This window comes from Aquiflexum sp. TKW24L (genome assembly GCF_023502205.1).
Taxonomy (GTDB): Bacteria; Bacteroidota; Bacteroidia; order Cytophagales; family Cyclobacteriaceae; genus Cognataquiflexum.
The window spans coordinates 115,343-173,013 of sequence record NZ_JAMFLG010000001.1; the positions used below are offsets into that span (position 1 = coordinate 115,343).

Here is a 57,671-nt window from a genome sequence, read left to right on the forward strand (position 1 = left end):
TTTTACCGGAATTTAATGAGGGGGCTTTGACTTTGGCAGTTGTCTCATTACCCGGTCTTTCATTGGAAGAAAGCAATAAAATCGGAAAAAGGGTGGAGGATGTCCTACTGACTATTCCCGAAATAATATCCACTACTAGAAGAACAGGCAGGGCGGAATTGGATGAACATGCCCAAGGTGTCAATTCTTCTGAAATTGAGGTTCCTTTTGAACTTGGGGAAAGAACAAGGGCAGAATTTTTGGCAGACTTGAGGGATAAACTTTCTGTTGTTAAGGAAGCTAACATTTCAATAGGTCAACCGATTTCACACAGAATCGACCATATGCTTTCGGGTACGCGGGCAAACATTGCCATCAAAATATTTGGCTCCGACCTCAACAGGATGAATGCGCTTGGCAATCAGATCAAAAATGAAATTCAGAATATCGAAGGATTGGTAGACCTGAGTGTAGAACCACAGATCGAAATCCCTCAAATCCAGATCAAGGCCAAAAGAGAAATGTTGAGCCATTATGGGATTACCATTGGGCAGTTCAATGAATTTGTGGATGTGGGATTATCGGGTGAAAAAGTTTCTGATATCTATGAGGAAAACCGCTCCTTTGACCTTATTGTCAGGTTTGATCCGCAAAGCAGAGGGGAAATGGAAGATATCCTCAACACCCAGATTGATACCCATACCGGTGAAAAAATTCCGCTTCACTACGTGGCTGACATTGTATCAGCCAGTGGACCCAATACGATCAACAGGGAAAATGTCCAGAGGAAAACAGTCGTATCTGCAAATGTGGCAGGACGTGACCAAAAATCCGTTGTGGATGAAGTACGTCAAAGAATCAATGACAACATTAAATTGCCGGAAGGATACCATGTCGAGCTCGGTGGTCAATTTGAAGCCGAAGAAGAAGCCTCCTCTACCCTCTTGATAGCTTCGATGTTTTCTTTATTAGTGATTTTTCTGATTCTTTTTCAGGAATTCAAAAATGCAAAAACGGCTTCAATCATTCTAATCAATTTGCCTCTTGCCTTGATAGGAGGGATTTTGAGTATCTATTTTACCAATGGAATTCTGAGCATTCCTGCCATCATCGGGTTCATCACTTTATTTGGCATTGCTACCCGAAACGGCATTCTATTGGTCTCCCACTATGAAACTTTGAGAGAAGAAGGCTTGGATCTTTACCAAACGGTTATTCAAGGCTCCAAAGACAGGTTGAGTCCTATTTTGATGACCGCCATCACTGCGGGGCTTGCCTTGATTCCATTGGCTTTGGCGAGTGACCTTCCAGGGAATGAAATCCAAAGCCCGATGGCAAAAGTCATTTTGGGGGGATTGACTACTTCTACTCTTTTAAATCTCATCATCGTGCCGATGGTGTATTATCTATCCAAAACAAAATCTGAGATAAAATGAAAAAAATAATCTATTCATTACTGCTGACTTCATTCGTTGCCTTTCCTGTTTTGGCACAAGTCAGTATAGAAGATATCTTGGCGGAAATTGAGAAAAATAACAAAACCCTGCAGGCCAATGCCCAAAATACAGAGGCCCAAAAACTGGGTTTCAAATCAAACAATCCTCTCTACAATCCCAATGTGGAATACGATTTCATGTATGGCTTTCCCCAGAATGCCGGCAATCAAACAGACTTTCTGCTCAATCAAGCTTTTGACTTTCCGACTTCATACGGTATAAGAAAACAGCTTTCAGAGGGAAGGATTTCACAAACTGATTTTCAATTCAATGCAGGTAGACAAGAAGTATTATTTGAGGCGCAAACTACCTGTTTGGAATTGATCTATCGGAACAAACTCCAGCTTCAGTTCCAAGAAAGAAAGGCCTATACCGAAGGCTTATTAGCTAGTTTTGAAAAAAGACTGACCACAGGTGAGGGCAATATCCTCGATGTCAATAAGGCTAGGCTTCAATTGATTGAAATCAATAAAGACTTCCAGCTTAATCAGTCACAGATCAACCAACTGACACAAAAACTGACTGGGCTAAATGGTGGGGAGGAATTAACTTTCCGATCCACTGACTACCCGGTGATGGATTCCATTGAGGATTTCGAAGAATTGTTTGGCGAAATTCAAGCCAAAGACCCGACAATGAGATTTATCGAAATGGAAATTGTTTCAGCTCAAAAACAGGTTGAATTATCCAAAGCGATGGCTTTACCCAAATTGGAAGCAGGCTATCGTCATCAGGCTATCCTGGGTCAAAACTTCAATGGATTTCACCTTGGAACAACCATTCCTCTTTGGGAAAACAAATACAAAGTCAGACAAAGTGAAGCTGAACTGTCTTCATCCGGTCTCAAAGTGCTCCAATACCAAAATGATAAATACTCTTCATCAAGACAGCTATTCGAAAAGTACCAGAAACTTGCGGTTACGTTGAATGAATACCAGACTGTACTTTCTACAATCAACAGCAAAGAATACTTGGATAAAGCATTGGCTGTTGGTCATATTTCAACAATTGAATATTTCTTGGAGAGCAATTACTACTATATGGCTTACAATAATTACCTGCAGACAGAATTTGAATACCACGCCACTGTCGCTGAAATCCTAAAATTCAGGTTATAAACAAATTGGATTCAGTTGAGGCTTTTTATCGTCCTTTGGGTGCAGATTTATTCTTAAATTTCCGATTATTCAAAATCTTTATTTATCTCCTTTAAGCTTTCTCAATTGTTCAATATCCTCAAGGTCTTTCTTCCTAGCCGAAGTCTCTTTATCAAAAATAAGGTCTGAATAGTGAATTAAATCTATAGGAATTTCTTCAAATAAAATCCTTTCTTTTCTTTGGTGGGCATCCGAAAATTTGATTTTTGATTTTATTTCAGGTAAAAAATCAAGGTAAAAACTTTCAAACTCTATTTTAAAAAAGGATTCTCTTGGATGTGGCGTCTTTTCTTTTTCAATCTCAGTTATATCCTGACCCAACTCCTTCATTACTTTTAATACATTGAAATAATTAGAATAGGTAGGATCAAACCAAATATCAATATCTGGTTTATCCATAATCTGTCCTGATTGGTTTCTTGATATTCTAAAAAATCCATGAAGTGCAACAGCTATTCCGCCTACAATTAAATAATCAACTTTGTGTTTTGAAAGCGAGGAGCAAATAGCCAATAAACTTTCCTTTAGGTTCTCCTCCATTTAAAATGAATAGCTTTATTGTTTCTTAACCTTTCTTATTTCTGCTATTAACTTTTCAAAATCATTATGGTGCTTAATTGAAGATGGTTCAGCAATTTTCTTGTCTTCACTCGATTTTAGTTCTTTAAATGATTTGAATTTTTTTACTGTCTTCATTTTTCCCAATAATTAACTCGATTTAATGAAATAGTGCCATTTTTCAAAAAAATTAAAACAAAAGGTTATTAACAGATATTTGAACACCATTCCACAACTGCATAAATCCTTAAATTTAGGTTATAATCAATAGTCCAAAATTTAATAAGTCATGCATAAATTCCTCACTCCCAAATTCGCAGCAAATGGAATCCTGCTGATAACCTCAGTTACCTTGGTATTCCATTTTTTAATTCTTTCAGGAATTATCCCTTTTGAAAATACTTGGGGAGGAAGGTTGGAAACCAGAGAACAAATGTTTGTATTTGAGTCAATCTCTATTCTGATTACAGTTTTGGTAATGATTGCTGTCGCAATAAGAGCCGGTTATCTACTTTGGAAAGTCAAACCTATTTTCCTTAAGGTTTTCTTCTACATCCTGATGGTTGTTTTTGCGCTCAATACCATTGGAAACCTTTTTGCAAACAATGACTTCGAAAAATTCTTTGCCTCCCCTTTGACTTTAATATTGGCCATTTTCTGCTGGAGATTGGCTATTTCAAATTCTTATCCTTCGCCAAGCTGACTTTGTAGTCATCAGGGGTTCCTTTCATATTGACATTAACGAATCGCACCCTCCTATTTCCATCCCGGTAAACAATGGAATCTTCCTGATCAGGATCAATTTCATCTTTGTTTTTGCCTGCAAAAAGTGACTTGAATCCAACCGAGGTGACCAAGCCCAAAGGAATTCGGATAAAATAATCCATGTTCATATCGAGACTTTGCTTTCCTGACAATTCGATAAAACCAAGACTGGAATTGATGTTCATGCGTGGAATAGAGAGTATTCCTTCCTTCAATTCAAAAGTATTTTTCAAGGTGTCAAATCTGACATTGTTGAGGTTTTTGTCAGAAAAATAGGAAGACATGGCACTGAGAGGTGCGAAATTTACTAGGCTACCCTGATAGACAGTCAGGTCCATATCAGCTTCTGACTTGTCAATGATGGGCGTCAGGTCAGGATAGACCAAAAATTTACTCGTGATTGTACCGCTGACTTTGCCATGCAGGTTTTCATTGATCAAATAATCCTGGCCGAAATTTTCAAATTTGAATAGCAGCTTATCCAAATCCAGTTTATCAGCTTTCATGGTGCTGTGGAAATAGATGTGGCTTGGATCACTTCCATTGAAATACCCTTTGACCGCCAATGTACCCTCAGCAGCACGAAGGCCAAGTGTATCCAAATGGATATAATGGTTTTTTGTTGTTCTCGCTTTTGCTTGCACATCTTCCAACCAAAAATTGTGGTAATTCATTTTCCCGATTTTTGCCTCAAATGCCATATTGGTAAATGGCAGCTCAAACACATTGAAAGCTTCCTGATGGTTGGTATCGACTTCAATACCTTCAAATGCCATCAATTTATCAAGGTCAAGGGCTTTGGATTTGATGAAAAAATAATTGGCTTTAGAGTTAAGAGAATCGGACTCCCCCAAAAAATACCCCATTTTCAGACTGAAATCAGACTCACCCATATTTCCTCCAAAATCTTCTAAAGTCAGGTAATCATTTTCGTAGTGAACCCTTCCTCTGAAATCATGGAGGCGTAATGGATGGACCTTGAACTTTCCATCAAGATCTTTGAGATAAAAATCTGCTGATTGGAATTGGCCATCATAATGTAAGTCAAGGCTTCCTTTCAAGCTCAATTTGTCAATTTCTTCGTTTTGATAATCTTTGGGAAGATAGTTTACCCCATTATAACTCAGAAGGTCGCTGATGTTGAGGTGATTAGACACAAGATCAAACTCAAACCTGCTATCACCTTGCGTGACTTCCTGAAACCATTTTGGGTAATTCATGACTTTCCCTGAAAAATGAAAATCGCTTTTGTCAATTTCTCCAGAGAAATCCATGACCTCCATCATCTTTTCATCTATAATGATGTCAGCATGAAAATCATGAAAAGCATGGGGGTAATTTTTGAGTTTGGCATGAAAATCCTCAATAAAAAACTCACCTTTTGGTAAGTGCTCAAAATTCAGTAGATCAAATCCTTTTGATTCGAATGCAAGAAAAATGCTAAAATCAGAGATGACTTCTTTGAAACTTGTGTCCGATGGAATCAATTGATTCAGGTCAATGGTATTTGAAAAAGCCTTTAGTTCAGCGCGGACTGGCTTATTTTGTCCATGGATCAAAGCAGGAAAATCATCGAGAGATCCCGATATTTTGAAATCCGAGTCTCCTATGCGAAATGCAAGGTTTTCAAGTTTGAGGTTTCCATTTTTCATAAATGCATAGACATTTGCATTTTTGACCGGAAGGGGGTATTCCTGCAATTTGAAATTTAAATTTTTGACAATTAACTCACTTTCAAGGCTGTTTTTGATCCCTGTAAGACCGGTAGTGCTGCTGTCTAATGCAATAAGCTCGTCAAAATCCATATTGACTATCACCTGACCGCTAAAACCTTCCAATCCTTCCACCTCAAAAAACTGACCCAAAAACTCCAAATCCAAGTCGGCATTGAGATTGACTTTCACATAAGGATCCTCAAAATCACGGATCACCAACTTGCCCTGAAACTTGCCCTGTTCAGGCTTGGCATAAAAATTCAATAATTGAAACTCGGAAGTTTTTAGACTTCTGTCTTTGCCATTGGTAAAAAATCCGGAAAAACGTAATTCGTCCACTTTACGTGATTTATCGGGATTTAAGAAATATGCGTTGTCACAACCAAACTCAAATGCAATCTCAGGCACAATACCATCACCCACGATTCCCTTGACGCTGCCTTGAAAATAAACATCCCCTTCATTTTTGTATTTTTTCAATGCTGCTCCGGTTTCATTGGGTAAAAATGCTGCCAACAATGAAAAATCAGGTTTTTCACCACCAATTTCCAAATCCAAATACGTTTCTTCCCCCAAAATGGCTTTACCTGAAAGTGTCAAATAAGCATCCTCCAATACCAATCTGGACCGGGGGATAGATACTTCACTTTTAAATTCGTCATAATCAAGTTGAATTTCAACGCCCAAGTGCTTGTTGAAAAAAAACGATGGCTTCCCTCCGATTAGATAATCAAAAACCATATCAGAATCAAGATCAACAATAATGTGGTCATTTATAAAATTTATGGAAGCAAGACCCTTGGAAAGATCAATTTGTAAAGCACTTAGATCGGAAAGATCATTGTAAGTTATCTTAATCGATTGCAATTGGATTTGGGAAAGGTTGAATTCCAATTCATTTTCCACATTTTCTGAATTCACGGAATTACTACCAATGGCCTGAATGAGATTAAAGTTGCCTTTCAGGTCTTTTGTCAGATCTACAAGCCCATCCTCGATCTTAAGAGATTTGATATTGTATTTTCCTTTTAAGATGTCCCAAATACTAAACCCGATATACAAGTCCTTGATGTTCAAAATCACATCCGCATCAGGATTTTTCTCTCCATAAAAAACTACCTGTAGCAGGTCGATCGATACATATGGAAAATTAGAAAAAGGAGAGATCCGGGAATCGCCAACCTTCAATTCACCGACAAATCCTTGATTAAGTGTATCAAGCGCATGCTGTGTCAGTTGTTTTTGGTTTTTATAAAGCAAAAAAATTGATACACTAGGTATGACTACAATAGCCAAAAAAACTATAATAATTGTACTTGTGATAATCCGTCTACTCATTTTCTATTTTTAAATCCAACAATAAAAATAACGTCAAAAATGTACTTTTTTATTTTTCTCCCAAAATTAAATTTTATTATTTAACCAAAGATTGCTTTTTCGGGTGAATAAGCTGAAAACATTTGGCTTTAAAGAAACCAAAAATATAAAAATTTTTTAATTGCAAAGCATCAATTGACTTTTCCGGGTACTCTATTGTTTTGTCCCTCCCGATTTTGAAGCGCATCACCCATGTCTTGCCGCGCTTTTTCTGCCAATTCTTTCATTTTTATTACAATTTCAGGATTTTTGGAAAGCACATTTTTGGTTTCTGATGGATCGGTCGGAATATGATAAAGCTCCATTTCTTTCAATTGAATCATGTGGTAATCAATTGGGTTTCCATCATTTCGAAAATCTTGATCTGGAGCGATACTTCTGTATTGATGTGGAAAATAAAGTTTCCAATCTCCCATGACCACAGCCTGAAGTTCATTCCTGTTGTAATAAATAAAGTAAGCATCTTTCTCTGATGAGGCGTTTGCATCCCTCATCATTGAAAGAATACTTTTCCCATCAATCGGCAGTTTAGGTAAATCAGCTCCGGTGATCTGCGCAATTGTTGGCAATATGTCAATACTCATAGCGGGATTTTCCTGAATCAAAGGTGCAAAAATCCGCCCTTTCCACTTCATGATCGCCGGAACTTTGACACCGCCGTCCCAAGAAGTTCCTTTTCCTTCTTTGAGAGCACCGGCCGAACCCGAATGCCCAGAATAGGAAAGCCAAGGACCATTGTCTGATAGAAAGATAACAAGTGTATTTTCCTCCAAACCATTTTCTTTCAAAGCTTTCATGACTTCCCCTACTGACCAATCAATTTCCATAATGACATCACCATAAAGTCCTTTTGGGGATTTCCCTTTAAACTTATCAGAAACAAAAAGCGGCACATGGGGCATTGGGTGCGCCAGGTAAAGGAAAAATGGATGCTCTTTGTTTCGCTGAATAAAGTCTACAGCCTTTTCGGTAAACATGGTGGTCAGCAAACTCTGATCTGAAAAAATGGTGTCGACCACTTTGTCATTTTGATACAATGGAAGCGGCGGATAGTAATTTTTTGACTGTGGATGATTGGGCCACATGTCATTGGAATAGGGAATGCCGTAATATTCATCAAAGCCCTGATTTGTCGGCAAAAACTCAGGATGATGACCCAAATGCCATTTGCCATACATACCTGTCTGATATCCCAATGGCTTCAACATCTCTGCAATGGTTGTCTCCTCAGGATTCAATCCATGCTTTGCAGTATGGTCAAGTGCACCGTGGATACCAAGTCTGTTCGAATATGTCCCTGTCAACAACGCCGCTCTCGAAGCAGAGCAAACAGCCTGTGCCACATAGAAATTGGTGAATTTGACCCCTTCCTTTGCCATTTGGTCAAGATTAGGAGTAGGAATATCTGAACCATAAGTTCCCAAATCCCCATAGCCCATGTCATCCACAAAAATCAAAACAACATTGGGTTTTTTCTCATCGGTTTTTTTAACCAAATCAGCACCCGATAATATGGTCGGAAAACCAATTTTGAGGATAAAAACTATGGTTAAAATCAGCCTTTGAATTGAAATGAGGTTATTCATAAATTTTCCCAAGACTGTCAACTATTTATCCAATCTTTCCACCAACCAAAGATAATCTTCCAAAAATCTCTCGATCGGTTTTTCAAACGTCCCATCCAATAACTCCCCGTTTTCTTCAAATTTTTTATCCATCTGAGGAGTTACCAATAGAGTCGGTGAAACAATCCCGAAAAGTGCGACTGACAATTGAACAAGTTGCTGCGCAGCCCGCATTCCTCCCATCATTCCTGTAGATCCAGTTACAATTCCAAATGCCTTTTGCTTGTAAATCGGTTTCGCAAAATGGTCAAGAAGGTTTTTCATAGTAGCGGAATAGGCACCATTATATTCCGGAGATACAATAATAAAACCATGTGCATGATCCATGGTTTTGTATAGGTCATGATAACCAGCAGGAACATCCTCCAAATTCATCCAAACCTTTTGGACAGGTGGTAGAGAAAATTCCTTCATATCTAAAAACTCAATTTTCAGGTCTTCATTTTTCTCCAATCTTTTCAGAAGATGTGTTGCAATCCTAAAGGAAACCGAATTCTTCCGAGGACTTCCTGAAATCAATACTATATTTTTCATCTACTTATTTTTAAACTCTTGCTGTTATCCTTTTTAAAGATTTGATTATTCAATATATCCGGGGATTGAGAACAAAATGTCCCGGACTTCCGGCTTCCGTCCTTCCCGACTTCAAACATCCAATAGCCTTCTATGGTAATTGACCTGTCCCAAATGATAATTCAAGTGGCTCACCAAATGAAACATGAAGTATTCATAGGTCATCGGTTCATTGAAAACAAGGTGTGGATAGGTATTGGAAAACCTATCTTCGGGAAACTCCAAAATAGCTTTCATCACCACCTCAATGGTACTGTCAATTTGATCCAACATCTCTTGCCTCGGTACATTTCTCCGTTCAAATTCAGCTTCCCGATCTCTCACATAACCCGAGTTACCCATCACTGTCCCGATAAAATGATTGAGATTTCCCACCAAATGAAGTACTAAAGTACCTGTTGAATTACTGATATTCCCTGAAACTTTCCAGATATTCTCCTCAATGGAGTAGGTGTTCAGCTCTTTTTTCAAATTCCTCAAATCACGGTCAAATAGATGGATAAGTACAGCTTTCATGTTTGAATATGTTTAGTCTCCAAATGTAATTCCAAGTCCTTTTGCTCCTTTGACAATAAAACTGTCCTTCCTTACAAAATTATATTCCTTAGTTGCATCCTCTAATGGAACAGCCACGAAATCATTGTTTTTGAAAGAAACCATTTTGCCAAAATCACCATTGGCTACCATTTCAAAAGCTTTTACACCAAACAAAGAGGCCAAAATCCGGTCAAAGGCAGAAGGTGTTCCTCCCCTTTGGACGTGTCCCAAAACCGTCTCTCTGATTTCGGCAGTCACACCAGCATCTTTAAGTTGTTGTGACAATTGGTAGGCTACGCCTCCTAACCTCACATGCCTTGAACCTTTATCACCATCTTGGGAGACAATAGTTCCTTCTTTTGCTTTTGCCCCTTCTGCAATGACGATGATTACGAAACCCCTTCCATTATCATACCTAGACTCTATCTTTTCGACTAGTTTTTGTATGTCGTAAGGTATTTCCGGGATCAGACATATTTCCGCTCCACCCGATATCGCAGTATGCAACGCAATCCATCCTGCATCCCTACCCATCACTTCCATAATCATGACACGGTGATGCGATTCGGCAGTGGTCACCAACTTATCCAAACTATCTGAAGCAATCTGCACTGCTGTCTGAAAACCAAAAGTCATGTCAGTCGCTGACAAATCATTATCAATTGTCTTTGGTACTCCCACGATGTCCACTCCGTGATTGAAAAGCGCTTGGGAGATTTTCTGAGACCCATCTCCTCCTATATTGATCACTGCATCAAAACCAAGCTCCTTGATGCGGTCAGCCAAGACATTGGTCTTGTCAATAAATGTAACATTGCCATTTTCATCTTTGACAGGAAAATGCAAAGGATCTGCCTTATTGGTCGTTTTGAGGATTGTACCGCCTTTGACGTGAATTCCTGCAACAATTTTTTTATTCAATTTGATAATCTGTGGAGGGTCAGTGTAAACGCCATTAAATGCTTCCTTACAACCATACACTTCCCATTCTTTATTTTTCTTTGCTGCTTTGAAGACGCCTCTGATGACGGCATTCAGTCCGGGGCAATCTCCGCCTCCCGTTGCTATTAAAAGTTTTTTCATGATTAGATAAAATGCTTAATTAGAAAGATGCAACTTACGAAATTACACGCTCAAACATGGATATAAGCAGCAGGTAAATATTACAAAATGTCATTCAATCAATTTACCCAAAGGTTTTTCCTACCTTTATCATAAGGATTATTGATTTTTAAATTACATCTTTTCACATGCAAACTGATATCAAAATAGCCGTTCTCATTGATGCAGACAACGTTCCTGCGGGACAGGTCAAGGAAATGATGGAAGAAATAGCCAAATATGGAAATCCCACCATCAAAAGGATCTATGGGGACTGGACCAAACCTCAATTGGTAAAATGGAAAAACGTGCTGCTCGAAAATGCCATCAATCCGATGCAGCAGTATGGCTATACCTCAGGAAAAAACGCCACCGATTCGGCCATGATCATCGATGCGATGGATATCCTGTATTCCGAAAAGGTCAATGGCTTCTGTATAGTATCAAGTGACAGTGATTTTACCAAACTGGCGACAAGATTAAGAGAAGCAGGAATGGTAGTCATCGGGATGGGGGAAAAGAAAACCCCAGAACCGTTCATTGTTGCATGTGACAAATTTATCTACCTGGAAATTCTTCAAAAGCAAGTTGAGGAAACTGTTGGGCTTAAAGATAAAGCCATCCCAGCACCGCAGGTGGATAAGATCAATCCCAAATTAATCAGGCTGATTGCTGCCACCATTTCAGATCTTGCTGATGATGAAGGTTGGGCTTTTTTAGGAGATGTTGGAAATTTGCTTCAGAAAAAACAACCTAACTTTGATGCTCGGAATTACGGTTTCCAAAAACTCACCCCTTTGGTCAAATCCATTCCTGCATTTGAAATCGATCACCGGGAAAACATCAAAGGGAAGACGAAACTGATTTATATAAGAAATAAATCCTGACCTGATAAATTCGCGAACCAAAATCCAACCTTTATGTGTTGGTCAATCAATGTGAAACCTCATGGACCTTGACCCCATGAATAATTTCAAAACAATGGAAAACAAAAAAAGGGTAGTCGTCGGCCTATCGGGCGGCGTAGACTCCTCCGTCGCAGCATACCTCCTCAAAGAACAAGGTTACGAAGTCATCGGCATGTTTATGAAAAACTGGCACGATGAATCTGTCACCATATCCAACGAATGCCCATGGATGGAAGACAGTACAGATGCCATGCTTGTAGCCGAAAAGCTCGGCATTCCTTTTCAAGCTATCGACCTCAGCGAAGAATACAAAGACCGTATCGTGGATTACATGTTTGCCGAATACAAAGCAGGCCGAACTCCCAATCCTGACATTCTTTGCAACAGAGAAATCAAATTCGATATTTTTCTAAAAGCTGCCCAAAAACTCAAAGCAGATTTTGTGGCAACCGGGCATTATTGCCAAAAAGATGAAATTTTAGTAGATGGAAAACCGGTTTATAGATTGCTAGCCGGTGCTGACAATGGCAAAGACCAAAGTTACTTCCTCTGCCAACTCAATCAGGAACAGCTTTCAAAAGCATTATTTCCAATCGGTCATCTCCAAAAATCTGAAGTCCGAAAAATCGCCAAAGAACAAAACCTGATCACTGCTGACAAAAAAGACAGCCAAGGACTTTGCTTTATTGGAAAAGTACGACTTCCAGATTTTCTTCAACAGCAATTGCAACCTAAAAAGGGAGCCATTGTAGTCATTCCGGAGGACTTGCCAATCTACAATGAAAGAAAAATTCCTGAAGGCATTGATCAGGAAGATTTTGATATGGAGACCTTGGAGTCTATTTGCCTTCCTATCAAATACAATCCTGAACAGGGAAAGAAATTAGGTGAGCACAACGGTGCACATTACTTTACTGTTGGACAGCGTAAAGGACTTCAAGTGGGTGGAACAGGCAAGCCGCTTTTTGTCATCGCAACAGATACGAAAGAAAACGTGATCTACACAGGTTTGGGAGAAGATCATCCGGGATTGAACAGATTTGGGCTATTTGTTCCAAAAGATGAAATCCATTGGATCCGAGAAGACCTCAAAATGGAAATTGGAGAATCTAGAAGATACCTATCCAGGATCCGCTACAGACAGCCACTATCATGGGCAACCTATCTGATGAAAGAAAATGGTTTGTATATCCTTTTCGACGAAGCACAGCGGGGGGTTGCCTCCGGTCAATTTATAGCTTGGTATGATGGCAATGAAAGTATTGGGTCGGGGGTGATATTTTGAGATCTAATTCAGAAAAATAGAAAAGCCATTCGGTAAGAACGGTTATGAAAAAGCCACTCAATTATATTGAGTGGCTTTTTGTGGGCCCACCTGGAATCGCCCCGATAGCTATCGCGGGCAAGCACCTAATGCCCCGAAAGCCTTCGGGGGAGTCAGTTGCTCGTAAATTTAGTAAGCAATTTGCTCACGAGTTCGGGATATGATTTAAGATTTTGGATATAAAATTTGGACTTCATTTTTTTGATGTGGATTTCGATTTTCCTTGCCTGTGAGAAATCATTGCATTGGATAAAATGAAAAGTTTACCAATCCTCTGCCTTTTGAGTAAAATTTAGATTTCCATATTTTTTTTGGATATGGTTTTCAAGTCTTTCTTCGATGGATAGTGTGGTTACCCCAGTGTAGAATCTTTCAAGACTTTTCGAGTATAGAATGTAAACAAAAAAACTATCCATCTTCAAAAACTAAAAAACCGATTAGAAATCTAAGCGGTTTGTGGGCCCACTTGGAATCGAACCAAGCACCTACTGATTATGAGTCAGTTGCTCTAACCGAATGAGCTATAGGCCCAATTTATTCCTTTTCTTTTTGCACCTTCTGTCCCGATAGCCATCGGGAGAGTCAGTTGCTCTAACCTACCGATTCCTATCGTGTAGAGCTATAGGCCCAATTTATTCCTTTTCTTTTTGCACCTTCTGTCCCGATAGCCATCGGGAGAGTCAGTTGCTCTAACCTACCGATTCCTATCGTGTAGAGCTATAGGCCCAATATCTGAAAGCGATTTTTGAAAACTACCTTGCAAATGGGAGTGCAATGTTACATATTTGGTTTTAAATTTACAACCTGAGGGCAAATGAAAAAACTGGAGAATATCGATTTTTTGATCTTCGATTTAGGCAATGTAATCATTGATATTGATTATAGTTTCAGTATCAATGAGTTGAAAAAAATCCTACCTGAAGCCAAGCATAGACTTACGGATATATTTTTCCCTTCGGCCTTTAATAAGGATTATGAGAAGGGATTGATTAATTCTGCCCAGTTCAGGAACGAAGTGAGGAGCCTATATCAAGAGGATTGGTCGGATGAACAGGTTGACCATGTATGGAACAGCCTTCTTCAGGATATCCCGACCGAAAGGATTGAACTTTTGAAAAAACTACGAAGAGACTTTGGAACGGCTATCCTCAGCAATACCAACGAAATCCATATTGAGAAATTTGATAAACTTTTGCAAGATCAAACAGGTGAGAAATCTATTTTTGACCTCTGTGACCGAATTTTTCTTAGTCACGAAATGGGTCTAGCAAAACCCGATGAAGCAATTTATAAGGCTGTCTTGAATGAAATTAACGTTGATCCTGAGAGGATACTGTTTTTTGATGATTTATCTGTAAACCTAGATGGCGCGAATAGAGTTGGATTACAAACTTTTCAAATCACACATCCTAGAGGGCTAATCCAATTCTTTGAGAATGTATACTAAAAAAGAATACTTAATTCACATCTCACTTTTTATCCTGACACTCATAGCTACCACCCTTGCAGGGGCAGAATGGCTTTTCGGAAAATCAATTTTGGCCAGCGGAGAATATGCATTGACTTGGGAATACTTCTTTAAATCCATGCATTTTTCAATACCTTTTATTGGTATTCTTCTTATCCATGAAATGGGTCATTTTTTCACATCAATTCACTATAAAGTCAAGACATCCATGCCGTATTTTCTTCCGGGATGGTTGGGGTTTTTAGGCGCCCCGTCCATTGGGACTTTTGGAGCAATCATCAAAATGAAGAGCCATATCAATGCAAGGAAAAAATATTTTGATGTTGGAGTCGCAGGGCCGATTGCGGGCTTCATCATTGCATTTGGCGTGCTTTGGTATGGTTTTACCAATTTGCCCCCTGCTGAATATATCTATGAAATTCATCCTGAATATCTTGATCCTGAATTCAAAGGTCATTCCGCTGAGGAGGGTTATCTCAATCTGGAAATGGGCTATAACTTATTGTTTTTTGGAATGGAAAAATTGTTGGCAGAACCGGAGAAAATGCCCAACATGTCTGAAATCATCCATTACCCTTACATTTTCGCTGGTTATTTGGCTTTGTTTTTTACAGCTTTGAATTTACTTCCGATCGGACAGTTGGACGGAGGTCATGTGGTTTTTGGCCTTTTTCCCAAACATCACAAACAAATCTCGTTGGTTTTCTATATCGCTTTTGTCTTTTATGCAGGATTGGGTTCCATCAGTCCTTATCAAAGTATTGATAGGCTTATCTTCAGTATTCCATTGTACATCGGTTTTTTATATTTCTGCTTTAGCCGTTCCCAAATAATGGACAATCAAACCAAATGGATGGTAATATTGGTGATTGCCTCTGTTCAGTATGCGCTGGTACATGCTTTCCCCACTTTACAAGGATATAGCGGATGGTTATTGTTTGCTTTTCTTTTGGGAAGGGTCATGGGATTGGAACACCCTGAGGTTTCTGGCTTAAAGCAATTAGATATTTCTAGAAAAATATTGGGATGGGTAAGCATAATTATCTTTTTGCTTTGTTTTACTCCCCAGCCATTTCAGATAAGCTAATCGATCATTTTGCTTGACCTCCCCTACCAAATTCATTTCCAATTCATTATTTTCGGGTTTTAAATTTCTGTATGATCTCACCCTCTTTTCCTGTAAATATTGCAACCCGCAAATCCATTAAAGGATTTGCCATGGCTCTTTCATCAGCGGTATTTTGGGGAGTTTCCGGTACCTGTGCACAATATCTCTTTGAACAGAAAGGTATCAATCCCGCTTGGCTTGTCTGCTGGAGGTTATTATTGGCAGGGATTATCTTGATGACTTTTACTATTAGCAAAAAAAACACCGATGCCTTCAAAATCTGGAAAACCCCCAAAGACGCACTACAGTTGTTGCTATTCAGCATCTTTGGAATGGTGGCTGTTCAATACACTTATTTCTATAGTATCAATCTGTCCAATGCAGCCACAGCAACTGTCTTGCAATACATAGGCCCTTTGATTGTTGTGGCTTTTTTTGCAATTCACCACAGGCGTTGGCCGATTTTAGTAGAATATGCTTCATTGGTTTTTGCCCTTACCGGTACATTTCTTCTAGTTACACATGGGAGTTTCAAGCAACTTGTCATTTCAGAAAAAGCACTCTTTTGGGGAATCCTGTCTGCTTTTGCTTTGGCTTTTTATACCATTCAACCTATCAGGTTATTAAGAAAATATTCCGCTGCTACAATCACAGGCTGGGGAATGCTGATCGGCGGCATCGCCTTTTCTTTTATCAGCAAACCATTGGATTTTCACGGTACTTGGGATGTTGGAACTTGGTCGGCATTTGCATACATCATTTTATTTGGAAGCGTAATAGCTTTTTATTTTTTTCTTACCTCGGTCACCATCATTGGAGCACAGACAGCTAGTTTGCTCTGTTCGGTAGAACCCCTCTCTGCGGCAGCGGTGGCGGTGGTATGGCTGAATGTTCCGTTTGGTGCCATGGATTGGTTAGGAACTGTTTTTATTTTGATTACCATCTTTTTGCTTACGCTGGGGACAAAGCCAAAACACTGAAAAATTCAAAAAAAATGCCAACAGCTTATTTCTAACTGCAGGCATTTTCTTTCAATACACAAGAATCCTATATCAAGACACCTTTCTTAAGTGCGGATGGTTTGCTTTTACGATTGGCTTCACAATTTTTTCCCATTTTTGGATCAAAGGCAATTCACCCATATTGTCAGAGAATAATTCGCTATCATAAAATTCCAGTGATATTACGTCTCTTTTTTCGTCATAAGTTTCGATTTTCAAGGTCAAGCCATCAATCACATTTACAGGTTTACCATCCATAGTTATGGATCTTTCCACTTTGACCAATAGGATATCAGTAGCTTTGGAAAGATCGATGTGATGTACTGTTTTCTCAGGTCCAAATTTGATGTAAACCAAATTTTTCCTACCGGAATCAAAACCGATGAAATAAAGGTCTCTCCAATTGTCGGATTCGTCAAATTTTAGATTGGAACCGCTAGCCAACTGCTCTATAAATAAATTTTGGGATTTAATTTTTTGTGATTGGTTCCGTTTGTAGATCACAAAAGGTGCTGAAAATAAAAGGATTAGTACCATGGAAATGACCAATGATACAGGTTCGATATCAAACATGATGTTGTTTATTTTAAGTATTTGGAAATAGAAGAAAACTGCTGTCCGTAATTTGTATCAAATACAAATCAGGAAGTCAGAAGGGTTTGATTTCAAGTAAGGATGAATGAAATCAGCTTCTAGAAAAATTACCAGAAATAATGAAATGGGAACAATAAAGTGTAAACACAAAAAAAGGATTTGACCTTATCAGGCCAAAAGGCTTTTAAAAAACCAGATTCAACAATATTTAACTGTAAACTCGAAGCATTACTGATAAAATCAAAAACTGTATCCAACGCGTTGAATACAGGAACACTTATTTTGGTTGAGGTTAATTCAAGTCCCTGGTCAAACCCTGAAATTAAATTAGAATCTGAAATTTCATATCGGTTGTTTTCTATCCTATCGTCGAAAAAATAAGGATTGCTGATACCGGCTATGCCGATAACTGCTACCAAAAAAACGGATAGAAAATTCTTAATCTGGGATTTCATGTATTCGTCAATCTGCGTGGAAATTTGCAGATTCCATTTTGACACATCAAATAACCTGCTAATAATTTGAATAAAAAAATAAACCGACCCGAAAAATAAACATCTATAAATCCAGCATATCTTTCGGCAAAATTCAACCCTATGATACTATCTATTGTCTTGTTATTGATCGGATTTGTAATCCTAATCTACGGTGCTGACAAATTGGTCGATGCTGCTTCCGGACTTGCTGCAAATTTTGGAATTCCCAATATTGTCATAGGATTGACGGTTGTCGCATTTGGAACTTCTGCCCCAGAATTAGTGGTCAACGTATTCGCTTCGGCTAGCGGCTCTTCCGAAATGGTCATGGGTAATGTCCTTGGAAGTAATATTTTTAACGTTTTGGGCATATTGGGTATCTCCTCTTTAATCTATCCCTTGGCTGTCAAATCCAATACTACTTGGATCGAAATTCCCTTGAGTTTTTTGGCCGCTTTGGTAGTATTGATTGTTGCTAATGATTATCTATTCAATGCCGGAAATACCAATCTGATTTCATTTGGAGATGGAGTGATCATGCTCTTGTTTTTCAGTGTTTTTCTAGTATATAATATCATGGTGTCCAAGCAACCCGGCGGAATTCAAGATTCAATAGAAATCCAAAAAATGTCGACAGGTATTGCCATATTGTGGATTGTTGTAGGTCTCGCAGGACTTGTGTTAGGGGGAAAACTCATCGTGGACAATGCTGTTTCATTGGCAGTTGAATTCGGGTTGTCACAAAGACTGATCGGTTTGACCATAGTATCCATCGGAACATCCTTGCCGGAACTTGCTACCTCTATTGCAGCCGTCAGAAAAAAGAAAGTGGACATCGCCATCGGTAATGTAGTCGGTTCAAACATTTTCAACATATTCTTTGTATTAGGCATCTCCTCCATTGTCAATCCTGTATCGATCGCTGAACCAAACTTCATTGACATTTACATGAATATCCTTGCCGGTTTGCTCCTGTTTCTTTTTCTATTTACCGGAAAAGGGAGGAAACTCGAAAGATGGGAAGGTGGAGTCATGTTGGTATTGTACATTGTGTATTTGACGGCATTGATTTTGGAATGGTAATCCAAAATCTTTATCCTCAAAGAAATCAGTTTTATGGAAGTAATTGACAGTTTTACTCGATTATCAATTTGGATTGGATGTTTTGATATTGGTGAACAATACCCAAAGGAGTTTTTAGATGATTTTGGGCTCCTGAACAACAGGTGATTCGAATTTGGGTGTTGAATGAAAACCGTAAAAAGCACAAGATTAAATGTTGGTAGTATAACATACTTTATTGAAAATATGCAAATTTTGCTTATTCATTAGTTAGAATAATAAGCATATGAAATATATAATCGGATCAGAAAAATCAGACCCCAATTCCATCCCCTCAGGATCAGTGTTTGGAGTTTTTAATAACCATAGAGAATCAAAAGAAGCCATTTCCATGATACTGGATCGTGGATATGAACTTAATGAAATTGAAATTTATCCCCCGGATATGGGCAATCTTGTTCCAAATCCAACACCCAATCATTTTCCTAAAGGAGATGAGGTTATGAGCGAATCTTTGAAAGGTCTCAGGAATGGAGCTATCATCGGTCTAATAGTATCTGGACTCGGAGTAGGTATTTTTATGTTGATTGATGGTGAGTTTGTTAATACTAGTTTGCTGTTTGGGATTCATACCATAACCGTATTGGGTGCAATTAGCGGCGCTGTAATGGGATTTTTTATAAATCCCCACTTACCGAAACCGATTTGGAAATTCTTTTCCAAATCAACTGAGGAAAACAAAGTCACAGTCAACTTCGAGGCGCATAATATGGTAGATGCTCTGTATTTCTCCGAAAAGGGAGGACTTAAAATTGCCCAATAGATCCGGCGGTTCCCCAGACCTTTACCAATAACCAATTATTCTTTTTCAAACTGGTTAAAAGCGGGAAGACACCTAACATCACAGGCCAGATATGGTACAAACCCGTTCGGCAGATGACTGAGTAAATCCAACCCATTTTTTGGAAAAAGTAGAGTTGTCCCCCCACCCCCAAGCGGATATCAGCGGTGCCTAAGGGAAATCAGATTTTCTCGAAATGTTTAGGCAACTGATCACAGCTTGACAGTTTTCCATCGCAAAATTCAAATCTTTGGGAATACGGGTGTCCCCCTCAAATACCTGAAGTCTATGGTGCTCGAATGGTATTCTTTTGCTATCCCTAACCAACGCATTGACTTGATAACCTTTAGACAATGCATATTGGAGTACTTCTGAACCTGTACGGCCTGAAGCACCTAGCAGAAGAATTCGATTTTTTGGAAACATATAGCTGGGATTTGAAAAATGTCTTCAACCCAGTAGATGATATTTAGATTTAAAAAGTTGCATGGAAAAAATAGAAATCTTTTTTTTCCTGATTTATCCCAAACCAAACCAAAAGAATTCTCCTTTTACTCCACCGCCAACACCCCCAGTTGATAATTCAATATCACCTCTTGAAAGAACAGCATGTACAGCGCTTGGGCGTAGTCTGATTGACCGGTGACGAGTTGTTGATTGGCAGTGGCGAGGTCGACAAAATTACTGACACCAAGTCTGAAGCGCTCGGAAATTGCCTTTTGGGCTTCCTCCGCAGCTGCAACCTGTAGCTTAGTGGCTTCTTCTCTCTTGATGCTTGCTTTGTAATTTTCATAGGCCAATTTGATTTCCTGCGAAATACGCCTTTCCAATGCTGATTTCTCGAGCTGTTGGTTATGGTAATCAACCTTACTTCTGGTAACTGTCAGCTTGTTGTTGAAATTATTAAATATCGGAATGTTCAATGACACACCGATGGTTTGCTGGGGATATACCTGCCAAAGTTGTTGGGAAATACTTCTATCATCCAGAGAGGTAAAGAAGGTACTGTAATTGAAAAACGCATTGACTTGAGGGTACATAAATGACCTTGATACTGCTAGTAGTTTTTTGTTACCCGCTTCCAATAGTTCCTGTTGTTTGAAATCCTTTCTTTGCTGCAATGCGATATTGTACAAATCGTCCAATGACATGCTAAGGTATTCACTTTGTCCCGGTACAAAACTGACTGCTTCCAAATCTGGAATGATATTTGGTCCCAATTGAAGGGTTTCTGCCAAAGTCCAAGCATCGGTTTCCCACTGGATTTTGGCATTCAATGCTACCGTTTCTAACCTAGCGACTTCCGATTGTTGGTTATATTGGTCTGATAATGTCCTCAAACCAGCCTGAACAAATCCCTCGATCTGCTCCAACTGTTTCTTTTGGTTTTCAAGGTTTTCGAGCGCAATTCTGTACAATTCTTCATCCAACAACACCTGCAAGTACTGCCTGCCAATATTAAACATCACCTCTTGAGAAGCCCTTTGGATGCTGTTTTCTCCTGCTTCCTCAAAAAACCTTGTCGCCTGGGTATTGTTGATCCTCCTGCCTCCGTTGTATATCGGCATGGCTGTATTCAGGTTGGAAGTAATGATGTTGTTTGAAACATTGGTCACAATCAATTGGTCTTCCACTTGCTGGTATTGCTGACCGGTTTGCCGGAATCCGCTGTTACTGATATTCAGGTTTGGCAAATGTGCCATTTGTGCCGCCTGCTTTTCCGTTTTCAAAACCTGCTGTTGGTTATTGAGTTGGTTAAAGGAAAGATTTTGCTTCAAGCCTAGCTGAACAGCCTCACGGAAATTGATTTTCAAGGTATCCTGTGCTTTCAATTCTGAAATGAAAGCCATCAATATCAAAGCGGTGATGAGTATTTTATTCATGTTATATGGCAATGTCTTTGTCAATTTTTCCATCGAGCATTTCAATCAAGCGGGTTCCAAAATCGGCATTCTCACGGGAATGGGTGGCTTGGATGATTGTTGTTCCTTCTTTGTTCAGTTCTTTAAATACTTCCATGATCTCTTTTGCCTGTGCAGAATGGAGGTTTCCAGTGGGTTCATCCGCCAACAGAACCCGTGGTTTGCCGGCAATTGCCCTTGCGATACCTACAAGTTGCTGCTGACCACCTGAAAGTTGTTCGGGGAAAAGGTCCTTTTTGGCGACCATATTGAACCTGTCCAAAAGGTCAGCGATGATGCTTTTTCGTTCACTCCCGGAAACATTCCTATACAAAAGTGGCGTTTCAATATTTTCATACACCGTCAGTTCATCGATCAGGTGGTATGCTTGGAAGATATATCCGAATTCAGATTTATGTAGAGCAGAGCGCTCTTTAGATTTCATTTTGTTGATTGACCTTTTATCAAAGGAATATTCCCCTTCATAATCTTCATCCAACAATCCGATGATATTGAGCAAAGTGGATTTGCCTACACCGGAAGGTCCCATCAAGGTGAGGAATTCCCCCTGATCAATCGTCAGGTCAATTCCTTTCAATATAAAAACCCGCTGAAAACGCGATTCGATGAATTTGTCAATGTGGTTGAGTTGAATCATTTTATAGACGTGAGATGTGAGACTTGAGATTTGAGATTTGAGATATAAGAAACTAGACTGAATGGGTTGTAAAGAATGGAATTGCCTCCAAACTTTTCTCATTTCCCCTTAACCCAATCCTATGCCATAAAAAAAGCTCATTATTGTTCGAATAAGGGCGTTTTTTGAAAAAAATCAATTTAAAGTTTCGAACATTTTTGTTCGCATGCGGACGATAGAGCGTTATCTGCGTCTTTCTGCAGGAAAAAATTAAACCCCTTTTCTCTGTGCTCTCTGTGACCTCAGTTGTAAGATAATAATTCTCTTTACGGCTTTGGCGAAACCTCAGTGGTAAAATTAGATTTATGACAAATTCACTTACATGTCCGACAATACCACCTAACTTATACAAAATTCAAAAAACATGAAATTTCAGATTAAAATTACTTCATTCAAAACCATAGACGAGGTTCAGGAATATTGGTCCACGGCTGATTACATCCAACTTTTAGACCTTTTCGGGTTTCCTGATGCCGGGGCCGCCGACGAGGATTCTTTGAGAGAACTACTGATGATGGCTATTACCGATTATGAACCCAACGAAGCCGCGGCGATTGTGCTCGAGTATAAACTAAGCGAAGACCTTAACAAAGGTCAGATCGAGCAGATCTCCAACGACATGCTCTTGGATAAGATCGCTGAGGAATATCCAGAGATCAGCCTACACGGCACGCTCTTTCACGTCAACCAACTGCTGTACAAAGCCTTCAACGGCAAGTTCCCCAACATCAAAGCAAGTCAGTTTGAGTGTACCATTACTCCGCAAGACAAAGACGGGAAGATAGAAATCACCAAAGAAGCAGCGCTCAAATTATTGGATGAAGGACTTTCGGACAGCAACCTGATCAAAAGACTCTTTGGGGATAAGATGACAGGAAATATTCCTTTTCCGGAAGCCGAGTCTATCCTTTGGAACTTGGATTCAAAAGACGGAACAAACTTAAAAGTTCTGACTTCAGAATATTGGCTGAGCCAAGATGACCTGATAGCGGATGAGTTTGAAGGGGATTATGAGGAGAGTGAGGAGGAAGAGGATTGATTCTTCTTTCTTACTCTAATCCATCATTATTAATTTAGAATTCTTAATTTCGGTCGTCTCGCCTCTTGCTTCTTGTCTATCGCTTCTTTTTCATTCCTCATTATTAATTCATCATTGAGAATTCCCCTACTCGTCCTTAAGCGTCTTCGCCGGATTTTGCAGATTCACTTTGATAGTGCGGTAGCCGATGGTCAAAAAGGAAATCAGCGCCACCACCAAGATCGCTGCAACATAGACCAAGGGTGAAACCTCCATTTTGTAGGCAAAACCTTCCAACCATTGCTTAGAAAACCATAATCCAAAACCTACTGCCAAGACCGAGGATATTCCCAAAAGGGTGAAGAAATCCGCAGAAAGTACTTTCAGGACATCTCCTGAAGTTGCGCCCAAGACTTTGCGGATGCTGATTTCTCTGGTTCTTCTTAAGGCCACATAAGACACCAATCCAAACAATCCCATGCAGGCGATGAAGATGGCAATCCCTGCAAAAAGGCTGAAGATGGTCCCGGTTTTTTCTTCCGAGCTGTACATGCGTGCATATTCCTGATCGACAAACTTATAATTGAAAGGCCGGTCAGGAGCCAAGGTCTTCCAAATCACTTCCATTTTGGCCAAATGCTCAGCAGGATTTCCTTTTGGAAGTTTTGCCAAAATCACATTGGATTGCTCAGGATCGACCATGATCGCCAAAGGACCAACCTGATGATGAAGGGAATTGAAGTAGAAGTCGGCGACGACGGCCTTGACATAGGTTGGTGAACCGAAATTCAATTTTTTGCCCACAGCTTCTTCATTGGTCCATCCCAGTTCTTTCACAGCGGCTTCATTTAGCATTACTGCATGTTCGATATCCGAATCCCTTGCAGCAGTCCTTGTCAATTCATCTGCAGCAAAATCCTCTCCTGCCACTATATTAAATCCGAGGGTTTTGACGATATCCGGATCGACAGAATAGCCCGTTATCATCATTTCTTTCTCATTGCCAAAGCCTGGAAAGATCTTATATCCTGCCTTGATATAGATCGGCATGTCTGCGGCCAAGGTCACGGATTGTGCCGCGCCGGATCTCAGGAGTTCGCTTTTGAGGCTTCCGACGGTTTCCCGCATGTTATAGTGATAGGTCAGCGCCACCACTTCCTCTCTGTCATAGCCAAGGTTGACTTTACGCATAAAGTCCAATTGCTGCTGTACGATCAGCGTCGCCACCAACAAGCCAATGGATACAAAAAACTGGAATACGACAAGGCCTTTGCGAAGCCAAGCTCCTCCCCCGATCTTGATGTTTTTGCCAAGCGCCCGCAGAGGTTCCATGCCCGAAAGAATCAATGCAGGATAAATCCCCGACAAAATCCCGATCAACAGCAACAGTCCAAATATTGCTACCATACCGACAGGAGAAGCCAAAAGATCCAACTGAAGCGGCACACCGGAAAAGTTTTCAAATGGCCGTGCAATAAAATACAATGCCAATAGGCTAAACATCAAGCCGAAAAAGGTGAGGATAAAGGATTCGGAAATAAACTGACCAAAAAGCTGCATCCTGCTAGCCCCCATTACCTTTCGCAAACCTACTTCCTTGTTTCTCTCGGTAGCCTCTGCTGTCGCAAGGTTGACATAATTGATGATCCCGATGAAAATCAACAAAACCGCTACCAAGCCGAAGATATAGAGTTGCCGGATGTCTGAGGTAGGTTTGACAGTTTGGAGTTGGTTGTCCCCAAGGTGGATGGAAGTGACAGGTTGGAACAAAAAGGAGGTCTTGAAGCCATAATTGTTCATGTCCTCACCCATGTATTTTTCGACCATCTGATCCAGTTTGGATGTGAGAGCCGTTAGGTCGGCATCAGGTGTCAACTTCGCATACGAATAGTAATTGGAGGGTGACCATTCGGGATTTTTCCCATGCCGGTGTGTGGCAAAAGAGGCAATAAAGTCAAAATCCAAATGGCTGTTGGAAGGAAAATCCTGCATGACGCCTGTGACAAGGTATTCCTTTCCGTCAATCTTCAGCGTTTTGCCAATGGCCTCTCCGAAATTTTTGAAATACCTTTTTGCAGTGCTTTCGGTCAAGACAATCTGATTAGGTTCTGCCAATACAAGGTTGGGATTTCCTGAAATCATCTCAAAATCAAAAACCTTAAAGAAATTCTGATCTGCAAAGGCAAACTTGTTTTCCTCCTGATTTCCCTCTCCTACATCCACCATGACGGATGAAAAAATACTCAGGTCAAAAACCAAAGTTCCGATTTCGACTTCAGGCACTTCTTCCATCAAAGTCGGGACGAGCAAGGACGGTGTTGACCCTACCAATTGGGTTTCCCCGCCGGAGATAAATTCCTGGTTGAACTTGTAGATCCTTTCCGAGTCGGTGTACATCTTGTCATAGCTCAACTCGTGGTAGATGTAGAGCGAGATCGCCAAAAAACTGACAATGGCAATCGTCAGGCCAAGGATGTTGATCCCTGTATACAGCTTCCGCTTGGAGAGATTTCTGAAGGAGACTTTAAAGTAGTTTTTCCACATATGAAGGAGACATAAGATTTAAGACACAAGATTTAAGACAAAAGAAAATAAAGCCGAAAAGCGAGAGACGAGACTTGGTTAATTCAGAATTATGAATTCCGAATTAATAATTAATTATCATCCTTTCTAACCTCCCACTTCCATGCCAATCCAAAAACTGCCAAAACAGTAAATAATCGCTGATTGGAGGTGAAAATCCATAAAATCACGGACATTAATGTTCGCCTACGGTCAAAAAAAAAAGCAAGGCCGGGACAAAATCCTGACCTTGCTCAATATGACTAAACTAAAATACCTCTATGAAAAGAACGTTGCGGTTTGTGAGGCGGAAAACCTTGGTCCAAAACATCCATTCTAATTGTCCTTGAAAATAGTTGGCTTAGGATTCAGGAAAATTAAAACCGTTTTTGTGTTGCTTGAATCACTTAAGCCCAAAAACATGCCAAAGGTCAAAACCTCGCTACAACTTCATCTGGATGGGTTTCAATCTAAATCCTTCCTTGAATCCGAACAGTATTCGTCCAGTATCGGTCAAAACAATTACAGGATAAAGGTGTTTTTTGGGTATATTGTTAAGATTTCCTTTTGCTGAATTCCCTTCGAGCCATGAAAAAAATACTGCTTCCCATATTTCTCCTTTTCTCTGTATCCTACCTTTTTGGCCAAACCAAAACCAATGCCATTTACACCTATAAAACCCCTGACCGGGACGGCACTGGCAAAGTCTATATGGGAAGGGAAATATCACAGGTCATGAACTTTATGGGTATGAGTTGGCTGGAACGCTCTACCCGTCCACAGGAAGAAAACACAGAGTTGGCAATCAAAAACTTGCCCATTGACAAAGAAAGTGTGGTCGCAGATATCGGGGCGGGATCGGGATATTACACTTTCAGAATCGCCAAAAAAGTACCTGAAGGCTTGGTCTACGCCGTCGAAATCCAGGATCCTGCGATCAAATACCTTGAAGAGCGCAGCAAAGAACTCGGTTTTGACAATGTGGTTACGATCAAAGGAACCGAGAAATCGCCTATGCTTCCCGATGATTCCATCGATCTCGCCATTATGGTGGACGTGTACCATGAGTTAGAATATCCGCATGAGGTTCTGCAGAACATCAAAAAATCCCTCAAACCGGACGGCAAACTCCTTTTGATCGAATACCGGGGAGAAGACCCCAAAGTCGCCATCAAAAGACTCCATAAAATGACTGTCGATCAAGTCACCAAAGAGTTGTCAGCCAATGGCTTCACCCTAGTCCAAAACGGTCAGTTTATGAAAATTCAGCACTTTTTGGTTTTTGAGAAGAAGTGAGCGTCCGTCATTCTAGGTGCAGCGAAGAAACTCAGTTTAAGTAGTTGTAATCGTTCTAGTTGTTGTAATGGTTGTCTGCTTCGCGTTATCAGGTTTTCAGGTTGGAGAATCCCTTAGTTCAAGTCTTCGGACTTGGGCTTTCATTGCCTTGGGTCTTTCGGTTGTCTTCTGCGCTTCGTCAATTTTGTCTAGTTGGGGAATCCGTCCTCTGAATTCATAATTCTGAATTCCCCAAGTCTTATGTCTTTAATCTAATATCTTTAAGATTTGTAAGATTCCAATTCCAGGTTATGCACCAAATAATCGGTGAGTTTTTCCCATTGTATTTTTTGGAATCCCAACCACCCGCCTGCTGCGATAAGGGTATTTATCCATTTTCTTCCTGCCGCTTCTTCACCTTGATTATTGATTGCCTCATCTTTACCGATTTCATAGGCATAAATCACCAAACCTTCTCTTTTGATCATAAAAGTGCTTGTCGCGTCGCTTGTAAAAAAATGTTCGGTCTCATCTTCTTCCTCATTCCTATTTAGTTTAGTCCTTTTTGGCTGGGGACTTGGACTAACGGTAAATTCTGCGATGTCGGTTGAATCTTTTATTTCTATGATTTTAACCCAGTTTTCTGGCAACTTGCCCGGTAGCGTGATCATTATAAAATCTCCCTCTTCCGGATCATTGGTAAACTTAATTTCCCCCTTAGACTTGTAAAGCTGAAATGAGCTGGTTATTCCCGGCATATTGGACCATTCATTAACGCTGAACAACTTCTTCTTTGACCTTTCAAATTCCCTTTCAGCAATGGCTTCATTTTCAAATTCATTTTGGCTAGAAAAAAATTTATCCTTGACATCCTCCCCTGTCAATGCATCTTTTACATTCCCGATCTTTTCCTTGACTGTGTTTATTATATCTTTAAGTCCCATGACAATACTGTTTAAATGTGATAATTTTTTGCTGTTGTTACTTCCATGAAAACAATTTTTATGCTGTATCGAATCTTGTTTATATAAAAAATCAGGTCAACAGGTAATGCCTGCCTAAAATATGATATCGAGTTCCTGTCAACAGGGAATGATTAAAAAATAAAGTGATTCAATCTTAATTTAAGTAAGTCAAAAAGTCATTTTTTAAAGACAAGTCTTCGGTATTTTACTTTACATAATTGGCTATTGTGCAGGAAACACCACATTTTATCACTTTCTTTTACCAGGTGACTTGCGTAAAGGTTCTTTTTGGATGTGATGGTTGTCTGCTTCCCGTTATCCGGATGTCTGTTAACCGGAGTTGTAAGCTTTTAGACTTCTGACCTCATACTTCTGACTTCTTCATACTTCCCACTTCCAACCTTTCTTTCACTCACTCTTCAGCACCTTCGCAGGATTGATAAGAGCGGTTTTTATTGCCTGCGAGCTGACTGTCAAAAAAGCAATCCCCAAAGCTGCCAAGGCTGTCCAAAGGAAGATTTTCCAATCAATTGAGATTCTATAATCAAAGGTTTCCAACCAAGAATCCATAAAATACCATGTAACCGGTATTCCCAACAATACTGCAATCAGGACCAACTTTGTAAACTCGGAAGATATCAACCTGACCAAACCAAGGATGGAAGCGCCTAAAACTTTCCTGACTGAGATTTCCTTTCTTCGTTGCTCTACAATGAAAGTGGCCAATCCAAAAAGCCCCATGCAGGAAATCAGAACTGCCAACGCGGTAAACAAACCTGCCAATTCAGCAGTCCGCTTCTGGGATTCAAACTTTCGGGCATGTACCTGATCCACAAAGTTGTAGTCAAAAGGAGCTCCCGGATTGAACTTGGCAAAAACGGCAGCAACATTTGCCATCATCTCGGTATAGTCCTCCCTGGGATTAAGGCGGACATGGATAAAAGTCAAATCCCGCTTTGGCCCAAAAACCAAAATCGGTAAAACCTCATCAAAAGGTGAACTCATAATAAAATCCTTTACCACCCCGACGACAGTAAAACTCAGGTCATCATCCTGTATCACCTGTCCTAAAGGATCCTCAAACCCCATTCTCTTTGCAGCAGTTTCATTGATCAAAACCGCATTGCTGTCGCTTTGGAAAGTATATACATCAATGTCCCGACCTGAAATCAGTTCGAATCCGGCAGTCTGGACCAAGTTCGCATCCGTTCCCATCCGGAACATCGTTGGCATGTAACTATCCTCTTTGCCCTGCCATTTCATCATATTGGTATCACTGTGCAGATCTGTAATGGGAGAAAAAGTATAACTGACGGAATTGACCTCTTTCAGAGCCAACAGTTCATTGCGGAAAGCCACCATGTTTTCCCGCATTGTTCCCGAAACCTGATGGTAAATCAGGTTTTCCTTTTCGAATCCTAAATCCCTGTTTTGGACATGGTCCATCTGATCCCGGATTATCCAAACGCTCGAAATCAAAATAGCTACCACTGCGAATTGGAAAACCACCAATGCCGCACGTGGATTGACCCAATATTTGCGGGCATTCAACTTCAGTTTGAAAACAGCCGTAGGCTTGAAGGAACTCATAAAAAAAGCAGGATAACTTCCGGCCAATATCCCGATGACCAGAATATAGGCCAAAGAAATCATCCAAAACAAAGGTTGGGTAAATGGACTTTGAAGTTCCTTTCCGATAAAATCACTGAACCATGGCAATGTGATTGCCACAATTGTCAAGGCAAATCCATAAGCAAACAAGGCGATCATGATTGATTCGACCAAAAACTGCCAAACCAACATTCCCCGATCAGCACCGGAAATCTTCCTGACACCGACTTCTTTTGCCCTATTTTCACTTTGGGCAGTGCTGAGGTTGATAAAATTTATACAGGCCAACAACAAAACGATAATCGCAACTCCGCCAAACAAACGGATCAGCTCGATCCGTCCACCTACCGAAACCCCATTTTCAAATTTGGAATACAAATGCAGGTCGGATACGGGAAACAAAAAATCACTTACATTTTTATCCTCAGTATTCATGGAAGTAAAACCTGAAAACTTCTCATTGAAACCTTTTAAGTCAGCATTTTCATCGAGCATCGCAAAAGTACGGTAGGAATTATTGCCCCAATAAGGATCTGCCCATCCCATTGACTCCAATTTTTTGAATGGGAGGAAAACAGTGTAATCAAAATTTGTGTTTTGGGGTAAATCTTGGACAATTGCCATGACTTGAAAATCAAGCTGTTTTTCAATGACAACTGTTTTACCGATGGGATCCTCCTCACCAAAAAGTTTTTCTGCTACAGATTTTGTTAGGATAATACCGTCCGGAACGGACAAGGCAGCTTCTGTATCTCCTGAAATTACTTCAAACGTAAACAGCTTAAAGAAGCCCGGATCTACAAAAGTGGTTTTTTCATAGAAGCTATTTGATCCCACAGTCAACAGATGCGGATCCCATTCTGTAAGCCTTGTGGTTTCCTCCACTTCGGGGAATTTATCCTTCATCGCAGGACCATAAGGTGCGGGCGTATAATCCCAACTCATCACTTCACCGTCCATAGTGGTATTACGCCAAACCGCATAAAACCTGTCCGAATGGGCATAAAACCTGTCGATAGAAAGCTCAAACTGGATCCAGAACAGGATCAAGACCGAGGCAGCAATCCCGATTCCAAGCCCTCCAATATTGATAATAGAAAATCCTTTACTTCTCAGGATATTTCTCCAGGCGATTTTCAGATAGTTTTTCCACATGGGGTTAATTGATTGAAAGATTGGAAGATTGGAAGGTTGGAAAGTTATAAGGTTGTTGTTGTAATTGTTCTAGTGGTTGTAATGGTTGTCCGCTTTGCGTTGTCAGGTTACCATTGTTGCCGCGTTGTTTGCGGGGCTTCGTACTTGGTACTTAATACTTGGTTCTATTTGTTATAATTGTTGTATTTGTAGTCGAGTTATTAGGTTCTCTAATTGCAGAATCCGACATTCTTAATTCATCATCCTTAATTCTGAATTTCCCAAGTCTCGTCTCTCGCTTCTCGTCTCTTGCCTCTAAATTTATTCGTCTTTCAAAATCTCCGCCGGATTGGTCTGCGCAGCCATGTAGGAATGTATCCCCACGATCAGCAGACAGAGCAACATCACCCCAAGACCGGAAAGAAAATAGATGAAATAGGGCATTTCCACTTTGTAGCTGAAGGAATCCAACCATTGGTTTAGAAAATAATAGGCAGGATACACCGCCAGGACAAACGACACCAAAATCAGAATGACATACTCTTTTGAAATCAAACCCAAAATCTGAAGAACGGACGCGCCCAACACTTTTCTGATGCTGATTTCTTTTGTTCGCTGTGCGATGGTAAAGGAGGAAAGCCCAAAAAGACCCAATGCTGAAATGACAATCGCAAGGATGCAGGCCATGCCCAACACATTCCTGATCTTCAGGTCTTCTTCATAAAACTTGGAAATGGCCTCATCCAAAAACTTGAATTCGGATTCATCATAGGGGTAGACCTCTTTGAATATCCCCTCCATTTCGGTTTTGGCGAGGGCAAGGTTATAGCCATTTTCGAGTTTGACATTCAGCACATTCAGTCCCTCCGGAATATAACTCAACACCATCGGTCGGATTTCCTCCCTCAATGTTCTTGAGTTAAAATCATTGACCACACCAACAATTTTTCTTTGGGTGGCCCCAAACCTCACCATCAAACCCACCACTTCATCAGGATTTGCTACACCGATTTCTTTGGCAAAAGCTTCATTGACCATGATTTCGTCCTTTTGATTGGATCCTGTTTTTCCTGCCAATACTTTCAGCCCATTGACTGCCACGAAGGCCGAATCGACATTTTTGACTTGGACAATATGACGCGATTCTGAAGTGTCTTTTGGTACATACAAATCAGAAGTCCAAAGCCCGTCGGAGGACACCACATCCCCGCTCAAACTTGCATTTTTGACAAATCCGAACTGGGAAATTCTCTCTCTTATCCTTTCGGCCTTGTCCACACCCGCCATAAAAGGAAGTTGGGTAAACATTACCGCATCCCGCTCAAAGCCCAAAGGTTGGCTCGATAGGTACTTCATCTGGAAAGAGATCACCGAAACCAAAATGATAAAAGCGATAGAACTTGCAAACTGAAGGACGGCCAGGTTTTTTCTCAAAAAAACCCCAATGGAAAACTTCCCACTTTGCTCCTTCTCTCCTTTGAGGGCACGCTGTGGATCATAATTGGCCAAAATAAGCGAAGGGTAAATCCCCGCCAACAATGTCAAAACAATGGAAATCACCGCCAAAAACCCAAGGTTCTCCAGACTGAGATAATCCACTTCCAGGCCTGAAGGAAGATAATTTTTGAAAACCATGGCCAATCCCTCGGTCAGCACAATGCTCAGGAGGCAGGAAAAGAAAACAATCAGGTATGTTTCTGACAAAAACTGGAAGACCAACTGCGACCTGTCGCCGCCAAGGGTTTTTCGGATTCCCACTTCTTTTGCCCTACCGATAGCTTGGGCTGTTTCGAGGTTGATAAAATTCAGGCATGCCAGCGTCAAAATGATCAGGCCTATAAAAATCAGGCCTTTCAAAAACACCTTGGAGACAGATTGTGAACCCGGATCGGATTGGTCAAAATGGACTTCAGCCAAAGGTTGAAGGGTAAACCTTGAACTTCCTCCTTCTTGGTTAAGGTTTTTTTCGGAGATTTTATCCAAACCTGTAATCAAGTCGGATTCGGTTTTGGAAGCTTCTTTTTTGATAAAAAGCTGGGAACTGGAATTGACATTTCCCCAAGAATCAAGCCCATACCAATTCTCCTTGTCCAAGCTCTTGATGGTGGAATAGGAAATAAAATCAGTAAAGACGAGGTCGGTATTTTCTTCAAAATCCGCCACAACACCCGTCACCTGTGCAGAGATGGTATCTGAATCCGAATAAATGATTTCCTTGCCCAAAACATCCAAAGGCTGTTGTTCGGGAAAATATTTTTCCAAAGAGGCAAGACTGATTACTGCCGAATTGGGGTTTTCGAGTGAATTTTCAGGACTTCCGGCAAGCCATTTTCTGGGGAAAATTTTAAAAAATCCTGCATCTGAAAAAGTCACTGTATTAGATCTTCCCATTACTTTATTGGATTCGGGAAGTATCACCAATGTTTCCCAAAGGGTGTAAAGTCTTCCCTTATCAGCGATGCCGGTCAACTCGGAATCTACCACCTCGCCCAGAGGTCCGGGCACAGCGGAGTTGGAGAATTCTCCATCCCCAAAATCGGTGATCATCCCTACCCGGAAAATATTTCCTGAATCGGGGTGAAATTTGTCAAAGCTGTGGGAATACCAAACGATGTTGAAAATCAGGAAACAGATGGATATCCCGATTGACAATCCCAAAATATGAATACCTGTTCTGAGTTTGTTTCTTTTCAGATTTCTCCAGCCGATGAGTAAGTAGTTGCGGATCATAGGGTAAGGGGGGGTAATGTGGTGGAAGTGGTTGGATTGGTTGTAGTTGTTGTAATGGTTGTAGTTGTTGTAATGGTTGTCAGGTTGTCATTGTTGTCGGAATCCGTCATTCTGAGTGTAGCGAAGAATCTCTTTAGCCCTTGAGACTCTTCACTACGTTACCAATGACATCACCGATGCTTAGGATATCTTGATTCTGATTTCGATAAAACTTATTTTTTCGATTAAATTTCCTCCTGCTTTAGCTGGAGGAGAAATAAAAGCACCGATCTCCTCGGCTTTAGCCAAATCCTATCCACCTTCATAAATCCAATCTCATTGTTTTGGCTAAAGCCAATATTTTGCTCGGCATTTATTTGTGAATGGGCTAAAGCCACATTCCTATTCAACCTCAATATTCCAACATGTCATTCCCCATTTTGAACATTCTTGAAATTGTTGAAAACTCAGAGTGACGTTCTTTATTAATTCATAATTCTGAATTCCCCAAGTCATAATTCTCAAATTACTCCCCTCTTAATGAGTCCACCGGATTCGTCATCGCTGCCCTGACAGACTGTACTCCCATCACTGCCCAAGCAACAAACAGAACCCCCAACGCAGAAAATACAAATATCTCCCAACCCAAGTCTATCTTGAATTGGTAATCTTCCAACCACTTACTCATGCCGAACCAAGCCAATGGCGCAGCAAAAACGAAAGCGATCAAAACCAGTTTGGTAAACTCTTTGGACAATAAATAAACTATTCCTCCCACACTTGCTCCAAGTGCTTTTCTGATGCCGATTTCTTTTCTCCGTTGCTCCGCGGTATATGCCGTCAAAGCAAACAGGCCAAGACAGGCAATGAATATTGCAAAGACGGTGAAGGCAGCGAAAACCTTTCCTACCCTGGATTCTGCCTTATACATTTCTCCAAATCTGTCGTCCAAAAAGGAATAATTGAAAGGCTGACCGGGAGCAATTTCCTTCCATTTGGACTCCACAAGCTGTATGACATCTTCAGTATCCTGGGCGTGGAACCTGAAGGATGCATATCCCTGTGGTCTTCTACTTGGAAATATCATCACTCCACCGATATTTTCTTTGAGTGATTCGAAGTGAAAATTCTCTACAATCCCGACTATGGTTTTAACCTCTAATTTATTTTGGTCAAAACCATCAGTGGGGTTGCCATCAAAGGTAATAATCCGCTGACCTAGCGGGTCTCCCTCGAAAGCAAATTTTGTCAATGCAGATTCATTTAAAATGACCGCACCGGAATCGGAAGGAAAATCCATTGAGAAATCCCGTCCAGCTATAATTTTCATTCCCAGGGTATTGATGTAATCAAAATCGACAGACCAGTTTTGAATACTTACCATATTTTCCTGCTGCTTTGGGTCTTTTCCTTCCGCCCACCATGGATTGTCAGACCTCCACGTGCCGGATACGGGTAGGAAACCGCTAAAGGTTCCTTTTTCAATCAGAGGACTTTGGGTAATCTGATCCTTGAATGACTGTGCCTGATCTCCCAGCGCATAGATATCCTCGATCATGATCACTTGTGCTTTGTTGAAACCAAGCTCCTTTTTCTGGATATAATTGAGCTGGCTAAAAACAGATACCGTGGCTATAATCAAGATGATAGAAACCGCAAATTGAAACACAACCAAGCTGCTTCTCACCGAACCGCTTCTCATGCCTGACAGATTTCCTTTCAAGACCTTGACAGGTTCAAATGCCGAGAGGAAAAAAGATGGATAAATACCGGCAAGAAGCCCTACAAAAATAGCTCCTGCCAACAAACTCAAATAAAACAAAACATTGGTATAAGGTATCTGTAAACTCCTGCCCGCAAGTTCATTGAAATACGGAAGTAAAAGCCCGGCCATAAAAAGCGCAACAAAAAAAGAAATCATACTCATCAAAAAAGTCTCTGTCAAAAACTGCCACATCAAATCTTTTTTGCTTGACCCAAGTGCTTTTCTGACGCCGACCTCTTTGGCACGGCTAGATGACCTTGCTGTGGAAAGGTTCATGAAATTGATGCAGGCAATCAACAGGATAAACACCGCAACTGCAGAAAACATGTAGATATAGGTAATACTGAAATTGGGTTCAAACTCACCTAGGAGGTTACTATAAAGGTGGATATCCAACAAGGGCTGAAGGGTATATTTAATTTTATTTCCCCCTTTTTCAAAATCTTCTATGGTACTTCCCATGACCTCTTTCAATGCCGGAGCAATATGGGTCGAGATCAGTTGCTTGAGCTTTTCTTCCAAAATCTTTGGGTCCGATCCCTTTCTTAGCAAGAGGTAGGTTTGGAAATTGTTACTGAGCCAAAACGTAGATTGAGCCTCCTCCAAGCCTTGAGAAGCCAATATCAGGTCAAAATGGAAATGGCTGTTTGCCGGCATATCTTCATAGACCGCAGTGATTTTATAATCTTCTTTGTTGTCCAAAATCAGGCTTTTGCCCACAGCACTTTCATTGGGAAAAAACTTGTCCGCTGTTTTTTTACTGATGGCCATCGTATTGGGTTCATCCAAGACTCCATCTTTACTTCCTTCGAGAATGGGAACAGTGAAGATGTTGAAAAAGTCCTTCCCGGCATAAATCACATCGTTCTCCTTGATATTTTCCTCTTCTCTTTTGACCAGAAAAGATCCATTCTGCCTAAAATGAACCGAAGCTTCCACCTCGGGAAACTCAAGCGCCAAGGCATCCGACATGGGCGCCGGCGCAAAAGTCATATTCATGTGGTTACCCCCAAAAATGATTTCAGAATTGATCCTGTAAATCCTGTCGGCATGGGCATGATGCCTGTCGTAGCTCAACTCATTGTACAAAAAAAGAGAGATGATGATACACAGGGCAACACCAATAGAAAGGCCAAGGACATTTACCAAAGAGATTGTCTTTGTTTTCCAAAAGCTCCTTATTGCGGTTTTAAAGATGTTTTTGAACATGGGAGAATGGTGGTTGTAGTGGTTGGAAGGGTTGTAGTGGTTATAATTGTTATCGAGTCAGAACCGTCATTCTGAACCCGAGCTTGCGGAGGTGATGAATCTCTTTCTTTTTGTTGTCATTGTTGTCAGGTTTTCCCCAGTACTTGATACTTAGTACTTGATAGTTGGTTTTATTTGTTGTTCTTGTTGTAGTGGTTGTAATGGTTATCGAGTTTCATTGATATCAGGTGGTCCTTGTCGTTGGATTATCGAATCATTATTTATCCATCATTTATAATTCATCATTCCTAAAGTCTTGTGTCTTCATACTTAAAGTAAAATGTTGGTACAGAAATTCCGTACCAACAATTAGATTCATAGGTCTGGGATTAAATGTGGTTGTGGGAGTTTTAATGGTTTTTGCTATTTTTTTTGACAGGTCTATTGTCCGATGACCGATTTTGATTTTGACTTTTTAGAAGAATCAGCCACTAATCCATTTGAAAACGGACAAATTGAAATTACCTATTGTAAACTGATCACTGCTAGCTGAAAACTGCGAACTGACTACCGTATTCACCTCCTAATCACCTTTGCAGAACCAGTAGCTGAAACATTGACGCTTTCTGGTTTGCCCGAATAATAGACATTTCCTGAACCTGTAGATTTAACATTCAGATTTTCTACCTCTCCGATTTCGGATTGGCCGGAACCAGTCTTGTTGATGCTTGCTTTTTCGGCAGAAATACCCTCTCCTTTGAAATCACCTGATCCTGTTTGGGATAAAGTAAATTCCCCAACTGATCCACCTGCAACCGTAATATTTCCCGAACCCGTCATTCCAACAGATAGGTTATCAGTATTTACATTTTTCAGAATGATATTTCCTGACCCAGTATTGCCTAATGAAAGCGAACCCGTTGTTAAGTCAGATTGGATTTTGAAACTTCCCGATCCTGTACTTTTGATGCCTTCGACTTCCCTTACCGTCACGTAGACAGTCAATCCAACATTTCGGTAATTGCCTTTCTCTAAGGAGATTTTTAAGGTATTGTTATTCACTTCTGTAATTACTTTATCCAATGAGATATTATTGGATTCCAACCTCACTTCGTCCCTATCACCGGTAATGACGATCACATCCCAACTGCCGCCGGAGTGGATTTTGGTAAAACTTCCGGGAGTTCTTGTTTCGGTTTCCTGCGCCAAAACAGTAACAGCAATAAAGAAAAGTGAGAATGAAAGGATGATGGGTTTGAGATTATACATGGTCGTAGAAGATAATTGGAGTAGTTAAATAATATTGGTTCGATAAAATATTTCCACAGATTGTGCCAAACGAAAAAACCATCCTAAATCCCCTATTTTGACCATTTATCACGAAAACATTGTCCGTAAGGAAGGGATTTTGTTCGCTGACGGGCGATTTGAAGGAGGTAGGATGAGATAGGAAGATTTAAAAAGTACGAATTACGAAGTACGGGGTGAACCGGATAATCTTAAGCTTGCTTTTTTTATAAATCATTTTATTGGGCAGGAAAAAAACAAGGCAAAGGGAACTTACTTTACCTTCAATTCAAAACCATATTTTTCACTGTTCTCCCTTAGAATCGTCAAAAGGGATTTTTCTTGCTTTTTGGATGACAAGCAAAAAGGTACCATTATCGATTTTCCTTTTTTCAATTTGGCTAAAAGTTGGTTTTGAAAACTCGCATGATATGGGCCGGGAACGTCATTGACAGGCCACCAATCTTTATGGAATTCTCCTCCATGCTGTGGAAGGATTACAGTGATTTTGGAAATTTCCCGAAATGGTAAATGCTTCTTTTTTCCCATTTGCAAAATCCTGACTTCATTATCAGTCAGGAACAGTTCTCCGGATTTTTTTGCAGGGAAAAATATATAATTGATCAAAAACAATAATACTCCCAATAAAATAGTGAACGCAATTACAGCTCCTCCATTTGGAATAAATTCTGTGATGACTACAAAAATGAGAATACTCAGTCCCATCAAAACCCATGCAATGCTGTTGAGTAGCATTTTTATTTTAGGCGGTTGCTTTATGTCAAGGACAAACTTTTCCATTACCTTAACAAAATTAACAGAAGACAGCCCCGAACCGCTACACTTTTTTAAAGAAATGTTACTTTATTTCAAGGTTATAGGCCATTCTAATTTTAAAAAAGCCAATTGCAGTTATTCTTAAATCATACCTTCCAATTGAATATCCCCAAAGGATTGAGTACTTTTAAATATGGTGCTGGATAACTTGCTGAAGATAGAAAAAATAGGAAAACAGTTATTGCGGGGAGGAATTGCCCTCTACCTCGCTTTAATTATATTATTTTCATTTGGGAACACAGAAAACGCTGATTTTTTACATTGCAATCAGGAGTGTTTGCAATTATATTAATTGTTATTACATTTTTGCTTTTATTCCATTACAAAAACCCCAAAGCCGGTGCCATCGGAGGGATCGGTGCAATTTTATTCTTTTTAGCCTCAGGATTTCCAACCAACTATAATGCCTTCATGACAGACATTCCGGGTTCAATCACCTTTCTGAATGTTATCAAAGATATCCTGTTGGCTTTCTGCTCGTTGATTTTAACCGGAGAATCACTCAAAGAAATGGTTAGATAGCGAATTACCAAACCATTTCCAAAGCGATAAAATCTGCTTCTGTCTTCAAAATACTTAACCACTGAGCACACTGAGAGCCCAGAGTTTCATTCAGCATTATTAATTCTTCATTCTTAATTGAAATATTTTTCGCAAATACTCCTTCTCCCTCCTGCCATGCTCTCTGTGCCTGTGGTGAAAAAATCTACTCATCCTTAATCGAATCCACCGGATTGGCCCATGCTGCCCTGAGTGCCTGAGAACCGACAGTCAGCAGCGCAATCAACAGCGTCAAACCTCCCGCCATTAGAAAGGTGGAAACGGAAATTCCTGCCTTGTAAGGAAACCCAGACTGCCAGGCATCAAGCGCCCACCAAGAAATCGGAAATGCCAACACCAAAGCAATCCCCACCAAGATTACAAAATCCTTGCTGACCAGTTGGATAAGGCTTTGGCTGCTTGCTCCGAGTACTTTGCGAATCCCGATTTCCTTGGATTTCTGCTGCACGGTGTATGCCGCCAAGGCAAATAATCCCATGCAGGATATCAGGATCGCGATGATCCCTCCTACCAAAAACGCCTGTCCCAACTGCTGTTCCTGTTGGTATTGGACAGCATAGCGCTCATCTATAAAGAAATAGGCAAAGGGATTTCCCGGAAAAATCTCTTCATAGATCGCTTTGATGGATTCAAGATTGCTTTCCATCTGATCACTGCTGACGACCATACTGAAATATCCCGTTGCCTGAGAAGGTAAAAATATCATTGGTATGATCTCTTCTTTGAGCGACATGTGGTGGTAATCTTGGATCACAGCCAAAATTCCATAAGGTTCTCCCCACAGGATACTTTGACCCACAGCGGCTTCAGCAGATTCAAAACCAAATCCCAAAGCGGCTTTTTCATTGAGCATCAATTTCTTGGATTGTCCCCAGCCCTGATTGGCTTCCTCCGTTGAAAAATTCCTTCCCGCCACCAAGGTCATGCTGTAGGTGTCAATAAATTCATCATCCATAATCATCATGCCATAGGATTTGTCTTTGTCCTCGGGACGTGGCACCATCGGGGTAATCCCACTTGCAAAGAAATTATACCCCATTCCAGGCAAGGCATTGGAAGCACTCAATTTTTCCACAAAAGCCTGAGACCTGAGCGAAGACTTGAAAGCAGAAACTTTGGAAGCACCGTTTTCGCCCAAGTCACTCGGCCCATCTATCACGAGCTTCTGCGTGAGATCCATTCCCAGGTTTTGGTTTTGCATAAAGCTGAGTTGGTCGCGGATGGCGATGGTGCCGATGATGATGGTGACCGAGATGGCAAATTGAAGAATTACAAGTGATTTCTTGAGTGTTTGGCTGCTTTTAGGTTGGAAGTTGATCTGGAATTGGTGTCCAAATTTTCCCGAAAGGGCCACGACATAAATACCCGAAAGCATTGTGCAAAGCAATAAGATAGCAGTAATCACCAACCAAAAAGCAGGTTGGGCAAAAGCTTCAAACCAAAGCGGTTGGGCGAAGAGACTTTCATAGGGTCCTTCGGCGAGCCTGACGAACAAAAAGGAAAAGCCAAAAGCAAAAACCATCAACAACAAAGTCTCAATCATAAACTGCTGCGCAAGCTGCCAACTGTCCGCGCCCAACACTTTTCTCATCCTGATTTCCTTGATGCGGGTGAGGATGTTTGCAGCGGAAAGGTTGAGGTAATTGACATAAGCGATCCCAAGAATCATCAAAGCAATGGCTGCGAAAACCAAAACAGTACCCATACTGCCTTGCGTAGGCAAAGGGTCAGACAGGGAATTGCCCAAATGGATCTCAGAAAGCGGCTGCAAGAGGACATTCTCGTCTTTTGCATCCGGATTTTGTCTGATAAATTGGGTAATCTGATCGGCAACGCCTTCACTGTCTGAACCATCTTTGAGGGTGACATAGAGGTTGACAAATCCGGATTCTAATCCATTGGGATCTGCCCAATCGTTTCCATTGCGGTTGGCAGCATTTTCCAAAGTATGGATGGAGAGGAACATTTCCCCTTTGATATCCGATCGGACTGTAATGTCCTCCAAAATCCCGGTGACAGTATAGTCTGACTTCCCAAATTGGTTGCTGACTTGAACTGTTTTGCCTATCCCATTTTCATTGCCAAAGAACTTCTTTGCCAGTTTGGTTGAAATCACCACCGTATTTGGCTGGGTGAGGTCAGCATTGCCGCTAGAGACCGCAAAGGAAAATGACCTAAAAAAATCCCCATCTGCATACATCACCCAATCTTCCTTGAAAGATTCCTTGGTCTCGGGGATGATGACCAATCCACCTGCAATCTGATTGGCAAGAATGTTGGCGGCTTTGATATCGGTAAACTGGGATTCCAAAATTGCAGCATATCCGGGAGGAAGATAGACCTCAGGTTCATTAACCTCATCCGTCACTACAAGCCGGTATATATTATCCTTGTTGGCATGGAAATCATTGTAGGTCCATTCAGATGCTACAAAAGAAAAAAGCAACAGGAAAGAACTTAGGCCCAAGACCAAACCGGTGAGGTTGATAAAAGTAAAGAGCTTTCTTTTGGACAAGCTTCTCCAGGCAATGCGAAGGTAACTTTGGATCATAGAAATGTGAAATGTGGATTGGGACAAAGGACAAAGAAGAAACAAGCATCATTTGATAATGTTGGCTTTGCCAGTTCTATGCCACAGAAAGAGGCTTAAATTGAAGGAATTAAGCGATTTGTCCGCATTCGCACAAACCCACCCGATCAACTTTGTGCGAATTCGGGCAATTGTCTTTGATATGGAAATGGGTACTTTGGAAGTATTCGTGAAAAATGATTTGGAATTATAAATTCAAAATAAAAGGTTGGGATTGCATGCCGATAGCTATCGGCATTCACCTAGCGGAGGATTCAGTTGAAGCATTTCCTTGGCTTTAATTGCCACCTGCTTTAGCTGGTGGTTAAATGAAAAGAATATCCATTTTAGGCTTTAGCCAAAAAGGAATGAATAATTCAAAATATGGAATGTTTGTGCAGATACAAACATTGGCTTTTGAGTGACGGTCCGGTTTTCTGTGTCCACTGAGAGCTCAGTGGTAAAACAATGAATCCAAATTTGCGAACCTCTGCGATTCCTTCGAGTCCATTGCGGTTTACCTTTGGCCTGTCGACTAAGACCTAAACTTTTTTAAACAGTCCATAGATGCTTCCTTAAACTATAATACCCAATATAGGATAGTAATTCTGCCAAGAGTACAAGATAGGGCATCCCCCACAAGGTATCGGATAAAAAATGATGCTCTACTATCAAATTTTCCAGGAAAATTCCGACAAAAACAAATACAAAAGCAGGAAAAATCAAAAGAAAACCTGTAAATACCAGTATCCTAAACCTATTTTTTATACTTATATAAGCAAGCACGAGTGGGGGAATTATAAGCAGCCAAGTAACTAGATTCATCAACCAAAATGCTAATTGATTATCTCCAAATAAAGTACGAATTAGGTAAGGTTCATCATTCGCTCCCAACAGATTGAAAACAATACGCATAATTGGAATAACACTAAAAATAAGCGAAAACCCGAACAATCTATTGCCTTCTTTTTGCGAACGCAACATGAAAAACCCTATCCACAGAGGTACATAGTTGAGCAAAATCGGGGCAACAATTGTGGCAAACCAAACAGAATTGGGATTAGCTTCTTCACAACCTTCAGCTAAATCAAATGAATTGAATGTTTTGTAGCCCCACTCTCCACAAATGAGGTACCCCGTAACGTGGTGAACTAGTTCGTGTGTGATCCCCATTAGAGAGGCTAAACAAAAAAAGCAGAGAAGATATTGCCAAGTAAATTTAATTTTCATGGTTTTAAGGTTATTGAATGATGAAGGATTTCCTGTATGTCCCAAAATTAAATTTACACTATAGAAACCAAACAAAAAATACCATAATCAGAACATATTTACCAAAATCAGAATACAAACTCTGATTCCATTTTAAATTCTCCTTTTCACTGCGTTTCGTTAATCTGCAATATCTTCGGGAAAATTTCAATAAATCCAGCTTCTGGAGAAGCAGGATAACAATCCCCTGCTTCTTTTTCTCATTTCCTATGTGCTCTCCGCGTCCAGTGGTAAAAATTCAATACCCTTTGCCTCCCTTTGCGATACTACTTTGCGTTTTTGCGGCTTGGCAGAAAAAATAGAGTCCAGCTTCTGGAGAAGCAGGATATCGGTCCCTCCTTCTTCTCCTGTCCTCCGCGCTCTCAGCGTCCTCCATGGTAAAAATTCAATACCCTTTGCCTCCCTTTGCAATACTTCTTTGCGTTTTTGCGGCTTGGCAGGAAAAATAGAGTCCAGCTTCTGGAGAAGCAGGATAACGGTCCCCCCTCCTTCTTCTCATTTCCCTACTTCCTCCAAATTTCCTATCTTTACCTATACCCAAAAACCGGCATATGTTAACGATACTGCTATTTCTTATTCTACAAATTCCTCAAATTGGTTTGCAACCGACATTTGAAGCGCAGACGATCGACGATAAGGTTGCGATCGGATATGGTCTTGCCATTGGGGACGTTGACGGGGATGGCAAGCTGGATATTTTATTGGCTGACAAAAAGCAATTTGTATGGTACCGAAACGGGGACTGGAAACGGTTTGTGATGATCGAAAACCTGACTGAATTTGACAATGTCTGCATTGCCGCTCGTGACATCAACGGGGATGGAAAAGTCGAAGTGGCCGTTGGTGCGCAATGGAATCCTTCGGAAACAACCGATCCCGAAAAATCCGGTTCGGTGCATTACCTGATCCGTCCTGAAGATCCTACACAAAAATGGACTTCCGTCAAGCTTCACCATGAACCGACTACTCACAGGATGCGCTGGGCAAAAATCAACGACAACAATTATCAGCTTATCGTTCTTCCACTTCATGGACGGGGCAATAGGATGGGCCAAGGAGCAGGAGTGAAAGTCATGGCTTACCAACCACAAAAAGATCCCAAAGGAACTTGGACCACAGAAATCATTGACGCTTCTCTGCACTTGACTCACAACATGGATATTGCAGACTTGGGAGATGGAACAGGAGAATCCATTTTGGTGGGAGGCCGGGAAGGTGTTAAGGTCTTTTCCTTTAAAGATGGAAAATGGGCAAGCCATTCCAAAGTTGAACGCTTGGTCAAAGACCATGCAGTCGGTGAGGTCCGATTTCAACATTTACCGGATGGAAAAAAAGCCTTAGCAACAGTTGAACCCATGCATGGCAATATGGTGGTGTCTTATGAAATGAATGAATTCTCTTCCGAAAATCAAATCAGGACAGCTTTGGACAGTACTTTGGCAGAAGGCCACGCTTTGGGTTGGGGAGATTTTTTGGGAAATGGCAGCCATCAGATTGTGGGTGGATGGCGAGTGGCAAACAAAGAGGGCGATTTTGGAATCAGGATTTACATTCCTCAGAATGGGACATTTGAAAAGTTTGCTGTCCATTGGATTGATAAAAACGGCATGGCAACAGAAGACCTGCAAGTTGCTGACTTGGATGGCGATGGCAAGCCTGAGATCATTGCAGCAGGAAGGGCAACCAATAATTTGAAGATTTATTGGAATAGGACTAGGTGAAATTGAAATGATATATGGTAGATATAAAATTGAAATATTCTTGAAATAGATATTCTTGGATATTGGATATTCATGGATATTAAATTCCAAAATAGCCTTGATTGTGGATTACTATATCGCGAAGCATATATCTACTATATATCGCAAAGCATATATCATTTTAATATCGCGCAGCATATATCATTTAACTATTCCGACTTAAGCGAATTGACGGGATTATCAGATGCTGCTCTCCATGATTGGATGGCAATGGTCAGCCAAGCTATCAATATTGCAACTGTGGCAGTGAGCAAGAAAAACCCAACCTGCATCTGTACTTTATTTGCAAACTGCTCCAGCCAAGTACCCATGATATAATACCCAATCGGCAAAGCCAAAATAATGGCGACAATGACCGGCTTGAGGAAATCTTTGGTCAATTGGTGGACAATGGAAAAGGAACTTGCCCCCATCACTTTTCGGATTCCGATTTCCTTCCGCCTTCCCTCTGCCATAAAGATGGACAAACCAAGCAAACCCAAACTTGAAATCAACAAAGTCAATAAAGCGAACAATCCCAACAAGTTGCTCAGTCTTGTTTCCCTGTCGTATTGCTTGACAAGTCTATCTTCCAATAGCGAATACTCAAATGGGATTGAGGGATTGATTTCTTTCCATTTGGAAGACAAGGCCTGCGTCACTTGAGGAATGTCCTCGCTGTTGATTTTGACCAAAAGGTGCGAACTGTTATCGGAAATCCCGTTTTGAACTGGCGAGTAGATGGTTGGCTGTATCGCAAACCGCAGGTCGGAGGTTTGATAATCTTTGACCACACCGACGACATTGCCATGAAAATCCATAAAACGTTCACCGTTTTCTTCTGTGAATACTTCTATCGGTTTTCCGAGGCTTTCTTCAGGAGAGAGGCCCATCATTTTGGCAAGTGATTCGTTGATGATGAATCCACCGTTTCGGACAGCGGGAAAAATTTCCCTCATTTTGAAAGCATCGCCTTTGTCGTTGAATTCAGTAGAAAATTCCCTTCCGGCGACCATCGGTACACTAATGGTTTCAAAATAATTGAAGTCTATATACTGTTGGTTGATCCAATTTTGTCCATTCGGGTTTTGACCTTCATAGGAAATTTGAGGTCCCCAACCTGCATCCACTCCGGGACGGGCACTTGAACCCAAGACATTTTCAACAAATGAAAACTGTTTGTAGGCATTGGTGAGACTTTCCCGATTTGACCGAGATACTTCCCCCATTGATATAGCAAGGATGTTTTCTCTATCAAAACCCAAATCAGCTTTGCGCATATATGATTGTTGGAAATAGGCCACAGTCGCGCAAAACACCAAGATTCCGGACATTACAAACTGCAGCACAACCAAGCTTTGTCTCAAGGCACTCTTATTGGACTGAAAAGTAGTTCCCTTCAAAATCAGATTTGGCTTCAATCCTGAAAGGTACAGTGCCGGAAAAAACCCGGACAAAAATGTGGAAACCGCCAAAGTCACAACAAGGAATAACCAAACTTGCCCATCGGCAAAAAGATTGAAAGGAATTTCTTGTTGTAGCAATCCGGAGAACACCGGCAACAAAATCTCAACGAGGATCAATGCAAAAACCATTGCGAAAACATTGACGAGGAATGATTCGGTAAAGAACTGCAGGACCAATTGTGATTTTTTGGCGCCTGTCACTTTCCTGATTCCAATTTCCTTCATCCGCTTGATGGCTCGGGCAGTAGAAAGGTTTATAAAATTGATACAGGCCAAAATCAAGATAAAAATTCCGATGCTTAAGAAAATGTAAACAGTGGACTTGGGTGTGCTAGGGCTCAATTCACTTTGATAGGTATTGTCCAAATGGATGTCCGTGATAGGCTGTAAAAACGGGATATACTTTTTGGCTTCCTCCTCTGATCTCGCTTTTTTTGAGGCTTCCATGGTGCCGCTGTTGACAAAATGGACATCCGAAGGGTCTTTCAATTTGACGTAAGTGTAACAAAATGGCCACCAAAAACTCCCGAATTCGGCGGTCAAGGGAAAGCTTTCTGTGGCTTTGAAGGAATTGAGGGACGTGATAAAATCAAAGTCTAGGTGGGTATTTGAAGGCAAATCTTTCAATACCCCCTTGACTACAAACTCGAAATCTCCTGTAGAAACCAAACTTTTCCCAATCGGATCTTCCTCTCCAAAGTATTTTTTGGCCATGGATTCCGTCAACAAAATCTGAAAAGGATCATCCAAAACCCCGGTTGTAGTCCCGCTTAGCAATGGAAAATCAAACACCTCAAAAAAACCTTCATCAGCAAAAGTAAATTTCTCTTCTCTAAAACTTTCTCCTTGATTTGGCCCATCGGCAGGTCTGAGGTAGGTACTGGTACGGTGGATCCTGACTGCACTTTCTACCTGGTCAAATTCCTTCACCATCATTGGGGCAACTGCACCCCCTGTCCATGCCCATTTTTGGTTGCCATCCACCCTCTGGGCAACTCTGAAAGTCCTGTCAGAATTGGTATGAAAATGGTCATAACTCAATTCCTGCCTGACAAAGGCCAATAATATCAGGCAACACGCCAAACCCATCGCCAAACCAAAAATGTTGATGGCAGAAAAAGATTTTTGCCTTTTGATATTTCTCCAGGCGGTTAAGAAGTAGTTTTTGATCATGTTCATTTGGTTAATGGTTATTGGCTAATTGAAATATGGTAGAAATAGATAGAAATAAATGGAAATATTCTTTTAATTGATATTTGTGGATATTGGATATTGGTGGATATTAATTCCCAAAATAACCGTGATTTTGGGAAATTATATCGACGAGGACATTATTTCAATTTATTTCACGCAGCGTATTTCAACCATATTTCACAAAGTATATTTCAATTTATATCGCGCAGCACATTTATCCTATCCATTGATATGCCAGTACAAAACCTCAAAAATTCATCAAATATGGGCAGTTTGGTTAAAGTGTGCTTTGATACCCGAACAAGTTTGTTCGGGAGCGGACGAATGTAATAATCAACTGATTCCCAATCAATACACTTTGATATAGCCTTTATATTTCATCTAAAAAGGAAATAAGAAATTAATCAGATCTGTAACATTCAGTAAAAATTTGCATCATATTTCAAGGGCATTGGTAAACCTAAACGACCCTTTGTAAAAAGCAAAATATGGAAAAAATTAAGAATAATTTTTTGGCACAAATTGTCATTATATATACCAGATATTTATTGGGAGGTGGATTTGTATTTGCCAGTCTGATCAAAATCAAGGGATTAAGGTTTACCACTGAAAGCGGTGAAAATGAAGCTTTCGGGACAGCTTTTCACTTTTTTGAAACCATGTATAAAACAGGAATTTATTGGCAGTTTATTGGTTGGGGACAGCTGATTGCCGGAATGCTGCTGATGACACAGCGATACGCCAAATTGGGTGCAGTCGTAAATTTCCCGATTATCCTCAATGTCTTTGTGATCACAATTTCCATGGATTTCAATTACACCCCCGTCATCACAGGCATGATGTTGTTTGCCAATACAATTTTACTGATCTGGCATTGGAATGAATTAAGGTTTTTGGTCAATCTTCCCATAATTCTTGACAGACCAAACAGGCTAGAAAACCAAAAGTCATGGGAGATCACAGGATGGGTTTTGTTTCTTTTTACAGCCGGATATAGGCTTTTTACAGACAGGTATGATCCCGTATTCTGGTTTGGAATCTGTGCTTTGATCGGATTGGGAGGATTGGTTTTGGGATTGAAAAAAGTGGCTATCTCTACATTATGGAAAAAGTTATAAAAATAACCACTTTCGAAAATAGTACTTCCGATTTCTTGTATTGGTTCCAAAATAGTCCAAAGGAGAGGCATGAAGCAATTGAATTTTTAAGAGAGCAATTCATGAGATTTAATAACAATGCTGAGCAAAGACTTCAGAGAGTTTGTACAATTATAAATAGGTAATGCTTTAAATTGAACAAAAGCCAAAGCATAAAAAAAACCGGAATCCTTCGATCCCGGTGTTCATTTTTCTAAATGGGAAGCTTAGTAAACCTTTATGGTAGTCTATCTGCAGCCGCTTTCTGGGAAGCTTCATATTCCATAAAGGCGATGACATAGGGAGAATTGTCCCAATAACCATGTTCGGAGACGATTTTGCCTTCCACAAATCTAAATGTAGAGTGAACCGGGGTTTCGAAAACTTGACCTGTTACAGCCATGGTTCCTTTCCAAGTTCCCCAGACATTTACCCAAGTTTCACCTTGGTCAGTGGTGACCATTTCAATCGCATCTTCGCCTATTTCGAGGGTAGAACCTGTAAATGTGCCCACTTCTTCTTTTTGCCGGGAAATCATTTCATCAACGGTAATTGGATTTGATTCAGGTGTGTTTTGATAAATCTTTGCTGAATCTGCATAATATTGTCTTTGTCCTTCTACGTCCGCTTTGTTGTACAAGTCAAAAACTGCTTTTACTGCGTCAATTTCAGGGGACTGCATGGTGTAATTCTGTTTTTGGGAACAAGAAAACAACATGGCGCACGATCCGAGGATAAACATTGCTTTTTTCATAGTGATATTAGATTGGGTTGGTGGATTTTAAATTGGTAAAAGTTAAACAAATTGTATGAAAAAACAAGTTCAACTAGCTGAATTTAAGCGTTTTAAAAAGCATTTACAGTTGATATAAATAAAAAAAAGTAGAGTCTCCCCTACTTTTCTAAACCAAACAAACAAAAATTATTTATATGAGCGTTAGATACCATAAAAATATTAAGGCAAAATAATACACAGTTGGAGACTGATCTATCCGGTCCATCTGACTTCCGACTTCCAACCCGCTTGATGTGGAATATTGGGTTGCCGGCCCAAAAGCTCATATCCATGATAGCATTCATTCCTAATTATTCACTCTTTAATGTGCTCGCCGGATTCACTTGTGCCGCTTTGAGTGCCTGCAAAGTCACCGTGAGGTAGGCGATGGACAATATCACCCCGGCAGCCAAAGGAATAAACCACCACTCAAAATCGATCTTGTAGGCATAGCCCGAAAGCCAATCCTGCATGACCCAATACCCTACCGCCGATCCCACCGCAATCGCAAAAGCCACAATGGTGATGAACTCCCTGTTGATCACATGGAGAATAGAGGCTGTGGATGCGCCCAAAACTTTTCGGATGCCGATTTCCTTGGTCTTTTGCTCTGCGACATGTGCAGACAGTCCGAACAATCCCAAGCATGAAATCAGTACGGTCAGGATGCTGAAGTACTTAGCCAAATCCCTGATTCTCAAATCTTCATTGTACATTTTGGCATAATTTTCATCCATAAAAGTGTACTGAAATGGAAAATCAGGATTAAGCTTTTCGGATACTGTTTTGATACCGGCAATGGCATGTTGAATCTCATCTGTCCTTATTCTTATAAATGCAGTGGAAGCAAAAGACTTGTCAAGAAGAATGACGACAGGTTCCATGTTTTGATGGAAACTCTGAAAATGAAAATCCTCTACCACCCCTGTGATATTGCGCTCCTCTCCCCACATATTGAAAGAAACTGCATCCGGGTTGTCCTGCGTGATCAACTCGTAAGCCCTCCTGTTGATGATCGCTCCCTGTACGGAATCCGCTCCTTTGGCAGGATTGAAATCTTCTCCTTGGATCAATTTCATTCCAGTGGTTTCCAAGAAGTCATAATCCACCCTCATGATTTCAAATAAGGCGGTGAAAGCAGGATCTTTCCCTTCCCAACTCACATCTCCGGTGTTTGAATTCCTTCCCAAAAGGCCATGGGTGGACCTGGATATGGATTGAACATCAGAGTTTTGTGCCAAACGGTTTTTGAAAACATCATAATTTTCCATCAATTTACCTTCCAAAGGAAGAACCAAAAGCTGCTCTTTGTCATAACCCAAATCCTGGTTTAAAGCAAAACCAATTTGTTGGTAAACCACCACCGTAGAGACAATCAGGATCGTAGCCAAGGTAAACTGGAAAAGGACGAGGCCTTTTCTTGCAAAAGCAATCCCTTTGCCTGACTTGGTTTGGGTTCTGAAGACGGAAACTACCTTGGTGGCGGAGAGATAAAATGCCGGGTAACTGCCTGCCACCGTTCCCGTGAAAAGAATGACAGCCAAAAATTGTAACCAAAAATAACCATCAGCATAAGGCACATTGATCGATTTTCCTGTCAGTCCATTGAATACTGGTAAGGTCAATTCCACAAGCAACAATGCCAAAATGGATGAAAATACCGTTATCAAAAGCGATTCGCTCAAAAACTGATAAACCAATGCCACCTTATCCGCTCCAACCACTTTTCTAACACCGACTTCCTTCGCCCTTTTCTGGGATTTGGCAGTAGACAGATTCATGAAATTGATACAGGCGATCAGCAACACAAACAGGCCAATAACTGCAAACAACTTCACATACTCTATTCTACCTCCTTGCTGGATGCCGTCTTTAAATTTGCCATGCAGGTAAAGTTCCTTTTGAGGATAGGCAAATAGTTTGACATTACTTCCCTCATTTCTCTCAACGATAAAATTTTCAAGATTGGCTGAAAAAGCTTTCCAATCAGATTCTTTATTCAGTTTGACAATCGTGCTTGGACCATTGTTGCCCCACTCACTCAACCATGAATTGAATGGTTTTTCAAACATAAACTGAAATGGAAGAATATATTCAAAATCTGCCAAACTGGAGTTTGGCGGTGTTTCCAATACCCCTTGAACAATAAATGACGCCTCACTTCCCGATTCTTTCATCAGGACAGTTTCTCCAATGACATCTGTTTTGCTAAAGAGTTTGATCGCCGCATTTCTGGTCAGGACAATGTGGCTTTTTTCTGCAAGGGCTTTATCCCTATCTCCATGAATCATGTCAAATTGGAGGATATGCAAATAATCTTCACCTGCATAAAAACCATTCAATTTGATTTTGGTATCGCCGTTTACAAAAAGGTTGTTTTCATTCCATGTGTAAATCGCTGACCTTTCTACTTCCGGATAGACGTTTTTTAGTTCTTTGAACAATATACCCGGCGTCGAGGTAGTAGTAAAAATATCCGGGCCGTACTTTTGATGCTCCATGATCTGATACACCTGATCAATATCTGCAAAGTTCCGGTTCATATTCAGTTCCGACTGAACCCAAAGTCCAATCAAAATGGCTGCCCAAAGTCCGAGTGCAAGCCCGAAAAGGTTGATGAAGAAAGTCAGCTTATGCCTTGCAAAGCCTCGGAATGCAATTTTAAGATAGTTGGTAAACATAGTGGTTGTGGTTTATGTGGATTTTATTCATCTGCGTGATAGACGCAGAGTTTATGTCATTCAGAACTTAAGGAATTTACCGGATTTGCAGCTGCGGCTTTAAATGCTTGAAAACTGACTGTAACCATAGCAATGACCAAGAGACCAATTGCCGATGCACTAAATAGCCACCAACTCAGGGTGGTTTTATAAGCATAACCCGCGAGCCAAGCATTGGAAAGATACCATCCCAAAGGAATCATGATCAATATGGCTACCACCACCAAAAGCATAAAATCCTTGACAATCATGGCTAAAATTTGGCTGACCGATGCGCCTAGCACTTTCCTTACTCCTATTTCTTTTTTGCGGTTTTCTACTGTAAAGGCTGCAAGACCAAATAATCCCAAACAGGAAAGGAAAATAGCTACCAATCCAAAATACCTGGCGAGTTTGGAAATCCGTTGTTCCTGAAGGTATAAGGACTGAAAATCTTCATCCATAAAACTGTAATCCATCTTGTGTGCATGGAGATCCTCAAACATTCCGAAGACAGAAGCAATGGTTTCTAACTGATTTTCAGGATTGATTCGGATGACTATTTTTTGGGCAAAAGCCTTGTCGAATTTAAGAAAGGCTGGTTTCACCTTTTCTTTCAATGATTCAAAATGGAAATCTTTCAATACCCCGATAACCTCCATGTCATTCCCCCAAAGGTTGACCGTGGCGCCAATGGGATCTTCCAATCCGATTACCTTTATCGCCTCCTCATTGAGGATGATTTTGGAACTTTCATCACCAAAATCCCTTGAAAAAGGCCTTCCTTCCACGATTTCAAAATCCATGGTCTCGATCAAATCCATGTTGACCGTAATGTTTTCAAATTTGACCTGCTCCTCGGAATCTTTTCCTTCCCAACTCAGCCCAATGGTGGAGCTCATCAAACCGACAAGAGGATGGGATAAACTTGAGGCATTTTCCACACCGGGAATCCCTTTTACCTGATTCAAGAACGATTCAAGTTGGATATCTGAAAGAGAGGAAGAATTGATCTGAAGGAGGTGGGATTGGTTATAGCCAAGATTTTGGTTTTGGATATAGGCCATCTGCCGGCCTATCACTGATATCCCAATGATCAAAAGTAGGGAAATGGAAAACTGGAAAACCACCAAACCTTTTCGGGCCAACAGCTCCCCAAAACTCCCCTTGAGGTTGCTTTTGAGGATTTGGATCGGTCTGAACTTTGATAAATAAACTGAGGGATAAATCCCCGCAAGCAAACCTGTAAATGCCCAAATCAAAACCAAAATCAAAACTTCAAAAATTGTCAGGTTGAGGTGGAGTTCTTTGAGGGTAACCTGATTGAAAAACGGCTGTAATACCGCAGCCAAAACCAATGCCAGCACCATGGCAAAAAAGGTAAGCAGCATCGATTCGACCATAAACTGGCTAAACAAACCGCCACGGCTGGCACCCATCGACTTTTTGACTCCGATCTCTTTGATTCTATTCATGGACCTTGCGGTGGTCAGATTCATAAAATTGATACAGGCGATCAAGAGAATGAAAAAGGCTATTGCCGAAAAAATCCACACATAATTGATCCTACCTCCTACTACCTTCCCATCTTCATATGACCCATAGAGGTAATTATCTTCAAAAGCCTGGATAAAGGGAGTTACATTGCTCTCTGCTTTTTTATCTTTTATAAAGTTTTTGATCTGGGCATTGAATGACTCTATATCCGTTCCTTCCCTCAGCAACAAAAACGTTCCTGCATTGAAATTATCCCAATGGGCTCCGTCTCCAAGCATTTTTTTGAAAAAAGGAAAAGACAACAAAAATTCAGGTTTGCCTACATCCAATGAACCAAAATCTCTATACACTCCCCTGACAATGACATCGTTCCCGAACTCAAATACAGACCATTTCAAACTTTTTCCAATGGATTCTTTTGGCGATCCGAAAATTCTGATGGCGGTTGATTCTGACAAAACCACTGAATTGATGTCGGCAAGAGCTTGCGATTTATCCCCTTCCAAAAAGTCGATACTGAACATTTCCAGGTATTCCTGATCGACAAAAAACCCATCTGCAACCTGTGATTCCTTCCCATTATCAAAAGAAACACCTGTGATATAGGGTGAAATCGCCGCCGCCATTTCCACTTGAGAGAGTTCAGCTTCCATGGCTTCGGCCATTTCAGCAGGCGTGATTTCTATAGTAACTACTCCTGTTGAATTGTCATGGTTGGTAAATACAGTATAAATCCTATCTCCAAGCGCATGGTACCTGTTGATGCTCAATTCATCCTTGACCCACATCATGATCAAAATCACGGTGGTCAAACCCAAAGTAAGCCCAAACAAATTGATCAAAAATGTCATTCTATGCTTTTTGAAGCTCCTTAATGCGATTTTGAGATAGTTGTTGGGCATGGCGTGGGAGGGAGGTTGGGAGGTTGGTAAAGTTGTAATTGTTGTAATTGTTATAGTCGTTCTAGTTGTTGTCGCAAGTTATATGCAGCTTTCTAGTCACAGAAATAACAATCATTCAACAATCGGAAAAGGCCAAATAGCCTCTTGAATTAGGGTCAAATCAAGAGAGATGATCAAAGTTTTGAGAATCTCTCTTGATAAAGTATATATCCAAGACAACCAATGATTAAAACTGCTTTTGAAATTACTTGGTAACCAAAGTCTTGCGTCTTGTATCTTGTGTCTTATATCTATTTTTCAAATATGAAACTGCTCTCTGATATTCTCAGTCACTACCTTGCCATCAAACAGGTTGATGATCCGGTGGGCATAATTGGCGTCATGCGGGGAGTGGGTTACCATCACGATGGTAGTTCCCTCGTTGTTCAGTTCTTCCAAAAGTCTCATCACTTCTTCACCGTTTGCCGAATCAAGATTACCTGTAGGTTCATCGGCAAGTATCACTGAAGGTTTGGCTACAATTGCCCGGGCAATGGCTACCCTTTGCTGCTGACCACCGGAAAGTTGTTGCGGAAAATGGTCTTTGCGGTGCATGATGTTCATCCGTCCAAGGACTTCCTCAACCCTTCGCTTTCTTTCGTCAGCAGGTGTTTTGAGGTACAAAAGTGGAAGCTCCACATTTTCGAATACAGTGAGTTCATCGATGAGGTTGAAGCTCTGGAACACGAAGCCGATATTTCCTTTTCTCAGTTGGGAACGCTGACGTTCAGAGAATTTCGCTACTTCATTTTCGATGAAATAATATTGTCCCGAATCAGGATTATCCAGTAGTCCGATGATGTTGAGCAAAGTTGATTTGCCACAACCTGACGGACCCATAATGGCGACGAATTCACCTTTTTTGATTGCGATCTGGATATCATCCAGCGCTGTGGTTTCTACTTCCTCTGTGGTGTAGAGCTTTTTGAGATTGACGGTTTTGATGATGTTTTGCATGGGGGGTAGGGTATGTCGTTATTTGTTAGATAGGTTCTTTGGAAAATTTTTGACGGAAGACAGAAGACGGAAGACGGCAATTTTGATTTTCAAACTTTTCTTGGTCTTCCACTGTATTCGATCAATTATATTATGTATGTACGCAATGATACCAATAGATAAGATCTATATTCTAATTCAGTTATGAGGGCTTAATTTCCCGATACATCGGTCTTCCGACTTCGGTCTTCCGTCCCGCTTAGAGTATTTTATAGGGTTACTCGCAAAGAACCGGATAACTATAAATTATATTCATCATAAGTTTTTATTTTATGTTTCTTTTGAAGCTTACCATCATATTCATAAGATTGTAAGCCTCCTCATACCTTAATTGAAATTCTTCATCAGAAATATATCCCCTTCTTTTTGCTTTGTGCAAGCAGGTAATTACTTCAGCTAAAGATCTAATTGAATATGCCATAAATCTTTTTTGTTCGGGATTTGATTGGTCAATAGACCCTTCTGCAATGTTCAAAGCAATAGAATCCGCTGCCCGTCGAGATTGGGAAGACAATCCGAACATTTCAAAATTTGGAAATTTCAACACCAATTGATGTATACTTTCTCCGAAATCCATGGCCTTCTGCCATATTGTAATTTTTTCAAATTTGAACATCATAGGATTTTAATATTAAATCGGTTAGTAATAATCAAAACCAATTTAATTTTTCTCTCTTAATCATTATCACATTGAACCAAACTTAAACGACTAATTTCAAATTCCTGGATTCTTCCGTCTTCCGTCTCATTTCAAATTCAACACCTCATTCTTCCCAAAATTCTCATACCCGCTGACGATGACGCGATCGCCGGGTTGGAGGCCTTCGATGACTTCGTAGTGCTCAGGATTTTTGCGGTTGAGTCGGATATTTCTTTTCTCTGCTCTTCCTGTAGTTTCATCCACTACGAAAACCCAATTTCCTCCTGTATCCTTATAGAATCCACCGGTTGGTAATAGAATTGCCTGCTTGCTGTCACCAAGTTCGAGGCCGATCCGTACGGTTTGTCCCCTTCGGATTCCTGTTGGCGCTTCACCTGTAAATACCATATCCACTTCAAACCTTCCTCCTGTCACATTGGGGTAGATTTTGTTGATTTCGATTTCATAACTGCTTCCCGAAAAGGTAAATGTACCTTTCAACCCTGTGCTGATTCTTGGCAGGTACAATTCATCTATTTGGACTTTTACTTTGAATTTGTCCAAAATGTCGATCTGTCCGTACCGCTCTCCGCTGTTGATGGATTGGCCGACTTCGATTTGTTGGGTAGAAAGCTGCCCTTTGATGGGGGCACGGACGACGAGGTTATCCAAAATATGGCCTACTCCATTGAGAGACTGCATCATTCTTGATTCGGAATCCCTCAATTGCCTTTTCTGAATAGATCGGGCCACAGAATCATTCCTGTAAGATTCGTACGTCAATCTTTTTCTTTTGACATTATAATCATACTGCTCACGCACCTCTTCCAATTCTCTATCAGAAATCAATTTCTTACCATGCAATTCCTTGAATCTTTCATATTGCGGCTTGAGGAGGTTAATCTGATAATCGATTTCGGCCAACTGACCTTGCTGATTCAAATCATTTTGGTCAAGCAATAACCTGGTCTGCCTTAGGTTATTGATCTGAAAATATAGATCTGTTTCACGCTGCATGACATCCAATTGCAGGTTAGAATTAGTCAGGATGAGTATTGTATCACCTACTTCTACCAAGGCACCTGATTCGCGGACAATCTTTTGGATGTTTCCCCTTTCGATGGCGTCAAGAAAAAATACTTCCCCAGGTTCGATGGTCCCACTGACGGGTATGTAATCAGTATATTCCCCTTCAATCACAGTGGCAATGGTAATCCTATCTTTATTGACATTCATGGAAGACCTAGAGTCTGCAAATACCAATTGGTAAAGCACAAATCCCACTAATAAAGTACCTCCCGCTATCATCGCGATAAACTTTGGGGTCCAGGTCTTTTTCTCAATCTTTCTATCCATTGTGATTATTACTTTAATCTTCTGTTTCTCATTTGCCAATTAACATGCCATCAAAAAAACCACTCAAAAACATTCAAAAAGGGCATATCCTGATTTTACCGGGAGGTTTTTCGAACAAAAACGTCCGCAGGCGACCAAAAAATGAAATAATCAGCACAAAATTTTTGAGGAAGTCAGGTTACCTTAATTGGTTAAAACTGCTTAAATTCCATGCATTGA

At 40.6% G+C, this 57,671-nt stretch carries 45 protein-coding genes and 1 tRNA gene (2 of these 46 running past the window's edge); 16 read left to right on the forward strand and 30 right to left on the reverse strand.

All coding sequences use genetic code 11. The annotated features are described in order from the left end of the window. Together M3O96_RS00485 and M3O96_RS00490 are read left to right on the forward strand one after the other, a co-directional pair. Positions 1 to 1,415, forward strand: the 3' end of a protein-coding gene (locus M3O96_RS00485; protein WP_249717537.1) for an efflux RND transporter permease subunit. 1,675 nt of this gene lie to the left of the window's left edge; 1,415 of the gene's 3,090 nt are visible here — the last part of the coding sequence; its start codon lies off the left edge, out of view; it ends in the stop codon at positions 1,413 to 1,415. Continuing rightward, a complete protein-coding gene (locus M3O96_RS00490; RefSeq protein WP_249717539.1) occupies positions 1,412 to 2,593 on the forward strand; it encodes a TolC family protein in 1,182 nt (393 codons plus the stop codon). Before M3O96_RS00485 ends, M3O96_RS00490 begins: the two co-directional genes overlap by 4 nt. A gap of 78 nt (positions 2,594 to 2,671) precedes the next feature. Here M3O96_RS00490 and M3O96_RS00495 read toward each other — a convergent pair whose 3' ends face one another. Both M3O96_RS00495 and M3O96_RS00500 read right to left on the reverse strand, forming a co-directional pair. Then, the gene (locus tag M3O96_RS00495) at positions 2,672 to 3,172 is read right to left on the reverse strand and encodes a hypothetical protein (protein WP_249717541.1); all 501 of its coding nucleotides are present in this window, start codon (positions 3,170 to 3,172) and stop codon (positions 2,672 to 2,674) included. Between the two features lie 15 nt (positions 3,173 to 3,187). Then, positions 3,188 to 3,328 carry a hypothetical protein gene (locus M3O96_RS00500; RefSeq protein WP_249717542.1) on the reverse strand — a complete coding sequence of 47 codons (141 nt, stop codon included), beginning with the start codon at positions 3,326 to 3,328 and terminating at the stop codon, positions 3,188 to 3,190. A 151-nt stretch (positions 3,329 to 3,479) separates the two neighbouring features. Between M3O96_RS00500 and M3O96_RS00505 the strand changes: the two genes are divergently transcribed. Then, positions 3,480 to 3,893, forward strand: a complete 414-nt coding sequence (locus M3O96_RS00505; protein ID WP_249717544.1) for a hypothetical protein — start codon at positions 3,480 to 3,482, stop codon at positions 3,891 to 3,893. On the opposite strand, the gene M3O96_RS00510 is transcribed toward M3O96_RS00505, so the two are convergent. From M3O96_RS00510 to M3O96_RS00530, 5 genes are all read right to left on the reverse strand, one after another. Next, a complete protein-coding gene (locus tag M3O96_RS00510) occupies positions 3,862 to 7,008 on the reverse strand; it encodes an AsmA-like C-terminal region-containing protein (protein WP_249717546.1) in 3,147 nt (1,048 codons plus the stop codon). The genes M3O96_RS00505 and M3O96_RS00510 overlap by 32 nt on opposite strands. A 170-nt stretch (positions 7,009 to 7,178) precedes the next feature. Then, positions 7,179 to 8,633 (reverse strand): sulfatase family protein, encoded by a 1,455-nt coding sequence (locus M3O96_RS00515; RefSeq protein WP_249717547.1) that lies wholly within the window; start codon positions 8,631 to 8,633, stop codon positions 7,179 to 7,181. A 21-nt stretch (positions 8,634 to 8,654) separates the two neighbouring features. Then, complete coding sequence (locus tag M3O96_RS00520) at positions 8,655 to 9,206, reverse strand: NADPH-dependent FMN reductase (protein WP_249717552.1); 552 nt, start codon at positions 9,204 to 9,206, stop codon at positions 8,655 to 8,657. Between the two features lie 111 nt (positions 9,207 to 9,317). Further along, positions 9,318 to 9,761, reverse strand: coding sequence for a DinB family protein (locus tag M3O96_RS00525; RefSeq protein WP_249717554.1), 444 nt, complete (start codon positions 9,759 to 9,761; stop codon positions 9,318 to 9,320). 12 nt (positions 9,762 to 9,773) lie between these two features. Further along, positions 9,774 to 10,865: a 6-phosphofructokinase gene (locus tag M3O96_RS00530; RefSeq protein ID WP_249717557.1), complete on the reverse strand. Its 1,092-nt coding sequence runs from the start codon at positions 10,863 to 10,865 to the stop codon at positions 9,774 to 9,776. A gap of 167 nt (positions 10,866 to 11,032) precedes the next feature. Here M3O96_RS00530 and M3O96_RS00535 point away from each other — a divergent pair, with 167 nt between their 5' ends. Together M3O96_RS00535 and mnmA are read left to right on the forward strand one after the other, a co-directional pair. After that, positions 11,033 to 11,770 (forward strand): NYN domain-containing protein, encoded by a 738-nt coding sequence (locus M3O96_RS00535; RefSeq protein ID WP_249717560.1) that lies wholly within the window; start codon positions 11,033 to 11,035, stop codon positions 11,768 to 11,770. Positions 11,771 to 11,864: 94 nt separating this feature from the next. Next, positions 11,865 to 13,076: a tRNA 2-thiouridine(34) synthase MnmA gene (gene mnmA / locus M3O96_RS00540; RefSeq protein ID WP_249717563.1), complete on the forward strand. Its 1,212-nt coding sequence runs from the start codon at positions 11,865 to 11,867 to the stop codon at positions 13,074 to 13,076. A gap of 302 nt (positions 13,077 to 13,378) precedes the next feature. Here the strand turns inward: mnmA and M3O96_RS22165 are convergent, their stop codons facing one another. Together M3O96_RS22165 and M3O96_RS00545 are read right to left on the reverse strand one after the other, a co-directional pair. After that, positions 13,379 to 13,531: a GIY-YIG nuclease family protein gene (locus M3O96_RS22165; protein ID WP_502798888.1), complete on the reverse strand. Its 153-nt coding sequence runs from the start codon at positions 13,529 to 13,531 to the stop codon at positions 13,379 to 13,381. A gap of 41 nt (positions 13,532 to 13,572) precedes the next feature. Beyond that, positions 13,573 to 13,646: transfer RNA gene (locus M3O96_RS00545), tRNA-Ile, on the reverse strand. A 283-nt stretch (positions 13,647 to 13,929) separates the two neighbouring features. Between M3O96_RS00545 and M3O96_RS00550 the strand changes: the two genes are divergently transcribed. The 3 genes from M3O96_RS00550 (at position 13,930) to M3O96_RS00560 (ending at position 16,671) form a co-directional block, all read left to right on the forward strand. Next, on the forward strand, positions 13,930 to 14,562 hold the full coding sequence (locus M3O96_RS00550; RefSeq protein ID WP_249717568.1) for an HAD family hydrolase: 633 nt from the start codon (positions 13,930 to 13,932) through the stop codon (positions 14,560 to 14,562). After that, complete coding sequence (locus M3O96_RS00555) at positions 14,552 to 15,670, forward strand: site-2 protease family protein (RefSeq protein WP_249717572.1); 1,119 nt, start codon at positions 14,552 to 14,554, stop codon at positions 15,668 to 15,670. The genes M3O96_RS00550 and M3O96_RS00555 overlap by 11 nt, the downstream gene beginning before the upstream one ends. A 71-nt stretch (positions 15,671 to 15,741) precedes the next feature. Continuing rightward, positions 15,742 to 16,671 carry a DMT family transporter gene (locus tag M3O96_RS00560; protein WP_249717575.1) on the forward strand — a complete coding sequence of 310 codons (930 nt, stop codon included), beginning with the start codon at positions 15,742 to 15,744 and terminating at the stop codon, positions 16,669 to 16,671. A gap of 72 nt (positions 16,672 to 16,743) precedes the next feature. On the opposite strand, the gene M3O96_RS00565 is transcribed toward M3O96_RS00560, so the two are convergent. Then, the gene (locus tag M3O96_RS00565; RefSeq protein WP_249717580.1) at positions 16,744 to 17,265 is read right to left on the reverse strand and encodes a hypothetical protein; all 522 of its coding nucleotides are present in this window, start codon (positions 17,263 to 17,265) and stop codon (positions 16,744 to 16,746) included. A gap of 128 nt (positions 17,266 to 17,393) precedes the next feature. Beyond that, positions 17,394 to 17,741 (reverse strand): hypothetical protein, encoded by a 348-nt coding sequence (locus tag M3O96_RS00570; RefSeq protein WP_249717582.1) that lies wholly within the window; start codon positions 17,739 to 17,741, stop codon positions 17,394 to 17,396. Between the two features lie 141 nt (positions 17,742 to 17,882). Here M3O96_RS00570 and M3O96_RS00575 point away from each other — a divergent pair, with 141 nt between their 5' ends. Continuing rightward, the gene (locus tag M3O96_RS00575; RefSeq protein ID WP_249717584.1) at positions 17,883 to 18,845 is read left to right on the forward strand and encodes a calcium/sodium antiporter; all 963 of its coding nucleotides are present in this window, start codon (positions 17,883 to 17,885) and stop codon (positions 18,843 to 18,845) included. A 265-nt stretch (positions 18,846 to 19,110) separates the two neighbouring features. Beyond that, positions 19,111 to 19,647 (forward strand): hypothetical protein, encoded by a 537-nt coding sequence (locus M3O96_RS00580; protein ID WP_249717586.1) that lies wholly within the window; start codon positions 19,111 to 19,113, stop codon positions 19,645 to 19,647. 189 nt (positions 19,648 to 19,836) lie between these two features. Here the strand turns inward: M3O96_RS00580 and M3O96_RS00585 are convergent, their stop codons facing one another. From M3O96_RS00585 to M3O96_RS00595, 3 genes are all read right to left on the reverse strand, one after another. After that, positions 19,837 to 20,091 (reverse strand): NAD(P)-dependent oxidoreductase, encoded by a 255-nt coding sequence (locus M3O96_RS00585; RefSeq protein ID WP_249717587.1) that lies wholly within the window; start codon positions 20,089 to 20,091, stop codon positions 19,837 to 19,839. A 125-nt stretch (positions 20,092 to 20,216) separates the two neighbouring features. After that, positions 20,217 to 21,548, reverse strand: coding sequence for a TolC family protein (locus M3O96_RS00590; RefSeq protein ID WP_249717589.1), 1,332 nt, complete (start codon positions 21,546 to 21,548; stop codon positions 20,217 to 20,219). Between the two features lies 1 nt (position 21,549). After that, positions 21,550 to 22,224 (reverse strand): ABC transporter ATP-binding protein, encoded by a 675-nt coding sequence (locus M3O96_RS00595; RefSeq protein ID WP_249717591.1) that lies wholly within the window; start codon positions 22,222 to 22,224, stop codon positions 21,550 to 21,552. A gap of 403 nt (positions 22,225 to 22,627) precedes the next feature. Here M3O96_RS00595 and M3O96_RS00600 point away from each other — a divergent pair, with 403 nt between their 5' ends. After that, positions 22,628 to 23,302, forward strand: a complete 675-nt coding sequence (locus tag M3O96_RS00600) for a hypothetical protein (RefSeq protein WP_249717594.1) — start codon at positions 22,628 to 22,630, stop codon at positions 23,300 to 23,302. A 126-nt stretch (positions 23,303 to 23,428) separates the two neighbouring features. On the opposite strand, the gene M3O96_RS00605 is transcribed toward M3O96_RS00600, so the two are convergent. Then, positions 23,429 to 25,825 (reverse strand): ABC transporter permease, encoded by a 2,397-nt coding sequence (locus tag M3O96_RS00605; RefSeq protein ID WP_249717597.1) that lies wholly within the window; start codon positions 25,823 to 25,825, stop codon positions 23,429 to 23,431. A 606-nt stretch (positions 25,826 to 26,431) separates the two neighbouring features. Between M3O96_RS00605 and M3O96_RS00610 the strand changes: the two genes are divergently transcribed. Further along, on the forward strand, positions 26,432 to 27,139 hold the full coding sequence (locus M3O96_RS00610) for a class I SAM-dependent methyltransferase (RefSeq protein WP_249717600.1): 708 nt from the start codon (positions 26,432 to 26,434) through the stop codon (positions 27,137 to 27,139). Positions 27,140 to 27,399: 260 nt separating this feature from the next. On the opposite strand, the gene M3O96_RS00615 is transcribed toward M3O96_RS00610, so the two are convergent. From M3O96_RS00615 to M3O96_RS00640, 6 genes are all read right to left on the reverse strand, one after another. Further along, the gene (locus M3O96_RS00615; RefSeq protein WP_249717603.1) at positions 27,400 to 28,062 is read right to left on the reverse strand and encodes a hypothetical protein; all 663 of its coding nucleotides are present in this window, start codon (positions 28,060 to 28,062) and stop codon (positions 27,400 to 27,402) included. Between the two features lie 429 nt (positions 28,063 to 28,491). Next, positions 28,492 to 30,849: an ABC transporter permease gene (locus M3O96_RS00620; RefSeq protein ID WP_249717605.1), complete on the reverse strand. Its 2,358-nt coding sequence runs from the start codon at positions 30,847 to 30,849 to the stop codon at positions 28,492 to 28,494. Between the two features lie 300 nt (positions 30,850 to 31,149). Further along, entirely contained in the window at positions 31,150 to 33,558 is a 2,409-nt protein-coding gene (locus M3O96_RS00625) for an ABC transporter permease (protein ID WP_249717608.1), read from the reverse strand. A 505-nt stretch (positions 33,559 to 34,063) separates the two neighbouring features. Further along, positions 34,064 to 36,511 (reverse strand): ABC transporter permease, encoded by a 2,448-nt coding sequence (locus tag M3O96_RS00630; protein WP_249717610.1) that lies wholly within the window; start codon positions 36,509 to 36,511, stop codon positions 34,064 to 34,066. A 555-nt stretch (positions 36,512 to 37,066) separates the two neighbouring features. After that, positions 37,067 to 37,759 carry a head GIN domain-containing protein gene (locus tag M3O96_RS00635; protein ID WP_249717612.1) on the reverse strand — a complete coding sequence of 231 codons (693 nt, stop codon included), beginning with the start codon at positions 37,757 to 37,759 and terminating at the stop codon, positions 37,067 to 37,069. A gap of 291 nt (positions 37,760 to 38,050) precedes the next feature. Next, positions 38,051 to 38,578 (reverse strand): FUSC family protein, encoded by a 528-nt coding sequence (locus M3O96_RS00640; RefSeq protein ID WP_249717615.1) that lies wholly within the window; start codon positions 38,576 to 38,578, stop codon positions 38,051 to 38,053. A 342-nt stretch (positions 38,579 to 38,920) separates the two neighbouring features. On the opposite strand from M3O96_RS00640, the gene M3O96_RS00645 reads away from it, so the two are divergent. Then, a complete protein-coding gene (locus M3O96_RS00645; protein WP_249717619.1) occupies positions 38,921 to 39,136 on the forward strand; it encodes a hypothetical protein in 216 nt (71 codons plus the stop codon). A 184-nt stretch (positions 39,137 to 39,320) separates the two neighbouring features. Here M3O96_RS00645 and M3O96_RS00650 read toward each other — a convergent pair whose 3' ends face one another. Further along, positions 39,321 to 41,726, reverse strand: a complete 2,406-nt coding sequence (locus tag M3O96_RS00650; RefSeq protein ID WP_249717622.1) for an ABC transporter permease — start codon at positions 41,724 to 41,726, stop codon at positions 39,321 to 39,323. 570 nt (positions 41,727 to 42,296) lie between these two features. Next, a complete protein-coding gene (locus tag M3O96_RS00655) occupies positions 42,297 to 42,974 on the reverse strand; it encodes a hypothetical protein (protein ID WP_249717625.1) in 678 nt (225 codons plus the stop codon). A gap of 590 nt (positions 42,975 to 43,564) precedes the next feature. On the opposite strand from M3O96_RS00655, the gene M3O96_RS00660 reads away from it, so the two are divergent. Beyond that, positions 43,565 to 44,734, forward strand: a complete 1,170-nt coding sequence (locus M3O96_RS00660) for an FG-GAP repeat domain-containing protein (protein ID WP_249717628.1) — start codon at positions 43,565 to 43,567, stop codon at positions 44,732 to 44,734. A gap of 188 nt (positions 44,735 to 44,922) precedes the next feature. On the opposite strand, the gene M3O96_RS00665 is transcribed toward M3O96_RS00660, so the two are convergent. After that, positions 44,923 to 47,391 carry an ABC transporter permease gene (locus M3O96_RS00665; RefSeq protein ID WP_249717630.1) on the reverse strand — a complete coding sequence of 823 codons (2,469 nt, stop codon included), beginning with the start codon at positions 47,389 to 47,391 and terminating at the stop codon, positions 44,923 to 44,925. 509 nt (positions 47,392 to 47,900) lie between these two features. Between M3O96_RS00665 and M3O96_RS00670 the strand changes: the two genes are divergently transcribed. Next, complete coding sequence (locus M3O96_RS00670; RefSeq protein ID WP_249717632.1) at positions 47,901 to 48,530, forward strand: hypothetical protein; 630 nt, start codon at positions 47,901 to 47,903, stop codon at positions 48,528 to 48,530. 256 nt (positions 48,531 to 48,786) lie between these two features. On the opposite strand, the gene M3O96_RS00675 is transcribed toward M3O96_RS00670, so the two are convergent. The 6 genes from M3O96_RS00675 to M3O96_RS00700 all read right to left on the reverse strand — a co-directional run bounded on the left by M3O96_RS00675 (position 48,787) and on the right by M3O96_RS00700 (position 57,452). Next, positions 48,787 to 49,302: a nuclear transport factor 2 family protein gene (locus tag M3O96_RS00675; RefSeq protein WP_249717636.1), complete on the reverse strand. Its 516-nt coding sequence runs from the start codon at positions 49,300 to 49,302 to the stop codon at positions 48,787 to 48,789. A 332-nt stretch (positions 49,303 to 49,634) separates the two neighbouring features. Then, positions 49,635 to 52,004, reverse strand: a complete 2,370-nt coding sequence (locus tag M3O96_RS00680; protein WP_249717639.1) for an ABC transporter permease — start codon at positions 52,002 to 52,004, stop codon at positions 49,635 to 49,637. Positions 52,005 to 52,060: 56 nt separating this feature from the next. Further along, on the reverse strand, positions 52,061 to 54,421 hold the full coding sequence (locus M3O96_RS00685; RefSeq protein ID WP_249717642.1) for an ABC transporter permease: 2,361 nt from the start codon (positions 54,419 to 54,421) through the stop codon (positions 52,061 to 52,063). A 297-nt stretch (positions 54,422 to 54,718) separates the two neighbouring features. Then, on the reverse strand, positions 54,719 to 55,417 hold the full coding sequence (locus M3O96_RS00690; RefSeq protein WP_249717646.1) for an ABC transporter ATP-binding protein: 699 nt from the start codon (positions 55,415 to 55,417) through the stop codon (positions 54,719 to 54,721). A 304-nt stretch (positions 55,418 to 55,721) separates the two neighbouring features. Beyond that, the gene (locus tag M3O96_RS00695) at positions 55,722 to 56,075 is read right to left on the reverse strand and encodes a four helix bundle protein (protein WP_249717648.1); all 354 of its coding nucleotides are present in this window, start codon (positions 56,073 to 56,075) and stop codon (positions 55,722 to 55,724) included. A 126-nt stretch (positions 56,076 to 56,201) separates the two neighbouring features. Further along, on the reverse strand, positions 56,202 to 57,452 hold the full coding sequence (locus M3O96_RS00700; protein WP_249717650.1) for an efflux RND transporter periplasmic adaptor subunit: 1,251 nt from the start codon (positions 57,450 to 57,452) through the stop codon (positions 56,202 to 56,204). 44 nt (positions 57,453 to 57,496) lie between these two features. Between M3O96_RS00700 and M3O96_RS00705 the strand changes: the two genes are divergently transcribed. Then, positions 57,497 to 57,671 carry the 5' portion of a hypothetical protein gene (locus tag M3O96_RS00705; RefSeq protein WP_249717652.1) on the forward strand. It continues 59 nt past the right edge of the window, so 175 of the gene's 234 nt are visible here — the first part of the coding sequence; it begins with the start codon at positions 57,497 to 57,499; its stop codon lies beyond the right edge, outside the window.

Bases quoted from the DNA above. Each gene is read 5' to 3' on its own strand.
- M3O96_RS00490 (WP_249717539.1), top strand. From the start codon at position 1,412: ATGAAAAAAATAATCTATTCATTACTGCTGACTTCATTCGTTGCCTTT.
- M3O96_RS00495 (WP_249717541.1), bottom strand. From the start codon at position 3,172: ATGGAGGAGAACCTAAAGGAAAGTTTATTGGCTATTTGCTCCTCGCTT.
- M3O96_RS00500 (WP_249717542.1), bottom strand. From the start codon at position 3,328: ATGAAGACAGTAAAAAAATTCAAATCATTTAAAGAACTAAAATCGAGT.
- M3O96_RS00505 (WP_249717544.1), top strand. From the start codon at position 3,480: ATGCATAAATTCCTCACTCCCAAATTCGCAGCAAATGGAATCCTGCTG.
- M3O96_RS00510 (WP_249717546.1), bottom strand. From the start codon at position 7,008: ATGAGTAGACGGATTATCACAAGTACAATTATTATAGTTTTTTTGGCT.
- M3O96_RS00515 (WP_249717547.1), bottom strand. From the start codon at position 8,633: ATGAATAACCTCATTTCAATTCAAAGGCTGATTTTAACCATAGTTTTT.
- M3O96_RS00520 (WP_249717552.1), bottom strand. From the start codon at position 9,206: ATGAAAAATATAGTATTGATTTCAGGAAGTCCTCGGAAGAATTCGGTT.
- M3O96_RS00525 (WP_249717554.1), bottom strand. From the start codon at position 9,761: ATGAAAGCTGTACTTATCCATCTATTTGACCGTGATTTGAGGAATTTG.
- M3O96_RS00530 (WP_249717557.1), bottom strand. From the start codon at position 10,865: ATGAAAAAACTTTTAATAGCAACGGGAGGCGGAGATTGCCCCGGACTG.
- M3O96_RS00535 (WP_249717560.1), top strand. From the start codon at position 11,033: ATGCAAACTGATATCAAAATAGCCGTTCTCATTGATGCAGACAACGTT.
- mnmA (WP_249717563.1), top strand. From the start codon at position 11,865: ATGGAAAACAAAAAAAGGGTAGTCGTCGGCCTATCGGGCGGCGTAGAC.
- M3O96_RS22165 (WP_502798888.1), bottom strand. From the start codon at position 13,531: ATGGATAGTTTTTTTGTTTACATTCTATACTCGAAAAGTCTTGAAAGA.
- M3O96_RS00550 (WP_249717568.1), top strand. From the start codon at position 13,930: ATGAAAAAACTGGAGAATATCGATTTTTTGATCTTCGATTTAGGCAAT.
- M3O96_RS00555 (WP_249717572.1), top strand. From the start codon at position 14,552: ATGTATACTAAAAAAGAATACTTAATTCACATCTCACTTTTTATCCTG.
- M3O96_RS00560 (WP_249717575.1), top strand. From the start codon at position 15,742: ATGATCTCACCCTCTTTTCCTGTAAATATTGCAACCCGCAAATCCATT.
- M3O96_RS00565 (WP_249717580.1), bottom strand. From the start codon at position 17,265: ATGTTTGATATCGAACCTGTATCATTGGTCATTTCCATGGTACTAATC.
- M3O96_RS00570 (WP_249717582.1), bottom strand. From the start codon at position 17,741: ATGAAATCCCAGATTAAGAATTTTCTATCCGTTTTTTTGGTAGCAGTT.
- M3O96_RS00575 (WP_249717584.1), top strand. From the start codon at position 17,883: ATGATACTATCTATTGTCTTGTTATTGATCGGATTTGTAATCCTAATC.
- M3O96_RS00580 (WP_249717586.1), top strand. From the start codon at position 19,111: ATGAAATATATAATCGGATCAGAAAAATCAGACCCCAATTCCATCCCC.
- M3O96_RS00585 (WP_249717587.1), bottom strand. From the start codon at position 20,091: ATGTTTCCAAAAAATCGAATTCTTCTGCTAGGTGCTTCAGGCCGTACA.
- M3O96_RS00590 (WP_249717589.1), bottom strand. From the start codon at position 21,548: ATGAATAAAATACTCATCACCGCTTTGATATTGATGGCTTTCATTTCA.
- M3O96_RS00595 (WP_249717591.1), bottom strand. From the start codon at position 22,224: ATGATTCAACTCAACCACATTGACAAATTCATCGAATCGCGTTTTCAG.
- M3O96_RS00600 (WP_249717594.1), top strand. From the start codon at position 22,628: ATGAAATTTCAGATTAAAATTACTTCATTCAAAACCATAGACGAGGTT.
- M3O96_RS00605 (WP_249717597.1), bottom strand. From the start codon at position 25,825: ATGTGGAAAAACTACTTTAAAGTCTCCTTCAGAAATCTCTCCAAGCGG.
- M3O96_RS00610 (WP_249717600.1), top strand. From the start codon at position 26,432: ATGAAAAAAATACTGCTTCCCATATTTCTCCTTTTCTCTGTATCCTAC.
- M3O96_RS00615 (WP_249717603.1), bottom strand. From the start codon at position 28,062: ATGGGACTTAAAGATATAATAAACACAGTCAAGGAAAAGATCGGGAAT.
- M3O96_RS00620 (WP_249717605.1), bottom strand. From the start codon at position 30,849: ATGTGGAAAAACTATCTGAAAATCGCCTGGAGAAATATCCTGAGAAGT.
- M3O96_RS00625 (WP_249717608.1), bottom strand. From the start codon at position 33,558: ATGATCCGCAACTACTTACTCATCGGCTGGAGAAATCTGAAAAGAAAC.
- M3O96_RS00630 (WP_249717610.1), bottom strand. From the start codon at position 36,511: ATGTTCAAAAACATCTTTAAAACCGCAATAAGGAGCTTTTGGAAAACA.
- M3O96_RS00635 (WP_249717612.1), bottom strand. From the start codon at position 37,759: ATGTATAATCTCAAACCCATCATCCTTTCATTCTCACTTTTCTTTATT.
- M3O96_RS00640 (WP_249717615.1), bottom strand. From the start codon at position 38,578: ATGGAAAAGTTTGTCCTTGACATAAAGCAACCGCCTAAAATAAAAATG.
- M3O96_RS00650 (WP_249717622.1), bottom strand. From the start codon at position 41,726: ATGATCCAAAGTTACCTTCGCATTGCCTGGAGAAGCTTGTCCAAAAGA.
- M3O96_RS00655 (WP_249717625.1), bottom strand. From the start codon at position 42,974: ATGAAAATTAAATTTACTTGGCAATATCTTCTCTGCTTTTTTTGTTTA.
- M3O96_RS00660 (WP_249717628.1), top strand. From the start codon at position 43,565: ATGTTAACGATACTGCTATTTCTTATTCTACAAATTCCTCAAATTGGT.
- M3O96_RS00665 (WP_249717630.1), bottom strand. From the start codon at position 47,391: ATGATCAAAAACTACTTCTTAACCGCCTGGAGAAATATCAAAAGGCAA.
- M3O96_RS00670 (WP_249717632.1), top strand. From the start codon at position 47,901: ATGGAAAAAATTAAGAATAATTTTTTGGCACAAATTGTCATTATATAT.
- M3O96_RS00675 (WP_249717636.1), bottom strand. From the start codon at position 49,302: ATGAAAAAAGCAATGTTTATCCTCGGATCGTGCGCCATGTTGTTTTCT.
- M3O96_RS00680 (WP_249717639.1), bottom strand. From the start codon at position 52,004: ATGTTTACCAACTATCTTAAAATTGCATTCCGAGGCTTTGCAAGGCAT.
- M3O96_RS00685 (WP_249717642.1), bottom strand. From the start codon at position 54,421: ATGCCCAACAACTATCTCAAAATCGCATTAAGGAGCTTCAAAAAGCAT.
- M3O96_RS00690 (WP_249717646.1), bottom strand. From the start codon at position 55,417: ATGCAAAACATCATCAAAACCGTCAATCTCAAAAAGCTCTACACCACA.
- M3O96_RS00695 (WP_249717648.1), bottom strand. From the start codon at position 56,075: ATGATGTTCAAATTTGAAAAAATTACAATATGGCAGAAGGCCATGGAT.
- M3O96_RS00700 (WP_249717650.1), bottom strand. From the start codon at position 57,452: ATGGATAGAAAGATTGAGAAAAAGACCTGGACCCCAAAGTTTATCGCG.